This is a genomic window from Streptomyces sp. NBC_01717, assembly GCF_036248255.1.
Lineage (GTDB): Bacteria > Actinomycetota > Actinomycetes > Streptomycetales > Streptomycetaceae > Streptomyces.
In genome coordinates, this window is sequence record NZ_CP109178.1 from 4,983,898 (window position 1) to 5,041,568 (window position 57,671).

A 57,671-nucleotide genomic window follows, 5' to 3' on the forward strand; every position below is an offset into this window, starting at 1 on the left:
GTTCCACGGTGGCCGGTACGGGACGGGCCCGTTCCGGAAGCGGCGCGGAGGCGCACTCCGACCGGGAGGCCCCCGAATCGCCGGACCCGAGCGCCTCCGTGAGCGCCTCGACCGGTCCCGGCGGCGGGCAGGCGACCGTCGGGACCGGTCATCCGCTGCCGACGCGGGGAGGACACCTGCCGATGCCGTCGCCACCGGGGTCCGGCGGGCCGCAGCAGCCGCCGGTGCAGTCGTCGGGGCCGTCGGGGCCTTCCGAACCGTCCGGGCCGGCCACCCCCGAGCCGTCGGGCACGCCCGATCCGGAGCCTTCGGATCCGTCTCCGGGGCCGTCCGAGTCGCCGGCCGCGCAGCTCCGCAGTGACGCGATGAGCGTGCCGGACGCGCTGGAGGCGATGCGGACGCCCGAGGTGTCGCCGCAGGTGGGGCCGGTGTAGTGGGCGGTTCGGGACGCGCGGTTTGCGCAATGTGGGTGGGGGTGCGTATGGTAGTAGATCGTTTGATCCCATTGCCCGGCGCCGACACAGAAGAGCGCCGTGTGGCGCGTACTCTCCCTTGCCGTGGCTGGACCGCATTGAGGCGGTCGAAATTGCGAATCACGGAGTTATGGGCGCGTGCCGAGACTCCGGAAGGTTTCGCATTTCGCATGTCCAATTTCAGCTCTGACAACACCGTCATGCCCGAGAACGACGAGATTGTCACCGCAGCCGAGGCCGTAGTGGCCGAGGCCGCCGAGGTGTCCGAGTCGACCGAGACCGTCGACTCCACCGAGGCCACCACCGACAACGACACCACTTCCGCGGACGCCTCCGCCGATTCCGAGGACGCCGAGCCGACCGTCACCTTCGGGGACCTGGGCCTGCCCGAGGGCATCGTCCGCAAGCTCGCGCAGAACGGTGTGACCGCGCCCTTCCCGATCCAGGCCGCGACCATTCCGGACGCCCTGGCCGGCAAGGACATCCTGGGCCGTGGCCGTACCGGCTCCGGCAAGACGCTCTCCTTCGGTCTGCCGACCCTGGCCACGCTGGCCGGCGGCCACACCGAGAAGAAGAAGCCCCGCGCGGTCATCCTCACCCCGACCCGTGAGCTCGCGATGCAGGTCGCGGACGCGCTGCAGCCTTACGGCGACGTGCTCGGCCTGAAGATGAAGGTCGTCTGCGGTGGTACGTCGATGGGCAACCAGATCTACGCGCTGGAGCGTGGTGTCGACGTCCTCGTCGCCACCCCGGGCCGGCTGCGCGACATCATCAACCGGGGCGCCTGCTCCCTGGAGAACGTCCAGGTCGCCGTCCTCGACGAGGCCGACCAGATGTCCGACCTGGGCTTCCTGCCCGAGGTCACCGAGCTGCTCGACCAGGTTCCGGTCGGCGGGCAGCGCATGCTCTTCTCCGCCACGATGGAGAACGAGATCGGCACGCTGGTCAAGCGTTACCTGAACAACCCGGTGAGCCACGAGGTCGACAGCGCCCAGGGCAACGTCACGACCATGTCGCACCACGTCCTCGTCGTGAAGCCGAAGGACAAGGCGCCGGTCACCTCCGCCATCGCCGCGCGCAAGGGCCGCACCATCATCTTCGTCCGTACCCAGCTGGGAGCGGACCGCATCGCCGAGCAGCTCATCGAGTCGGGCGTGAAGGCGGACGCGCTGCACGGCGGCATGACGCAGGGTGCCCGTACCCGCGTTCTTGAGGACTTCAAGAAGGGCTACGTCAACGCGCTCGTCGCGACCGACGTCGCCGCCCGCGGTATCCACGTCGACGGCATCGACCTGGTCCTGAACGTGGACCCGGCCGGTGACCACAAGGACTACCTGCACCGCTCGGGCCGTACCGCCCGGGCCGGCAAGTCCGGTGTCGTCGTCTCGCTGGCGCTGCCGCACCAGCGCCGCCAGATCTTCCGCCTGATGGAGGACGCGGGCGTCGACGCCTCCCGCCACATCGTGCAGGGCGCGGGCGTCTTCGAGCCGGAGGTCGCCGAGATCACCGGTGCCCGTTCGCTGACCGAGGTCCAGGCCGACTCCGCGAACAACGCCGCCAAGCAGGCGGAGCGCGAGGTCGCCGACCTGACCAAGCAGCTGGAGCGCGTCCAGCGCCGCGCCGGTGAGCTCCGCGAGGAGGCCGACCGTCTGGTCGCCCGTGCTGCGCGCGAGCGGGGCGACGACCCCGAGGCAGCGGTGGCCGAGGCGGCCGCCGAGGCGGAGGCCGCGATCGAGGCCGCCGTCTCCGTACCGGAGCAGCCCGCAGCGCGCGACGACCGTCGCGACGACCGCGGCAACTTCGACCGCCGCGACAACCGCGGTGGCGACCGTCGTGACGACCGGGGCGGCGACCGCGGTGGTTACCGCGGCGGCGACCGTCGTGACGACCGCGGTGGTGACCGTGGTGGGTTCCAGCGTCGTGACGACCGCTCGTCCGGTGGCTTCCGCCGGGACAACGACCGTCCGTCGTTCAACCGCGACCGTCGTGACGACCGCGGTGGTGACCGTGGTGGGTTCCAGCGTCGTGACGACCGTCCGTCGGGCGGCTTCCGCCGTGACAACGACCGTCCGTCGTTCAACCGTGACAACGACCGTCCGTCGTTCAACCGCGACCGTCGTGACGACCGCGGTGGTGACCGTGGTGGGTTCCAGCGTCGTGACGACCGTCCGTCGGGCGGCTTCCGCCGGGACAACGACCGTCCGTCGTTCAACCGTGACAACGACCGTCCGTCGTTCAACCGCGACCGTCGTGACGACCGCCCGTCCGGTGGCTTCCGCTCCGGTGGCAGCGACCGTCCGTTCAACCGCGACCGTCGTGACGACCGTCCGGCCGGTGGCTTCCGCTCCGGTGGCAGCGACCGTCCGACCGGCCGCCGCGACGACCACCGTGGTGGCACGGGCACCGGCACCAACACCGGGTCCTTCGGCCGTCGCGACGACAAGCCGCGTTGGAAGCGCAACGGCTGAGTGCAGTGAAGACCTTCTGAAGGTCTGCTGAAAGCGGGCCCGTCCTTCACGGACGGGCCCGCTTTTCTTTTCGCTCCCGTCACAAGCGGAACGGCTGCTAATATCCGGCGACTTGCACAGGGCAGGGGCACGGCCGGGGGGCCTGGCGTGATTCCTTTGCGGCAGGCTGCCGTTGACTCCCTGTGCCATTCATGCCTTTTCAGGTATTTCGGGGAGGGACCCTCTTGGCACGCCTTGCTTTCGTACGCGGCCGTTCCGTCGTACGCGGTCGCGCGGCACTGGCCGCTCTCATCGTGATCGCGGCCGGACTCGGCACGATGTCGAGCGCCAGTGCCCTGGACACGCCGACTCCCGTACAGACGGGCGGGGTGTGGGGCATCGACTTCGCCGGCGGAACGCTGAACACGGTGGAAGTCGCGCCGAGCGGTGAGCAGTTCGTCTTCGCACGCCAGGTCGGCCAGGGCGGATCGACGGTGGGCGACCGCACTTCCATGGGATACGCCGGCACATACGCAAACGGTGCCCACATCAAGCGCGTGCCGTGCGACGCCGGTTCCTGCGTATCGCTGCGTGCCACCGGAAACGGTCATGTGGGCCGTTTCTTCGTCAACAACGGCGTGGAGCGCGCCCAGATCTGGCTGACGGCGAACGGTTACCACTCGGCCGATGAACCCGCGGTCACGGGTGGTCAGTTCGTGGACGTCACCGGACGCTATTTCGTCTACAACGCCGCGTCGACCGGAAAGCAGTACATCGACGACGTTTCCGAATACCGCTCGACGAATGTCCGAATGACCCGGCCCATCGGCGCTGCCTCGGTATGGGGCGCCCTGCTGTGGACGTCCGGTTCCACCGCCGGAGCCGTCACCGCGATCGATCTCGAAAAGAAGAAGACCGTCGAGACGCTCGCCACCGGCGCGCCCTGTGCGGTCAAGGAATTGCAGACCGTGGGCCGCTGGATCTACTGGAACTGCGGTACGAGCGGCCCCGCCGGTGTGTACGACCGTACGGCGAAGAAGAGCTTCACCGTGCCGTCCGGTGCCGCACTCGTCGGCGACGGCTATCTCGTACAGCACGACCGGTCCGCCGGGAAGTTGATGCTCACCGACTTCCACACCGGGAAAGCCGTGGCGCCCCGGGAGATCGCGGATCTGCCTGCGGGCAGCACCGGCGACCAGCGACGGCTGACCTGGGCCGTGGACAAGTTCGGAGGCGACATCGCGTACGTCGGCCCGGACCACGCAATCCGGTTCGTGCAGAGCGGTGTGCCCGCACAACCGCTGGCGAAGATCGAGTCCGATCTCGGCGACGGTTATCTCGACTACAAGAACACCTACGGCAGCCAGTACTGGGACAGCACCTGGCAGCTCAACAAGCCGGCGAGGTGGACCTTCACGGTCAAGGACGCGCTCGGTCGCACGGTCCGCACGCTTTCCGGGGATTCCGGCGCCGAGGTCAAGGTCGAGTGGGACGGCAGGACGGACGCGGGCGGCTACTCCTTCAACGGCCCCCACACCTGGACGCTGAGCGCGAAGGCCTCCGACGGCGACGGCACCTACACCACCAGTGGGAAGATCGCGGTCAGCGGCGGCCGGCAGGGCCACCACGACCAGGGCGGCTACGCCCTCGGTGAGCTGGTCACGCTCAACTCCTCCGGCGGTCTGACCCTTCATTACACCGAGGGCAAGGGCACCTTCGACTGGAAGCGGTCCGCCTCCGGCTGGCCCGCGGGCACGGTCGCCGTCCCGTTCGGGGACATGGGCAGCGACCGGTGTTCCGAAATGCTCGTACGGATGCCGAACGGGGAGCTTCGTCGGTACGCCGGCAGGTGCGGGGACTCGTACAAGCCGACCAGCAGCCACACGTCTCTGGGCACCGGCTGGAACGCGTACAACGTACTGACGGCGCCCGGGGATCTTACCGGGGACGGCCGGACCGACCTGCTTGCACGCAAGACGTCCACCGGTGACATCTACCTCTTCGCCAACGACGGACACAGCAAGCTGAAGGCCGGCGTGAAGATCCGTTCGGCGTGGGGCGGCTACACGAAGATCGTGGGTGCGGGAGACCTCAACGGTGACGGGTACGGCGATGTGCTGGCCCGCCACAAGGACGGGACGCTCTACCGCTACAACGGCACCGCCACCGGCGTGCTGAAGGACCGGGTGAAGGTCTTCTCCGCGTGGGGAGCCTCGTACAACGTCGTCGTCGGGGTGGGAGACATCTCCGGTGACGGCAAGGCCGACCTCGTCGAGCGGGACGGCTCCGGCAATCTCTACCGCAACAACGGCGACGGCAAGGGATCGTTCGGCGCGCGTACGAAGATCGCCACCGGGTGGCAGGGCTACAAGGGAATCTTCTGACCCGGATGCGGGTGAGGACAAGGGCGCGGCCTCCGGGGCGCGCCCTTGCGTCGTACGGCATGTTTTCCCAGTCGTAACCACGACGGCGGCATGCGTACGCCGGGGCGAGGGCATCGCTGGGGTCATGACAACAGACATCAGCGAGGACAAGCCGCCACCGGGCGTTTCCGACGAGGAGCGTCTGGCGCAGCTCGGGTACACGCAGACGCTCGCCCGGCGTATGTCCGCCTTCTCCAACTACGCCGTCTCGTTCACGATCATCTCGGTGCTCTCCGGCTGTCTGACGCTGTATCTGTTCGGCATGAACACCGGCGGTCCCGCCGTCATCACCTGGGGCTGGGTCGGTGTCGGCCTGATGACGCTGTTCGTCGGGCTGGCGATGGCGGAGATCTGTTCGGCGTACCCGACCTCCGCGGGCCTCTACTTCTGGGCGCACCGGCTGGCCCCGCCGCGCTCGGCGGCGGCCTGGGCCTGGTTCACGGGCTGGTTCAACGTCCTCGGTCAGGTCGCCGTCACCGCGGGAATCGACTTCGGGGCGGCTTCCTTCCTCGGGGCGTATCTGAATCTCCAGTTCGACTTCGAGGTGACGCCCGGCCGCACGATCGTGCTGTTCGCCGCGATCCTGCTGCTGCACGGACTCCTGAACACGTTCGGCGTCCGCATCGTCGCGATCCTGAACAGTGTGAGTGTGTGGTGGCACGTGCTGGGGGTCGCCGTCATCGTCGGCGCGCTGACCTTCGTACCGGACTCCCATCAGTCGGCGTCGTTCGTCTTCACCGAGTTCGTGAACAACACCGGCTGGGGCAGCGGCTTCTACGTCGTGATGATCGGGCTCCTGATGGCCCAGTACACCTTCACCGGCTACGACGCGTCCGCCCACATGACGGAGGAGACCCACGACGCGGCGACGGCGGGGCCGCGGGGCATCGTCCAGTCGATCTGGACCTCCTGGATCGCCGGCTTCGTCCTCCTCCTCGGCTTCACCTTCGCCATCCAGTCGTACGACGGAGCCCTGAACTCCCCGACCGGCGCCCCGCCGGCCCAGATCCTCCTGGACGCCCTCGGCGCCACCACCGGCAAGCTCCTGCTGCTGGTCGTCATCGGTGCGCAGCTGTTCTGCGGGATGGCGTCCGTGACCGCCAACAGCCGCATGATCTACGCGTTCTCCCGGGACGGCGCACTTCCGTTCTCCCGCGTCTGGCACACGGTCAGCCCCCGCACCCGCACCCCCGTCGCCGCGGTCTGGCTGGCCGCGACCGGCGCCCTGGCCCTCGGCCTCCCGTACCTGATCAACGTCACCGCGTACGCCGCAGTGACCTCGATCGCGGTGATCGGTCTCTACATCGCGTACGTCATCCCCACCCTGCTCCGCCTCCTGCGCGGCGACGACTTCACCCCGGGTCCCTGGCATCTCGGCCGCTGGTCCCGGCCCATCGGGATCGTCGCGGTGGTGTGGGTGGTCGTCATCACCGTCCTCTTCATGCTGCCGCAGCTGTACCCGGTCACCTGGGAGACGTTCAACTACGCCCCGATCGCGGTCCTGGTGGTTCTGGGGTTCGCGGCGACGTGGTGGTTCGCGTCGGCGCGGCACTGGTTCCTCGAACCGGATCACAAACGCACGAGCACGGACATGTCGGCGGACTGACGACCTCCTGTGACGGCTCGACGTGGCCCGGCGGCCGATACCCGATCGGCGGCCGGGCCGCGGCGGGCTATGCTCAGGGGTGATTCGCCGAGGGCCGTTAGCTCAATTGGCAGAGCAGCGGACTTTTAATCCGTTGGTTGTGGGTTCGAGTCCCACACGGCCTACGTGTCGCGGGGCGAGGTTTCGGCCTCTGACCTGCAAGGGAGCGCCCCGCCCGGTTCCGACCGGGCGGGGCGCTCCGTCGTCGGCAGGTGTCCGTGGTGTCAGGACCGGGTGTGCCGGGTCCGTCAGTCTGCCCTGGTGGTGGCGAAACGCCGCTCGAAGGCCACGAACGCGGCCTCCTGACGCCACTGGACCTGAGCCTTGGTGCTGGTGTTCAGGAGTCGCCGGCACTGCTGCCGGGGGTTGTCCGCGCCGGGGCCGGTGTGGCGGCAGGGGCCGGTGAGACGGTAGCCGTCGCGGGTCGGGTTGCCCCGCCAGAGGCCGGCACCCGGCAGGAAGGCGTACTCCAGGGAGGCTCGCGCGAGGTCCTTCAGCTCGCGGTAGCCGAGGTCGTACGTCCTGGCGGCGTACCGGTACTCATGGCTGATGTCGATCCGGGAGACACCGGGGTCATCGGTGGCCAGCACGACGGGCACGCCGTAGGAGCGGTAGGTGGTGAAGGGGTGGTCGGCGCCCCTGACCCCGAGGATCTGCGCGTTGCTGGTGAACGGCACCTCGACCGCGATCTCCCGGTCGGCCATGGCGCGGGCGAGCCGCTGCCAGTTGTCCTCGTGGACCAGGTCGACACCGTGGCCGATGCGTTCGGCGTGGCCGACGTTCACGGCCTCACCGATATGGAAGGCCAGGTCCTCGGGCTTGACCAGGCCGGGCCACAACTCGCCCGCGTGCAGGGTGATGTGCGTCTTGGGATACACACGGTGCAGATAGTCGAGCATCCGCATCTGGAGGCTGTAGTTCCGCAGGGAGCTGTCCCAGTCCTCCGGCTGCACCGGATTCACGGCGACGAACCGCTTGTCCCGTTCGGCGAGGCGCATGCCCAGGGCCATCTGGGTGAAGACCCGCTCGGGTGAACTGCCGCGCGACACCTGGGAGATCCATCGCACCGGCACCCGGCAGCCGGCCTCCGCGCGGGGCGTGCCGCACCGTGCCGCCGTGCGGAACTCCGCGTCGGACTCGTCCGTCTCCCGGCTCGCCTCGGCGACCAGTTCGTCCAGCTTGCCGCCGGCCAGCAGTTTGCCGTGCAGCTTCGCCAGGTCGTCGTCCCAGCCGACCTCGTCGGCCAGGATCCGTGCGCCGTCGGACGCCGGGGTCACCATCGACTCCAGATAGAACTGGTTCTGCCTCGCGACGGTGTCGGCCACGTCGGCGAGCAGCTTGCCCCGGTGGCGCCAGGTGACCTCGTCGAACTTCCCGAACGTGTCGAAGAAGTGGTCGTGCCCCGACCGGCCCGGCGGGAAGTCCTGCATGGACCAGGCCCGCAGCACCGCGCGGCGGAAAGCGGTGTCGGTCAGGGCGTCGGACGCCGGCCGTCGGCCCGCACCGCACGGCGGCGGCACCGCGGTCAGCGTCTGCTCGTCGATGCACAGACCGTCGTCCGCGGCGAGCGAGATCAGGTACTCGGTCGAGACGGCGCCCGACAGGTGGTTGTGCAGGTCCCCTCCCTTCGGCAGTGCCGTGAAGAAGGCACTCAGCGCGGCCGGATCGTTCCGGACCGCGGCGAGCCGCGCGGAGGCCAGGTACTCCCCGCGGGTGGGCGGCGGCAGGGGCGCGGCGGCACGGGGCTGAGCGGCGGCCACCGGCTGAGCGGCGACGGACAGCGTGCCCGGCAGCAGGGACAGGACGGCGAGCGCGCCGAGACCGATCGGGGCCAGGGGGCCACGCGCGCGGCGCACGGAGCGGCGGTTCACGGAGGTCACCTGCGCATGATCCCGAGTACCTCCGACGCTCGACGCGCGACCGGCGGTCGCCCGGCCCGGTCCACCCGGCCGAGTGATCACACCTGCGTCCTGCTGCCTCTTCTCCGCGGCGGCGAGCCGGTTGCCGTTGATGTGAGGTGCATCTCAGTAGGCTGATGCGCCCGGACGAAGGAGCACTGCGCATGAGTCTGCGCCTGAAGGCGATCACCCGCGAGGAGCACCTGGCCTTCGTCAGGGAGCGGCCCTCCGCGAGCCACATGCAGCTTCCCTCGTGGGGGGATGTGAAGCCGGACTGGCGGGCGCGGAGCCTGGGCTGGCTCGACGAGAGCGATCGGCTCGTCGGCGTGGGGCTGGTCCTGCTCAGGCCGCTGCCGAAGCTCAGGCGATACCTCGCCTATCTGCCCGAAGGACCGCTCATCGACTGGTCCGCTCCGGATCTGGCCCGGTGGCTGCAGCCGATGCTCGACCACCTGAAGGCGCAGGGCGTGTTCTCGGTGAAGATGGGCCCGCCCGTCGTCGCCCGCCGCTGGAGCGCGGAGGCCGTCAAGGCCGCGATCGCCGATCCGCGGGCCGGACGGCTGGGGGACGCCGAGGCCACCGCCCGCGAGCCACGGGCCTTCGACATCGCCGACCGGCTGCGCGCGATGGGCTGGCGGCAGACCGAGCCCGGCAGCGAGGACGGCTTCGCCGCCGGTCAGCCGAGGTACGTATTCCAGGTCCCGTTCGCGGGCAAGTCGCTGGAAGAGGTCCAGCGAGGCCTGAACCAGCAGTGGCGCCGCAACATCAAGAAGGCCGAGAAGGCCGGCGTCAAAGTCGTCCGGGGCGGCTACGAGGACCTGCCCGCCTTCCACCGGCTCTACGTCGAGACCGCCCGGCGGGACCGGTTCATCCCCCGCCCGCCGGCCTACTTCCAGCGGATGTGGACCGCCCTCACGGCCGAGGACCCGGACCGGATGCGGCTCTACCTCGCCCATCACGAGGGCGAGGTCCTTGCGGCGGCGACGATGCTGACCGTGGGCGAGCACGTCTGGTACTCGTACGGTGCCTCCGCCGACCGCAAGCGCGAGGTCCAGCCCAACAACGCCATTCAGTGGCAGATGATGTCCGACGCCCACGAACTCGGTGCGAGCGTCTACGACCTGCGTGGCATCACCGACACCCTGGACGAGGACAACCACCTGCTGGGTCTGCTCCGCTTCAAGGTCGGCACCGGTGGCGAGGCCGTGGAGTACCTCGGCGAATGGGACTTCCCTCTCAACAGGTTCCTGCACAAGGCACTCGACCTGTACATGTCCCGCCGCTGAGGCCGGGTCCGGGAAGTCCCACCACGCCCGTCGGGGTCAGTCCTCGCCCTCCAGGTCCCCCTCCGTCTCCAGGAACACCTGGCGCAGCGCCTCCAGGACCGTCGGGTCGGGCTTGGACCACATGCCGCGGGACTCGGCTTCCAGGAGGCGTTCCGCGATGCCGTGGAGGGCCCAGGGGTTGGCCTGCTGGAGGAACTCGCGGTTGGTCGGGTCCAGGACGTACGTCTCGGTGAGCTTGTCGTACATCCAGTCGGCGACCACGCCCGTTGTCGCGTCGTAGCCGAAGAGGTAGTCGACCGTCGCGGCCAGTTCGAAGGCGCCCTTGTAGCCGTGGCGGCGCATCGCCTCGATCCACTTGGGGTTGACCACGCGTGCGCGGAAGACCCGGGACGTCTCCTCGACCAGGGTGCGGGTGCGGACCGTCTCCGGGCGGGTGGAGTCGCCGATGTACGCCTCGGGGGCCGTACCGCGCAGGGCGCGGACGGTGGCCACCATGCCGCCGTGGTACTGGAAGTAGTCGTCCGAGTCCGCGATGTCGTGCTCGCGGGTGTCCGTGTTCTTGGCGGCCACGGCGATCCGCTTGTAGGCCGTCTCCATCTCGTCGCGGGCGGGCCGGCCGTCGAGTTCGCGGCCGTAGGCGTAGCCGCCCCAGACCGTGTAGACCTCGGCGAGGTCGGCGTCGGTGCGCCAGTCGCGGCTGTCGATGAGCTGGAGGAGGCCCGCTCCGTACGTACCGGGGCGGGAGCCGAAGATACGGGTGGTGGCGCGGCGTTCGTCGCCGTGTTCGGCGAGGTCGGCCTGGGCGTGGGCGCGGATGTGGTTGTGGTCGGCGGGTTCGTCGAGGGATGCGGCGAGGCGTACCGCGTCGTCGAGCAGCCCGATGGTGTGCGGGAACGCGTCGCGGAAGAAGCCGGAGATGCGCAGGGTCACGTCGATGCGCGGGCGGCCCAGGTCGGCGAGGTCGATCGGCTCCAGGCCGGTGACGCGGCGTGAGGCGTCGTCCCAGACCGGTCGGATGCCGAGCAGCGCCAGTGCCTCGGCGACGTCGTCGCCCGACGTACGCATCGCGCTGGTGCCCCACAGGGACAGGCCGACCGAGGTGGGCCATTCGCCGTTGTCGGTGCGGTAGCGCTCCAGGAGCGAGTCGGCCAGGGCCTGGCCGGTCTCCCAGGCGAGCCGGGACGGGACCGCCTTCGGGTCCACGGAGTAGAAGTTGCGACCGGTCGGCAGGACGTTGACCAGGCCGCGCAGCGGGGAGCCGGACGGGCCCGCGGGGACGAAGCCGCCGTTCAGGGCGTGGACGGTGTGGTCCAGTTCCGCCGTGGTGGCGGCGAGGCGGGGGACCACCTCGCGGGCGGCGAAGTCGAGGATGTCCCGGACCGGTTGAGGGTGGGCCGCCGCCACGGTCGCGACCGCCGACGGGTTCCAGTCCGCGTCCTCCATCGCCTGGACCAGGGCGCGAGCCTGCTCCTCGGCCTCGTCCGCCGTGGTGCGGGTGGCGGCGGACTCGTCGAGGCCCAGTGCCTCGCGCAGGCCCGGCAGCGACGCCGTACCGCCCCAGATCTGGCGGGCGCGCAGGATCGCGAGGACCAGGTTGACCCGGTCCGGGCCGGCCGGTGCGCCGCCCAGGACGTGCAGCCCGTCGCGGATCTGGGCGTCCTTGATCTCGCAGAGCCAGCCGTCCAGATGCATGATGAATTCGTCGAAGCCCTCGTCGTCCGGGCGGTCGTCGAGCCCCAGGTCGTGGTCGAGCTTCGCGGCCTGGATCAGGGTCCAGATCTGGGCGCGGATCGCGGGCAGCTTCGCCGGGTCCATCGCGGCGATCTGGGCGTGCTCGTCGAGGAGCTGCTCCAGGCGTGCGATGTCGCCGTAGCTGTCCGCGCGTGCCATCGGCGGTACGAGGTGGTCGATCAGGGTGGCGTGGACGCGGCGCTTGGCCTGCGTACCCTCGCCCGGGTCGTTCACCAGGAACGGGTAGACGAGCGGGAGATCGCCCAGTGCCGCGTCCGGGCCGCAGGCGGCGGACAGGCCCGCGTTCTTGCCGGGCAGCCACTCCAGGTTGCCGTGCTTGCCGAGGTGGATCATCGCGTCGGCGCCGAAGCCGCCGTCGCCCCGGTCGGCCGCGATCCAGCGGTATGCGGCCAAGTAGTGGTGCGAGGGCGGCAGATCGGGGTCGTGGTAGATCGCGATCGGGTTCTCGCCGAAGCCGCGCGGCGGCTGGATGAGGATCAGGAGGTTCCCGCGGCGCAGGGCGGCGAGCACGATGTCGCCCTCGGGGTTGCGGGAGCGGTCCACGAACATCTCGCCGGGGGGCGGGCCCCAGTGCTGCTCGACGGCGACGCGGAGTTCTTCCGGCAGTGTGGCGTACCAACGCCGGTAGTCGGCGGCCGGGATCCGGACCGGGTTGCGGGCCAACTGCTCCTCGGTCAGCCACTCCTGGTCGTGGCCGCCGGCCTCGATCAGGGCGTAGATCAGCTCGTCGCCGTCCCCGGAGACCAGGCCGGGGAGGTCGGCCTCGGGACCGAAGTCGTAACCCTCGGCGCGCAGCCGGCGCAGCAGGGCGACCGCGCTGGCCGGGGTGTCTAGGCCGACCGCGTTGCCGATACGCGAGTGCTTCGTCGGGTACGCGGAGAGGACGAGCGCCAGGCGCTTGTCCGCGGCCGGGATGTGGCGCAGCCGTGCGTGGCGTACGGCGATTCCGGCGACCCGGGCTGCGCGCTCGGTGTCCGCGACGTATGCGGGCAGGCCGTCCTCGTCGATCTCCTTGAACGAGAACGGGACGGTGATCAACCGGCCGTCGAACTCGGGGACCGCGATCTGGCTGGCCGCGTCGAGCGGGGAGACGCCCTCGTCGTTGTCCTCCCAGTCGCTGCGCGAGCCGGTCAGGCAGAGCGCCTGCAGGATCGGCACATCGAGGCCGGTGAGCGCGCCCGCGTCCCAGGACTCGTCGTCGCCGCCGGCGGACGCCTCGGCGGGCCGGGTGCCGCCCGCGGCGAGGACGGTGGTGACGATGGCGTCAGCGGCGCGCAGTTCGTCGATGAGCTCGGGTTCCGGGGTGCGCAGCGAGGCGACGTACAGGGGGAGGGCGCGGGCGCCCGCGTCCTCGACCGCCCGGCAGAGCGTGTCGATGAACGCGGTGTTCCCGCTCATGTGGTGGGCGCGGTAGTAGAGCACCGCGATGGTCGGACCGTCGGTGACGCGCGCGGTGCGCTCCAGAGGGCCCCAGGAGGGGGCGGGCGCCGGGGGTTCGAAGCCGTGGCCGGTCAGCAGGACCGTGTCGGAGAGGAACCGGGCCAGCTGGTCCAGGTTGGCCGGGCCGCCGTGCGCCAGGTAGGCGTGGGCCTCGGCGGCGATCCCGATCGGCACGGTGGAGGCGGCCATCAACTGGGCGTCGGGTGCCTGTTCACCGGTGAGGACGACAACCGGCCTGTCGGTGGCGAGGACTTGGTCGAGCCCCTCCTGCCAGGCACGGACACCGCCGAGGAGGCGTACGACGACGAGGTCGGTGCCGTCGAGGAGAGCCGGGAGGTCGTCGAGCGGCAGGCGCGAGGGATTGGCGTAGCGGTAGGTCACCGGACCGTCCGCGGCGCGGGCGCTGAGCAGGTCGGTGTCGGACGTCGACAGGAGCAGGATCATGCGGCGTCGGGCCTTCCTCGGGGTGTCCACGCCCCGGGCGGTGTCGGAATGGAGTTCTCCCCTGCTCGAAAGGGATCGAGACCTTGGGGAAGGGAGTTCCTGACTCGCCCGGCCGTTGCAGCCGGACTCACAGTGGCGGGACCGCGCCGGATTCGCACCGGGCTTCCTCCCACGTCGCCGTCTCCGGCGATGCCGGGCCGGGTGGCCCGCTGCTAGGCATAGTAAGGGTCATACATCGGATGGGATTCATACAGCTCAGGATGATGGTCGGTATGCTCGCCGCCATGTCCACTTCGCCCACTCCGCCGTCGGCCCAGGGGGAGCCCCCGACCCGGGACCGTGGCGATGCCTGCCCGGGGTCGCTGCGGCTGCACCGGGCGGACGACGGCGCGCTGGCGCGGGTACGGATCCCCGGTGGTGTGCTGAGCATCCGGCAGGCGGACGTGCTCCTGGAGGCCGCACGGGAGTTGGGCGACGGTGAGCTGCATCTCACTTCGCGGGGCAATGTCCAGCTGCGCGGGCTCGGCCAGGAGTGCGGCGGACGGCTCGCCGAACTCCTCGGCGGGGCAGGGCTGCTGCCGTCCCGGCGCCATGAGCGGATACGTAACGTGGTGGCCTCCCCGCTCTCCGGGCTGGACGGCCGGGGCCGGTCGGACGTCCGGCCGTGGCTGACCGAGCTGGACGGACTGTTGTGCGGAAGTGACAAAGCGGCCGGGTTGTCCGGCCGCTTTCTGTTCGCGCTCGACGACGGCCGCGGTGACGTGGACGCCCTGGGTGCGGATGTGACGTTGCTGGGGCGGAGCGACGGCAGTGCGCTGCTGCGGACCGGGACCGCGGGGGCGGTTCTGAGGGTCTCCGGGGCGGATGCGCCCCGTGCCGCGCTCATTGCCGCCGAGACGTTCGTGGACGTGGCGCGGGAGACGGGCGCCTGGCGGGTGAGCGAACTGCCGCTCCCTTCCGAGGAATTGCTGGCGACAGTGGGAACGGCGTTGCGTGCGGACGGCGTTGACGCGGCCCGTCACGTGGAGCACGTACCGCCGCCGACGGCGACACAGGAGCCCGAGTACGGACTCGTCGGCACCTCCGGCCCGGCCGCGCTCTGTGTGGGTGTGCCGTTCGGACGCGTCACCGGTGCGCAGTGGGAGAGCCTGACCCGCGCGGGCGGTGAGATGCGGCTGACCCCCTGGCGGAGCGTCGTCGTGACAGGTGTGGCGCGCGACCGGGCGGCGGCTCGGCTGGCCGAGTGGGGCGCGGCCGGACTGGTGGCCGGGCCCGACTCCGCGTGGACCGGCGTCGCGGCCTGCATCGGCCGGCCGGGCTGTGCGAAGTCCCTGGCCGATGTACGGCGGGACGCCGAGGCCACGGTGACGGCGGGGGAGCCGGGCATCGCGCGACTCCCGGTGTACTGGTCGGGCTGTGAACGCCGGTGCGGCCACCCCAAGGGCAGCTGGGTCGACGTCGTCGCCGTCCCCGGCGGGCACCAGGTGTCCCGGGTGCGCGGAGACGTGCGGGGCGCCCCGGCGACGGTCCACGGCAACCCGTCCGACCTGGCCGCCGCGGTGACGGCAGCCCGCAGTACCTGTAGCTGAACCACCGGCCCCAGCGCCCCACACTCTGTCAGCCCGACCACCCACCGACCGGAGAGAGCGAAACCACCGTGTTCCAGTACGAGAAGGACGGACCGGCGATCTACCGCCAGTCCTTCGCCACCATCCGCGCCGAGGCGGATCTCGCGGGCCTGCCCGCCGACGTCAGCCAGGTCGCGGTCCGCATGATCCACGCCTGCGGCATGGTCGACCTCGTACGCGACATCGACTTCACCCCGGGCGTGGTGGCCGGCGCCCGCCGGGCGCTGCGGTCCGGCGCGCCGATCCTGTGCGACGTGGCCATGGTCGCCAGCGGTGTCACCCGCAAGCGGCTGCCCGCCGACAACGAGGTCATCTGCACCCTGTCGGACCCCTCGGTCCCCGATCTCGCCGCGAAGCTGGGCACGACCCGCAGCGCCGCCGCGATGGAGCTGTGGCGGGACCGCATGGAAGGGGCGGTGGTGGCCGTGGGCAACGCGCCGACCGCGCTGTTCCGGCTGCTCGAGATGATCGAGGAGGGTGCTCCCCGCCCGGCCGCAGTCATCGGTGTGCCCGTCGGCTTCGTCGGAGCCGCTGAGTCCAAGGACGCCCTGGCCGACCATCCGTCCGGTCTGGAACACCTGGTCGTACGGGGCCGTCGCGGCGGCAGTGCCATAGCCGCGGCCGCGCTCAACGCGATCGCCAGCGAGGAAGAGTAAGAGTGAGCGAACAGAACACGGGCCGGCTGTACGGGGTGGGACTCGGGCCCGGCGATCCGGCACTGATGACCGTACGCGCGGTGCAGATCATCGCCGAGGCCGACGTCATCGCCTATCACAGCGCCCGCCACGGGCGGTCCATCGCACGCTCCATCGGGGGCTACCGGGGTGCGATGGAGGAGTTCTACGGCGAGGCCGCGGCCCGGCTGGCGGTGCACCTGGACGCCGGACGGACGGTGGCGGTGCTCGCCGAGGGCGACCCGATGTTCTACGGCTCCTACATGCACATGCACAAGCGGCTCGCCGACCGCTATCCCACCGAGGTGATCCCCGGCGTCACTTCGGTCAGCGCGGCCGCCGCCCGGCTCGGCACCCCGCTCGCCGAGGGCGAAGAAGTGCTGACGATCCTGCCCGGCACCCTGCCGGAGGAGGAGCTGACGGCCAGGCTGGCCGCCACCGACGCCGCCGTGGTGATGAAGCTGGGGCGTACGTTCCCCGCGGTGCGCCGCGCCTTCGAGGCGTCGGGGCGGCTGGACGAGGCGCACTACGTGGAGCGCGCCACGATGGCCGGGGAGCGTACCGGCGATCTGGCGGACACCGACCCGGACTCCGTGCCGTACTTCGCCGTCGCGGTGCTGCCCAGCCGGATCGACGCATCTCGCCCGGAAGCGAGTGCGGACGCGGCCGGCACCGGTGAGGTCGTGGTCGTGGGTACCGGTCCCGCCGGACCGCTGTGGCTGACCCCGGAGACCCGCGGGGCGCTGGCCGCCGCCGACGACCTCGTCGGCTACACCACGTATCTGGACCGCGTCCCTGTCCGCCCCGGGCAGGCCCGTCACGGCTCGGACAACAAGGTGGAGTCGGAGCGCGCCGAGTTCGCCCTCGACCTGGCCCGACGCGGCCGCCGCGTGGCCGTGGTGTCGGGCGGCGACCCGGGGATCTTCGCGATGGCGACCGCCGTGCTGGAGGTGGCCTCGCAGGACGCGTACGCGAAGGTGCCCGTGCGGGTGCTGCCCGGCGTGACCGCGGCCAACGCCGTCGCCGCCCGTGCGGGCGCGCCGCTCGGCCACGACTACGCCACGATCTCGCTCTCCGACCGGCTCAAGCCGTGGGAGGTGATCGCCACCCGGCTGCGCGCGGCCGCGGCGGCGGATCTGGTGCTGGCGCTGTACAACCCGGGTTCGCGGACCCGCACCGAGCAGGTCGGCAAGGCCCGTGACCTGCTGCTGGAGCTCCGTTCGCCGGAGACTCCTGTGGTGGTGGGCCGGGATGTCGGCGGGCCCTCGGAGAGCGTACGGATCGTCACCCTGGCCGAGCTGGAACCGGCCGAGGTCGACATGCGGACGATTCTGCTGGTCGGTTCCTCGCAGACGCGGTCGGTGCGGCGGGGGGACGGCCGGCAGATCGTGTGGACGCCGCGGCGGTACCCGGAGGTCTGAGGTCCGGCCTCAGAGCCTGTCGGGTGACCTCTGATGGGGCGGACGAAGGTCACCCGACAGGCTCTCAGCCGCGCAGGCCGGCCAGCCAGTCCACGGCGAGTTCCGGCGTACCGACCACGGGCACGCCCTCCGGGACCGGCGGCCTGCGGACCACCACCACCGGGATGCCGGCCTCCCGGGCGGCGGCCAGCTTCGGTGCGGTGGCGTCGCCCCCGCTGTCCTTCGTGACGAGGACATCGAGGCGGTGACGGCGGATCAGTTCGCGCTCGCCGTCGAGCGTGAAGGGCCCCCGGTCCAGCAGGATCTCCATCCGCGCCGGGCGCGGTCCGTCGGGGGCGTCCACGGACCGCATCAGGAACCACAGGGAGTCGAGGCCGGCGAAGGCGGCGAGCCCCATCCGGCCCGTGGTCAGGAAGACGCGACGGCCCAGCGCGGGCAGGGCGGCAGCCGCCTCGTCGAGGGATCCGACCGGATGCCAGCGGTCGCCGTCGACGGGCACCCAGCCGGGCCGGCGCAGCGCGAGCAGGGGAACATGGGCGGCGGCGGCGGCCGACGCCGCATGGAAACTGATCGTTCCGGCGAAAGGATGGGTGGCATCGATGAGCGCGTCGACCCGGTGCGTACGCAGCCACTCGGCGAGCCCGTCGGCTCCGCCGAACCCGCCGACCCGCACCTCGCCGGGCGGCAGCTTCGGACTGGCCACCCGGCCGGCGAGCGAACTGGTGACCCGGGCCCCGGCCGGGAGCGCCCCCGCCAGGCTCTCGGCGAGGCGGCGGGCCTCCGTCGTGCCACCGAGGACGAGTACGTGCATGGGATCGGTCCAGACATGAGTGAGGCGAAGGGCGGGCGCAGCGCCCAACTCAAACACACCGGCCTGCGGCCCGGCTGGACGACCGGTGCCTGTGCGACCGCGGCCACGACCGCGGCGTACACGGCCCTGCTGACCGGCGACTTCCCCGACCCGGTGTCCATCACCCTGCCGAAGGGCCAGACCCCCGCGTTCGCGCTGGCGGTCGAGGAACTCGACGGGGAGCGGGCGACGGTCGGCGTGGTCAAGGACGCGGGGGACGACCCGGACGTGACGCACGGCGCGCTGGTGCGGGCCACCGTGCGCCGCCTGCCGCCCGGTTCGGGTGTGGTGTTCCGGGCCGGTCCGGGGGTGGGCACGGTGACCCGCCCCGGTCTGCCGCTCGACGTCGGCGAGCCCGCGATCAACCCGATGCCGCGGCAGATGATGCGCGACCACATCGCGCGCGTTGCTGCGGACCACGGGGCCACAGGCGACGTCGAGATCACCGTGTCCGTCGATCACGGTGAGGAGATCGCCCGTTCCACGTGGAACCCGCGCCTGGGCATCCTGGGCGGTCTGTCGATCCTCGGCACGACCGGGGTCGTCGTCCCGTACTCCTGCTCGGCGTGGATCGACTCGATCCGCCGCGGCGTGGACGTGGCCCGCGCGGCGGGGCACACGCATGTGGCGGGGTGCACGGGGTCGACCTCGGAGAAGACCGTCGTCGCCGAGTACGGCCTGCCGGAGATCGCGCTGCTCGACATGGGGGACTTCGCGGGAGCGGTGCTCAAGTACGTACGCAGGCATCCGGTGGACCGGCTGACGGTCTGCGGCGGGTTCGCGAAGCTGTCGAAGCTCGCTGCCGGCCATCTCGATCTGCACTCGGCCCGCTCCCAGGTCGACAAGGGGTTCCTGGCCGAACTCGCCCGGCAGGGCGGCGCGGACGCGGCCCTGGCCGCCGAAGTGGCGGACGCCAACACGGGCCTGGCCGCCCTCCAGCTGTGCGCGGCGGCCGGGGTCCCGCTGGGTGACCTGGTCGCGGTGGCCGCGCGCGACCAGGCGCTGTCGGTGCTGCGCGGGGCGCCGGTGGCCGTGGACGTCATATGCATCGACCGGGCGGGCACGGTCGTCGGCCGCAGCGGAGTCCACTGACCGTTCGGTCTCCCCCACCCCGCCCCTTCCCTGGAGTCCGCGATCACGGGACGGGATCGGTGTTCAAGCCCGTCCGGCGAGTGAGGGCCGGGGCCCGGGGGCGGCGCCCCCGGGGAGTCAGCAGACGTGCCGGTCGCGCTCCGCCGAGTACAGGTGGCTGTCGCGGAACTGCTCGGCGCCCAGCGTGCGGCCGACCATGATGACGGCGGTACGGATCACTCCGGCGGCCTTCACCTGCTCGGCGATGTCGCTCAGCGAACCGCGCAGGATCAGCTCGTCCGGGCGGGACGCCATGGCCACCACGGCGGCCGGGCAGTCGGCCCCGTAGTGCGGCAGCAGCTCCTCGACCACCCGGTCCACGTACCGGGCGGCCAGGTGCAGCACGATCAGCGCACCGCTGCGCCCGAGCGTCGCCAGGTCCTCGCCGTCCGGCATGGCTGTGGCGCGGTGGGCGATCCGGGTGAGGATGACGGTCTGGCCGACGGTCGGCACGGTCAGCTCCCGCTTCAGCGCGGCGGCGGCCGCCGCGAACGCCGGGACGCCGGGCACCACTTCGTACGGCACACCTGCCGCGTCGAGACGCCGCATCTGCTCGGCGACCGCGCTGAAGACCGACGGGTCGCCGGAGTGCAGCCGGGCCACGTCGTGCCCGTCCTCGTGGGCGCGTACCAACTCGTCCGTGATCTCGTCGAGGTTGAGCTGCGCGGTGTCGACGAGCAGGGCGTCCGGGGGGCATTCGGCGAGCAGTTCGCGGGGGACCAGGCTGCCCGCGTACAGACAGACCTGGCAGGCGGCGAGCGTCCGGGCACCGCGCACCGTGATCAGGTCGGCGGCGCCGGGCCCGGCGCCGATGAAGTACACGGTCATCTGTTCTCTCCTGATGAGGACGGTGAGGACGGGATCGGGGAGGTGCCGGCGGGCTTGCACACGGACCACTGGGTGACCGGCATGGCCTGCCGCCAGCCGGTGAAGCCGCCGACCGGCACGGCGTGCGCCACCGTGAGCCGCACCAGCTCGCCGCCGTGGCGCCGGTACCGCTCGGCGAGCAGCGCCTCGGACTCCAGCGTGACGGTGTTGGCGACCAGCCGTCCGCCGGGCGGCAGCGCGTCCCAGCAGGCGTCGAGCAGTCCCGGCACGGTCAGCCCACCGCCGATGAACACGGCGTCCGGCACCGGCAGTCCGGCGAGCGCCTCCGGGGCCCGGCCGGTGACCACATGCAGCGTGGGGACGCCGAGCCGATCAGCGTTACGTGCGATGCGCCCGGCCCGTACGGGGTCGCGCTCGACAGTGACGGCGCGACAGGACGGGTGCGTACGCATCCACTCGACGGCGATCGATCCGGAACCGCCGCCGACGTCCCACAGCAGCTCGCCGGGTGCCGGGGCCAGTGCCCCGAGGGTGGCGGCGCGGACATGACGCTTGGTGAGCTGTCCGTCGTGCTCGTAAGCGTCGTCCGGCAGGCCGGGTACGGCGCCGAGCCGCAGTGCGTCCGGGGCCCGCCGGCACTCGACCGCAATGACGTTCAGCGGATCGCCCGACGGGTGCGCCCACCCGTCGGCCGTCCCCGTGACACAGTCCTCGGCCTCGCCGCCGAGCTGTTCCAGCACTCGCATCGGGCTGGGCCCGAAACCGCGTTCGCGCAGCAGCGCGGCCACTTCACCGGGGGTTCCGGCGCCCGCGCTCAGCACCAGCAGCCGCCGGCCCTCGTGCAGGGCGGCGGCCAGCCGGGCGGTGGGTCTGCCCACCAGCGTGACGACCTCGGTGTCCTCCAGCGGCCAGCCGAGCCGGGCACAGGCATAGGAGACGGACGACGGATGCGGCAGGACGCGGAGGTTTCCGGCACCCAACTCCTCGCAGAGCGCGCGCCCGATGCCGTAGAACATGGGGTCGCCACTGGCCAGCACGGCGACCCGAAGCCCCCGATGCGCGGCAAGGAGACCGGCCACGGCGGGCCGCAGCGGAGAGGGCCAGGGCACACGGCGCCCCGTACAGACCGGCGGCAGCAGATCCAGCTGCCGCGCACCGCCGATCACCGCCTGCGCGTCGAGCAGCGCCGCGCGCGAGTTCTCCGGCAGCCCCGCCCACCCGTCGGCGCCGATCCCCACCACGGTCGGCGCAGGTGGCGGGGGTATTGCGGGCTCTGTGGGGATCACGGCCGGTACCTCGGTGTTCGGGGGCTGACGCAGCCGAAACTCTACTGTTCGCGCTGACCGGCGAGATCGTTCCGGCCGGGTGAGCATCGCCATACGTACGGCGGAACACCCTCGGCCGGACAGTGCCTCTCCCCCGGCCCGCAGGACAGCGCAAGGCCCCTGCCCGGCGCGTGGGCCGGGCAGGGGCGTTCGGGACCCGAGGCCCGGATCAGAACGCGAAGACGGGTCCCGCGGCCGCCTCCATGACGCAGGCGTTCGGGTAGGTGCGCTGCCAGTCCACCGTGTCGCCGTCGTACGTCCCCTTCGCGGTGACCGTGACGGGGTCGTGGATCAGCGGGCACAGGTGCGGGTCGCCGGGCAGCCTGTCGAAGTCGCCACCGGCCTCGTCCAGCGCGGCGCACGCCTCCGCCGCCCTCGGGTAGTGGCCCTCGGGGGTGGCCGGACACTGGAGGGCGATGCCGCGGATCCAGGTGTTCTCGCTGCCGGAGACGGTCAGGAAGAGGACGGTTTCCCGGGAGTCGGCGTGTGCGGTCGGGGACATGAGCAGGGGTGCGGCCAGGGCGGCTGCTGTCAGCCAGACGGCGGCCAGGCGCCGGGCGACGGTAGAGATGATCACACCGGGGGTAACGAACCGCCGGTCACGAGGACACGAGCGGCGCTCCTTCCAGGTGGGGTGAACGGACGGTTCGGGCATGCCGTTCGATCCGTGGGGCCAGCTCGTATCCGCAGGGCTGCCGCACTCCGCCGGTGCAGGACGGAGACTGCACGCCCGTGGAGCAGATCCTCATGGGCGTGGGCATCATCCCCGCATCACCGGGTCGATGCGGACATGGAAGCGGCCCCGCTGGTCTCGCCACCGGAGCCGGCCCTTCCAGGGCGCCACACGTGAGAGTGTACGTCCTTACTTTTTAGGATACACCGCAAATCGGTTAAAAGCGGATTCTTTTCCCGTCTATTCCGTGCTGCCGTGCCACTGCCCCTCGACGCGGAACCACAGGTCCGCCGCGTAGACGGCATGGACGACCGGGGCTTCCCCCCTCGCCACCTGCAGGACCCTCAAGGCGCCGCTGGGGAGCACGTCGTACTCGTAGACCACCTCGGAGTCGCCGTCCGTGGTGTCCGTGTACGAGATGTCCGCCACCCCCCGCTCCGCGTATTCCTTGGGAGGACGATCCTCGACCAACTTGACGAAAACACCCATACATTGACGATAGGACCGCCGAAGCCGTCGCGCTCGCCGGACGGCGTCCACGACCGAGGAGCCGGAACCGGTCAGTGCTGCTCGGCCGGCGTGATGTTCTGGTTGGCGTGGAAGAAGTTGTCCGGGTCGTAGGCCTGCTTGATCTTCGCGAGCCTGTCGTAGTGACCGCGGTAGGTGGCCCTCACCCGGTCCGGCGTCTCGCCCGCGCCGATGAAGTTCACGTACGTGCCGCCCATCGAGTGCGGATGCAGCTCCTCCCAGTAGTCCACGCACCACTGCCTGAGCTTCTCGGCGCTGTCGGGGTCCGGGTCGATGCCCGCGATGACACCGGACCAGACCGCGTCCCGATAGGCCCAGGCCGTGTCGTCGGGGCCCAGCCGGTGGGCTGCTCCGTCCACCGGGTACAGATGCATGGTCGACAGATCGGTGGGGAGGTTCTCGGCGTACTTGGTGTGCACGTCGATGGCGCCGTCCGTGATCCGGTCGAAGAGATTGCCGCGCCAGTACCACTGCAGACCGGCCGGGAGCAGTTCGTCGAACATGCCCTGCAGCGCGGGGTACGGCATCGGTGCCGTGAAGTGGAAGGCCGGCGGGCCCGGTTCGTTCACGACCTTTAGGGTCTCTTCCAGGAGTTCGGGGTCGCCGGTCCAGCACCAGACGACGCCGCACATCTTCTGGCCGTGCAGCTCCTCCGGGAACGGCGGGCCGGGTGGCACGCTGAGCGCCGCGAAGAAGCCGTTCAGCGCCTCGGGCGCCTGCGGCAGGAAGTCCCGGTACCACTCGAGGACTTCGCGGGTCCGGTCGACCGGCCATACGGTGATCGCCACGCCCACGGTGTCCACCGGGTGCAGCCGGAAGCTGAACGAGGTGACGACGCCGAAGTTCCCGCCGCCGCCCCGCAGCGCCCAGAACAGATCGGCGTTCTCGCTCTCGTTCGCGGTGACGAAGCTGCCGTCGGCCAGTACGACGTCCGCCGCGAGCAGGTTGTCCACCGTCAGGCCGTAGCTGCGGGTGAGATAGCCGTGGCCGCCGCCTAGGGTGAGGCCGCCGATACCCGTGGTGGACTGGATCCCGGCCGGGGTGGCCAGCCCGAAGCCGTGGGCGGCGTGGTCGAGGTCGGCGAGCCTGCTGCCGCCGCCGACGCGGGCGGTACGGGTGCTCGGATCGATGTGCGCCCAGCGCATGGGCGACAGGTCGAGGGTGACGCCGTCGTCCACCAGGCACAGTCCGCCACCGCTGTGGCCGCCGCCCCGGACGGCGAGTTCGAGACCTTCGTCGCGGATGAAGCCGACGGCGGCCATGACGTCCGCCGCGTCCGCGCACCGCACCACGGCAGCCGGACGCCGGTCGATCATGGCGTTGTAGACCGTGCGCGCCTCGCGGTACTCCGGGTCCTGCGGGCCGATGACCGGGCCACGCAGCGCGGTTCGCATCGCTTCGAGAGTGGTGCCGTCCATGGTCGTCTCCTTGCCGGGCGCGCGGACCGCCGATTCCTCCACGCTCCCGCCGGGCGGGGGGCCGTGCAATCGCGCGGAGCCGCGCAAAGAGCGACATGCGGTGTCGGGGAGCGGTGGGCTCCGGACGCCGGCGGGCGCACCATGAAGCCATGGATGAAGGCCCAGGGGCCTTTGCCGGCGACCTCAGCCCACCGGGGCGCCTCGCCGGGCCCGGCGAGGGCATCAGCCCGGAGGAACTCGCTCTCGCGGCGCGCAACCATGGATTGCCGCTGGAGGCGCTGCGTCACGACCTCACCCCGCTCGGACTGCACTACGTACTGGTCCACTACGACATCCCGTACGTCCCCGACGCCTCCGTCGCGCGCTGGCAGCTCACCGTGCACGGCCGGGTCCGCAGACCGCTGGCGCTGGACGTGGCGGCCCTCCGGTCGTTTCCGGCCGTCACCCTCCGCGTCACGATGGAGTGCGCGGGCAACGGCCGGGCCCTGCTCGCACCGCGCCCGGTCAGCCAGCCGTGGCTGGTGGAGGCGGTCGGTACGGCGGAGTGGACCGGGGTGCCGCTCCGACTGCTGCTCGCCGAGGCCGGAATCGAGCCGGATGCCGTCGAGGTCGTCTTCAGCGGGGCCGACCATGGGGTCGAGCGGGGCGTGGAGCAGGACTACCGGCGGAGCCTGCCGCTGGACGTGGCCGCCGGAGACGATTCGGCAGCGCTGGTGGCGTACCGGATGAACGGCGGGCCGCTGCCGCCGCAGCACGGCCATCCGCTACGGCTGGTGGTGCCCGGCTGGTACGGCATGGCGCATGTGAAGTGGCTCCGCGAGATCCGGCTCACCGGCACCCCGTTCACCGGATTCCAGCAGGCGACGGCCTACCGCTACCGCCAGGAGCCCGGCGATCCGGGCCGGCCCGTCACCCGGATGGCCCCACGGGCGCTGATGATCCCGCCCGGGTGCCCGGACTTCATGTCCAGGATCCGTTTCGTACGCCCCGGCCGCGTTCTGCTGGAAGGAAGGGCCTGGTCGGGGTGGCCGCCGGTCACCCGGGTCGAGGTGACCACGGACGACTGCCGCTCCTGGTGCGACGCCGAACTCGCCCCGCCGGACAGGAGCGGGGCGCACCTCTGGGCCTGGCAACGGTGGCAGTCGTTCTGGACGGCCACGCCGGGGAACCATGTCCTCGCCGCCCGCGCCACCGATGCGGCGGGCCGGGTCCAGCCGCTCACCCAGCCGTGGAACCGCGGCGGCTTCGGTAACAACCGCATCCAGCGGATCCCGGTCCACTGCGGGCCGGGACGGCCGGGATGAGGGAGTACGCCGTGGCGGCCGGAGGGGCGGTACGGCTCAGATGAGGAGCTTCGTCTTCGCCTGCCGGAACTCCTCTTCCGTGATCGCGCCCCGGTCCTTGAGGTCCGCGAGTTTCGCCAGGTCCTCGACGCTGCCGCCGCTCTTCGGTGTGCCGCCACCCGTGTGACCGGTGCCTGCGGCCTCACGGACGTACGTCTTGAAGGCGGCTTCTCTCTCCTGGGCCTCCTTGAGGTCGCGCTTGCCCATGGATTTGCCACGCGCGATCACATAGATCAGGACGCCGAGGAACGGCAGCACCAGGGCCAGGATCAGCCAGCCCGCCTTGGCCCAGCCCCCCAGGTCGTCGCTGCGGAAGATGTCCGCGATGACCTTGAAGAGGAGGAACAGCCACATGATCCAGAGGAAGAACCAGAGCATGGTCCAGAACAGATTGAGCAGGGGGTAGTCGTCCATGTTCGGCTCCCTGGTCGTCGCTGTGGCGCAGCGTCGAATGACTGATGTCTGAATTCTGAATCAGTCATATCACCACATATAGCCGCCTGCTCGCCGTCGTTCGAGGCCGTTCCTCAGGGGGTGGTGCGGAGTACCTTGGAATCATGAGGGAGGCGTGGGCGAGGGCGTATGAGAGCCGCAGATGAGTCCGCCCTGAGCCCGGTCGGGGCGATCGGGCGCGTGACCGTGCCGATCCCGCAGGACGGCCCGGGCGAAGTGCTGGTGGCCGTACGGGGTGGGTCGGAGGCCTACACCGCATGGTCGACGACGTCGATCGACCGCGACGAACGTGTGGTTGTCGTCGACTCGGTCTCGGCGCGCAGCGTGATGGTCGAACGGCTGCCGGCCTGAACGCAGGAAGCGGAGCCGGGACCCGACCTCAGGGACCGACGCCGAGAACCCGACACCGCGATGAAAACGACCCAACGGCAGGAGTTCGCTCATGTTGTTCTGGCACGTTCCCGCCCCCAACGAGGCGATGCTCATCTCCGGATCGAAGCGGCAGACGCAGGACACCCAGTTCCGGATCGTCACCGGCCACGGCAGTTTCGTCGTACCCGTGAAGCAGAAGGCGCGCATGCTCTCCCTGGCGCTGCGCGAGGCGGAGATCACCGAGGACTGCGTCACCCAGCAGGGCATCCGTCTCAACGTCCGCGCGGTCGCCGTCTTCAAGGTCGGTGACGACGCCGTCTCCATCGCCAACGCCGCACGCCGCTTCCTGTCCGAGCAGGACCAGATGGAGGAGCTCGCCGGCCGGATCTTCGCCGGTCACCTGCGTTCCATCATCGGCGGGCTGACCGTCGAACAGATCATCCGGGAACGGAACCGGGTCTCCCAGGAGGTCATCGCGGGCAGCCACGGCGAGATGGAGAAACTCGGCATCGTCGTGGACGCCCTCCAGATCCAGGAGATCGACGACGCCACCGGCTACATCAACAACCTCGCGGCCCCGCACGCGGCCGCCGTCGCCAGCCAGGCCCGGATCGCCCAGGCCAGGGCCGACCAGGAAGCGGCCGAGCGCGAGCAGCAGGCCGCGGCGCTCAAGGCCGAGTACGAACGGGACACCGCGATCAAGCGGGCCGGCTTCCTCGCCGAGACCGAGCAGTACAACGCCCGCGCCGCCCAGGCCGGACCGCTGGCCCAGGCCAGGGCGTCGCAGGAGGTCATCGAGGAGCAGACGGCTCTGGCCGAGCGGCAGGCCGGGCTGGCCGCACAGCGGCTGGAGGCGGAGGTCAGGCGTCCGGCGGACGCCGAGGCGTACCGGCAGCGCACGCTCGCCGAGGCCGCCCGTGACCGGGCGAAGTTCCAGGCCGACGGCAACGCGTACACCGAACGGACCCTGGCTCAGGCGCAGGCCGACGCCAACACCGCCCGCGCCGCCTCGCTCCGGGACGGCAACCAGGAACTGATCGCTGCCAACCGCATCGTGGAGAACCTGCCGGCGCTGGCCGACGCGGCCGCCCGCGGGATGAAGGGGGCCAATCTCACCGTGCTCAACGGCACCAACGGGGTCAATGAGATGGCGGCGGGTGTGGTGGGCCAGGGGCTGGCCATTCTCCACTCGCTCCAACGCAGCGCGAGCGCGGGGAAACCGGCGGTCGGCGCGAAGCCGGCGCCGCGCATCACCGACTCGAACTGACCCGGTCGGGGCCGGGACGGGAAAGGTGCGGGAAGGGCGTCGGGGCCGTCCGATCGGGCAGCCATTTCATCGGTGGTCAGCAGTGCGTTCCTGATGGCGTACAGTTGTGTTTACCGACGCGGGGTGGAGCAGCTCGGTAGCTCGCTGGGCTCATAACCCAGAGGTCGCAGGTTCAAATCCTGTCCCCGCTACTGAAGAATCAGGCCCGGCATGCATTAAGCGTGCCGGGCCTGATTCGTGTTTTCCGTCCCCCCTTTGGCCGATGAGGAGTCGCCGCGCGACGCCGCTCCGGCAAACCTGGGAAGCGGGACGCATGTCCGCAGCCGTGCGCATACAGGTCAGGGTCAGCCGTGCGTGTGCCGTGCAGGGACAGCCGTGCGGGTACGGGGTATGAGACAGGGCACACCGCCCAGGACAGCACAGGGCGCGCCGGGCAGGAGACCACAGGTGGGGATGGCGAAGGAGCTGCGCGGGGGGCGGGCCCGGGGGCGTGCCAGGGGGCGTGCCGTGGTGCGCGGCTGGGCCTGGTGGTTCGTGCGTGCGCTGCCGTTTCTGATGATCGTCGGTGGGCTCGTGTTCGACTACCTCAGCCCACCGCCCTTCACCGCCGTCCCGATGTTCGTGGCCGCTCCGTTGATCGCCGCACCGTTCTTCTCGCTGACCAACACCGTCCTTACCGGCGTCGCCGCGATTTTCTCGATCCTCGCGCTGAGGTTGTCCAGCGGCACTCTGCTGCACATCGTGCCGTCCATCGAGCTCTCCACCGTGATCACGGTCTCGGGCCTCGCCGTCGTCATCAACCAGGTCGTACGCCGCGGCAACGAGCAGCTGGCTTCGGCGCGGGTCATCGCGGAGACCGCCATGCGGGCCGTGCTGCCGACGCCGTCCGAGCGGATCGGGGGACTCCATGTCGCCGCGCGGTACGAGGCTGCCCAGGCGGACGAATTCGTCGGTGGTGACCTGTTCGCCGTGGCGGAGAGCTCGTACGGAGTACGGCTCGTGGTCGGGGACGTGCGGGGCAAGGGGCTCGAAGCGGTCGGGACGGTGGCGGTGGTCATCGGCGCGTTCCGGGAGGCCGCCGAGCAGGAGGATTCGCTGGAGGGCGTGGCGCGGAGGCTGGAGCGGGCGCTGGCGCGGGAGGGGGCGAGGCAGGGCGGGATCGATCCGGTCGAGGGGTTCGTCACCGCCGTGCTCGCCGAGATTCCGCCTGGTGCGGCCGAGGTGCGGATCGTCAACCGCGGCCACCCCGAGCCGCTGCTGCTCCACCCCGACGGTTCGCTGGAGGTGTTGTTCCCGACGGTGCCCGCGCTGCCGCTCGGCATGGACCTGGGGGTGTGGACGGACCGGGCCGACGTATGGGAGCTGGCCACCGGGATGACGCTGCTCGCGTACACGGACGGACTCTCCGAGGCGCGCGACGCCCAAGGGGTCTTCTACGATCCGGCGGCCCGGCTGCGCGGGCGGATCTTTCCCGGGCCCGAGGAGCTGCTGTCCGCGCTGGCCGACGACGTACGGCTGCACACCGGCGGCAGATCCACCGACGACATGGCGCTGCTCGCGGTCGCACGTCCCGCGCAGGGGCAGCCGAAGCGGCGCAGAACTGTGAAGATCGTGGGCCGGGATGCGAGTGAGGAAGGGCTGAGTCGGTGAAGGGGCTTCGCAGGGCGATGCCACCGTGCGTAATCGAAAGGCCTCGCTCCGCATAACATTTGACGCAACGTCAGAAACCGGGTAGTGGCTGAGTGGCGATCAACTCGCCCGTTTCCGCCCGATTGTGTCCCGTAAAGTCCAGGCCAAGGGCGTTAACGATCAGTGGGAACGGCTTGGAATCGGACCCGTCCGTCTATTAACGTTCGATAACGCAGCGCGGTTGTCCCAGCCGTCGTCAGTGGCGGCACCGTGCGCGAGCGCCGAATTCCGTAAGGGAACCGGGGAACCACCTACATGGGGTGAATCGGACACCTGTGTCTCGTGAGAGGCAGAGGGATCCGTAGGAGACCTTCCTGCTCCGAACCCGTCAGCTAACCCGGTAGGCGAGAAGGAAGGAAAGGAGTGCGCCCCCGTGGCGTCCAACAAGCCTGCCCCCGAAGCCCCCTCCCGGTTCGGCTCCGACTTCACGACCGAGTACGGAACCGAGCAGAGAACCGATTTCGGCGCCGAGTTCACCACTGAATTCGCGACCGACGGTTTCGGTGAGACCGACCGGGCGTGGGAGGAATGGAACCCCACCGAGGAGTCCGTCCGCCCCGTGCGCGGCAGGCACCGCGTCGTCAAGCAGCGCAACGGGCTCGCCCGCAGCTCCACGGTGCTCGGAGTCGGCGTCATCGCGGCCGTGGGCGCGGGTGGCATGGCCACCGCGCAGAGCAAGCCGCCGGTCTCCATCTCCCTTCCCGACTCTCTCGCGGACAACCTCCCCGACGCCAAGTCCCTTCCCGGCGTGGGCGCCCTGTTCTCCGACGAGTCCGCCACCGACCAGGCGAAGTCCGCGGCTGCCACCGCCCCGCTCACCAGTGCCGGCATCACCACCGCCGAGGCCGAGCAGGGCACCACCGACGCCGGTGAGGCGCTGCGAGCCCGCATCCTCCAGCAGGCCGAGCAGCAGCAGAACGCCGCCGAAGCGGAGATCAAGGCCGCCGAGGAGAAGGCCGCCGCGGAGAAGGCCGCCGCCGAGGCCAAGGCGAAGCAGGACGTCGCAGAGGCCAAGGCCGCCGCCGAGAAGAAGAAGGCGGAGGAAGCGGCGAAGGCGAAGGCCGAGGCCGCACGGCTTGCCAAGCTCGCCGCCTCCTACGCCATCCCCACCTCCTCGTACACGATCACCTCGACCTTCGGTGAAGCCGGTTCGATGTGGTCCTCCGGTTACCACACCGGCCTCGACTTCGCGGCGCCGACCGGCACCCCGATCAAGGCCGTCCACAGCGCCACCGTCAAGTCGGCGGGCTGGTCCGGTTCGTACGGCTACCGCACGGTCCTGGAGCTCGAGGACGGTACGGAGCTGTGGTTCTGCCACCAGTCGTCGATCGACGTCAGCGTCGGCCAGAAGGTCACCACGGGTGACACCATCGGCCGTGTCGGAGCCACCGGCAACGTGACCGGACCCCACCTCCACCTGGAGGTCCACACCCCGGACGGCACCGGCATCGACCCGATGACCTGGCTGCGCGACAAGGGCCTCACCGTCTGAGCCCGCGCCGGTTCTCCGGCCCCGCGAACCCGGCAGTCCTGACGCTCCCCCCCGACGTCAGGGCTGCCGGTCTGCTGTCCCCGGTCCTTGCGACGCCGGTGCCGACGCCCGTGCGGATGCCCGTGCGGATCCCCTTTCATCCCCCGGTACGGAATAGCGGCCGCGGCGGAGTCCGTTGATCCATTCATGACTTCTCTTCGTAAGCTCGGCTCTTCCGACCTCCAGGTCTTCCCGCTCGCGCTCGGTGGCAACGTCTTCGGCTGGACCGCCGACGAGGCGCAGTCGTTCGCCGTACTCGACGCGTACGTCGCGGCGGGTGGCAACTTCCTGGACACCGCCGACGCGTACTCCGCGTGGATCCCCGGCAACGAGGGCGGCGAGTCGGAGACGGTCATCGGCAAGTGGCTCGCCGCACGCTCCAACCGCTCCGACATCGTCGTCGCCACCAAGGTCGGCGCCCACCCCGCGTACAAGGGGCTCTCCGCCGCCACCATCAAGGCCGCGGCCGAGGAGTCGCTGCGCCGGCTGGGCACCGACCACATCGACCTCTACTACACGCACTTCGACGACGAGACCGTCCCGGTCGAGGAGATCATCACCGCCCTCGACCAGCTGGTGAAGGACGGCAAGGTGCGCGAGATCGCCGCCTCCAACATCAGCCCGGAGCGGCTCCAGGCGTCTCTGGACTTCTCCGAGCGCGAGGGGCTCGCACGTTACGTCGCCCTGCAGCCGCACTACAACCTCGTCTCCCGCGACACGTACGAGGGCGAGCTCCAGGAGACGGCCGCCCGCGCCGGGCTCGCCGCCGTCCCGTACTTCGCCCTGGCCTCGGGCTTCCTCACCGGCAAGTACCGTCCGGGTGCGTCGGTGGAGAGCGCGCGGGCCGAGAAGGCCGGCCAGTACCTGGCGTCGGAGCGCGGTCAGAAGGTCCTGGCCGCACTCGACAAGGTCGCCAAGGAGCGCGGCGCCGAGGTCGCGACCGTCGCCCTGTCCTGGCTCGCCGCCCGTCCGACCGTCGCCGCGCCGATCGCCTCGGCCCGTACGGTCGAGCAGGTGCCCGCACTGGTGGCCGTGGCCGACCTTCAGCTGACCGAACAGGAACTGGCGGAGCTCACCGAGGCGTCGGCCTGAGCCCTCACCGGGAGCGCGGGGGCGGGACGCTGCCGTACGGCGGCCGGGCATACGGCTGCTGGGCGTGGGGTGGCAGCTACGGGTTCGGGCGGTAGCCGCCGTACTGCGGGTACGGGGCCGGCCCCGTAGGTATGTACCGGGGGCGCAGGCGGCCAGTCGCCTGCGCCGCGTAGGTCAGCGCGGGTCCGGCCACCTCCCTGCGCTGCCAGAGATGGTGCAGCAGCTCCAGCTCGCGCGCCACGAAGTCCGGGTCCGCGGCCCCGCGGCGGGCCCGGTGGCGCAGGAACGCCAGCGACGTCGCGAACGACTCGTACTCGGCGACCGCGCGGGCGGCCGCTCTGCCCCGCGCCTTGGCCTGCGCCTTGGCATGACGACGGACCTGAGCCACGACCCGGCTGCCGCCGTACGCCGGCGAGTGGACCGGTGGCGGGCCGGGCGCGGGGTAGCCGTAGCCGGGGCTTGTGTACGGCACTGCGTACGAGGTGCTGTATGCAGTCGCACTTCCGTGGACACTCGCGCTTCCGTTCGCACGCGCGTGCTGGTGGCGTGCCATGTCCCGGGCCATGCCGCGGGCCCGCATCGAGGAGAGCGCGAGCGGCTCGGCCGGGGTGAGCCAGCCGGCTGCCGCATAGGCGGGCAGCTCGGTGGCCAGTGTCCGCAACTCCCGTTGGCGCGACCAGATCACCAGCCAGGTGACCAGCCCGAAGACCGGGACCATGAACACCCCGTACACGACATAGAAGCCGTACGGACCGAACGATCCCGAGCCGTTCCACAGGGCGTGCATGCCCATCGCGAGGATCAGCCCGAGCAGGGGCAGCAGGATCCGGCGGATGCGGTGGCGACGTGCGCAGAGCGCCGCGAATCCGAAACCCAGGCCGGTCAGCACAGTGAATAGCGGATGCGCGAACGGCGTCATCACGACGCGTACGAAGAACGTCGCGGCCGTCACCGACGCGAAGCCCGATGTACCGATCTGCTGGTCCTCGCCGAAGGCATTGCCCAGATAGAGGATGTTCTCGGTGAAGGCGAAGCCCGTCGCGGTGAAGCCCGCGATGACGACGCCGTCGAGGATGCCGCTGAAGTGGCGCCTTCGGAAGAGGAAGATCAGAAGGACGGCCGCGGCCTTCGCGCTCTCCTCGACCACCGGCGCTATCACCGTGGCGCCGAGGGTGTCCGCGCCCGCCGGGTCGGCGGTGGCCGTCGCGATCCAGCGGGTCGCGAACGAATTCGCGATGATCGCGACCAGAGCGGCGGCGCACGCACCCCAGGCGAAGGCGAACAGCAGATTCCGCCAGGACCACGGCTCGACCCGGTCCAGCCAGCGGAACGCCGCCATCAGAAGCGGTACGGGCAGTACGGCGAGGCCCAGACCGACCAGGAACCCCTCCGTACCCGTCTGATCGCGGACCAGGGCGAGGATCACCAGCCCGCAGAGAGCCAGCACCGTGAAGACCGCACCGGCACGGAACGTCTTGCTCCGCCAGACCAGGCCGACCCGGCGCGGCCGGTAGCGCCACTGGCCCCGTTCCGGCACGGCCGCCAGGATCTCGCCGACCCGCTGCTCCTGGAGAAGCGGGACGGCCGGCTGCGACTGTTTCTGCTGCACAGACCCGTCGGACACCCGATGACCCTAACGAGGGGGACCGACAACTGACCATGGGGCGACGGGGGATGCGTACCGGCCCCGTAGGAAAATCAGCAGCTCAGCGGCTCAGCGGCGGGCGAACAGCAGGTCGTGCACGACATGGCCCTTGTCCAGGCCCTGTCCCTCGAACCGGGTCAGCGGCCGGAACGCGGGCCGTGGCGCGTAGCCGCCGTCCGCCTGGGTGTTCTCGAAGCGGGGGTGCGCGGTCAGCACCTCCAGCATCTGCTCGGCGTACGGCTCCCAGTCGGTCGCACAGTGCAGCACGGCCCCCGGCTTCAGCCGCTGCGCCACCAGATCGAGGAATTCCGGCTGGATCAGCCGCCGCTTGTGGTGGCGCTTCTTCGGCCACGGGTCGGGGAAGTACACCCGCAGTCCGTCGAGCGAGTCCGGCGGCAGCATCTCGCGCAGCAGGATGATCGCGTCGCCGTTGGCCACCCGGATGTTGGACAGACCGTTCCGGTCCGCGAGACCGAGCAGGTTGCCCTGGCCCGGGGTGTGCACATCGACGGCGAGTATGCCGGTGCCCTGGTCGTCGGCCGCCATCTGCGCGGTGGCCTCACCCATCCCGAAGCCGATCTCCAGCACGACCGGGAGCCCGTCGAACAGCTCCGGCAGGTCGAGGACCGACTGCCCGTCGATGTCCAGACCCCACTTCGGCCAGAGCCGCTGCAGAGCGTCCTCCTGGCCGGGTGTGACACGGCTGCGGCGCGGCTGGAAACTGCGGATCCGGCGCTCGTGGTGCGAACCGGCCGGATCGGCGGCGGGCCCGCCGGGGAAGCGCGGCTCCTGACGCAGCCTGCGCTGCCGCTCGAAGGCGGCGGCACGCAGATCGTGGGACTCGTCGGTCTCGGGGGCGGGATTCAAGGACTCAGACACAATGCCCCGATTCTACGGCGGGCGGCTTCCATCCCGTCCCGCGTGCCCGGAGCAGCGCCCTGCGTGCCACCTCCCGCCCGATGGGCAGCGAGGCCGTAGCGGCGGGCGACGGGGCGTTCAGTACGTGCACGGTGTGCGGGGCCTCACGGATCAGGAAGTCGTCCACCAGCGTGCCGTCGCGCAGCACCGCCTGGGCCCTGACGCCCGCCGCGGCGGGACGCAGATCGTCCTCGGTGACGTCGGGCAGCAGCCGCCGCACCGCGGCCGTGAACGCGCGCTTCGACAGCGAGCGGTGCACCTCTCCCGCCCCGTACCGCCAGTGCCTGCGTGCGATCCGCCAGGAGCCGGGCCAGGCCAGCGTGTCGAGGAGCTCGTTCGGGCGTACGACCGGCCAGCCGTACCCCTCGCGGGCCAGCGCCGGCACCGCGTTCGGCCCGACGTGGACGTTGCCGTCGTGGCCCCGGGTCAGATGCACCCCGAGGAACGGGAACGCCGGGTCGGGGACCGGGTAGACCAGCCCGCGCACCAGCTCCGGCCTGGCCAGCTCGTAGTACTCCCCGCGGAAGGGCACGATCCGCACGCCCGGGTCGTCGCCCGCGAGGAGCGCCACCCGGTCGCACTGCAGCCCCGCGCAGTTGACCAGGACCCGGGCCCGCACCACCCGTCCGTCCGCCGTCCGCACCGCCACACCCCACGGGCGGCGGTCGATCGCCGTGACCTCCGCCCCGAACCGGATCAGCCCGCCCGCGCCACGCACCTCGGCCGCGAACCGCTCGGTGACGGCCTTGAAGTCGCACACCCCGGTCGTCCCGACCCGGATCGCCGCGAGCCCGCGCACCTGCGGCTCGTACTCCGCGATCTGCGCAGGTCCCAGCTCCCGCACCGGCAGCCCGTGATTCCGGCCGCGCTGCACCAGCGCGTGCAGCCGGGGCAGCTCGGACCGCTCGGTCGCGACGATCAGCTTGCCGGTCACCGCGTGCGGAATGCCGTGCTCCGCACAGAAGTCGACCATCTCCGCGGCGCCGCGCACCGCATAGCGGGCCTTCAGCGAGCCAGGGCGGTAGTAGATACCGCTGTGGATCACGCCGCTGTTGCGCCCCGTCTGATGGCGCGCCGGGCCCCACTCCTTCTCCAGCACCGTCACCCGCGTGCCCGGAGCGGTCCGCGTGATCGCATACGCCGTCGACAGGCCGACGATCCCGCCGCCGATCACCAGCACATCGCAGTCGTACGCCGCGTGCGTCATCATCACGCCACCTCCCACCCCGATAGTGCACTGACCCACTGACAACGCACTCAAACCCACGGGGCCCAGCGTGGCGCCGAGATTTCGGCCGGAGGCCGCCTGCGCGTCGCCCGGAGGACTCCGCGCAGGCATCCGAGGAGGCGGCCGTCGCCCGGGGGAGGCCGCTACGCGGGCGCCACCAGCAGCGGTCGCGCCCGCTCACGCAGCTCGGCGACGCGCGGCTCGTCCCCGTACGGTTCGAGGCGGTGCAGCAGGTCCCGTACGTACTCGGTCGTCCGCGCCGACGAGATGCGGCCCGCCACCTCCACCGCCCGGGTGCCCGCCGCGCACGCCGCGTCGAGGTTGCCCGACTCCAGCTCGGCGACCGCCGAGACCACCAGTCGCAGCCCGTGCGAGCGGACGAACTCCTCGGTGGGCCGGGACAGTGCCTGTTCGGTGAAGCGCCGCACCTGCCGGGGCGCCTTCAGATCGCGGTAGCACTCCGCGGCGTCGGCGGCGAACCTGTCGTACGAGTAGAAGCCCAGCCACGACGGGTCCGCGTCGCCGTCCCGGGAACGCTCCAGCCAGCTCTCGGCGGCCTTGAGCGCCGCCCCCGCGGCCGGTGCGTCGCTCGCCTTCGCGTGGGCCCGCGCCTCGACAAGACGGAAGAAACTCATGGTGCGGGCGGTGGCGAGCCCGCGATTGCGTTCGACGGCGGCCTGCGCGAGGTCGACCCCCTCGTCGGCGAAGCCGCGATAGGTCGCCTGCAGCGACATCGAGGCGAGGACATAGCCGCCGAGCGGTACGTCGGCGGCGGCCCGGGCCAGCCGCAGCGCCTGGATGTAGTACCGCTGCGCGGCTTCCTGCTGGCCGGTGTCGAATGCCATCCACCCGGCGAGTCTGGTCAGCTCGGCGGCGGCGCCGAACAGCGCCCGGCCCACCTCGTCGCTGTACGAACCGAGGAGCAGTGGCGCCGCGTCCACCCGTAAGCACTCCGGGACCATGGAGGAGCGCCAGTCGCCGCCGCCGTACTTGGAGTCCCAGCGGCGCGCGTCCTGGGCCGCCTCGCGCAGCTTGGTCACGTCGCTGTGGCCGACCCGGAGCGGCGAGATGTCGTTCATGGAGTCGGGCCCCGGCTGTACGGGAAGGGCGGGAGCTCCCGGAGCACCCGGCGCGCCCTCCGGGCTCGGAACGCCCGGTGCTGCGCCTGCTGATGCGCCCCGTTGTGCGCCCGGCGCACTCTGTGCGCCGTGTGCAGTCGGCACACTCTGCGTGCCGAGGATCTCCACCTCCGCGGCCGACGAGTCGCGTGCCACCGACGCGTCGGCGGGGGATATCAGCCAGCGGGACGCGGGTGTCGCATACGCACTGACCGAGAACGAGCCCGCCAGCGACTGCCAGATCCCGCCGCCGCCCGCCCGCCGTCCGGCCAGATCCAGCCGATACAACTCGGTTGCCGAACGCACCGCCTCACCCACATCGCGCGGGAAGGCAAGACCGACCTCCGGCGCCGGATCGGCGTCCGCGAGCCCGATCTCGTGCAGCGGGACCGGGCGGCCGAGTTTCGCGCCGATCGCCGCGGCGATGAGATGGGGCGCGGCGCCCTGAGGCACCATGCCCTTGGAGACCCATCTCGCCACCGAGGTCTTGTCGTAGCGAAGTGTCAGACCGCGCTGCGCCCCGAGGTCGTTGACCCGCCGGGCGAGCCCGGCGTTGCTGATTCCCGCGAGGGCGAGAACGGTTCCGAGCTTCTCGTTCGGCCCGCGTTGCTCCCTGGACATGCGCCACCCCTCGACACACAGACGGCCGCCGCGTCACCCGTCGAGGCGCGCGGCATTCGTACCGTGTCCTCCCCAGGGACGGACCCCGGCACTCCGGCCGCACAGGCATGTGGCCGAGCCCCGAGGAATATGCCTCCTGCCGAGAACCTCAGTGAACCCAGCGTAGTTCGCCGCATCCCTACCGTTAAGGGGCAGACGTCCGTATGGCGGGATTGTTGCCCGTGCGGACGGTCGCGGACGGACGGTGGAAGGAGTGCGACGGGACGGAGGGGAGGTGGGAGGGCGCGAGGGGCGGGAGGGGAGCGCGAGGCGGACGGCCGGCGGACACGAGGCGGACGGGGAGCGAGCCCGCCGTGACGATCCGGTCGCCCTGCGGACCTGCCGGAATGCCGCTCCGGACCCTGCGGGGCGAGCTCCCCTCGTGCTCCTGCCGTGTGGCCGTGCGCCCGGCCGTGCGCTGTTGTCCGGCCGTCGAGAGAGCGCTTCCATGGGTGCTGCGTGGGTCGGCCCACTGCACTGGACACAGTGGGCTGGGGGACACTGCCGCCTCATTCCCCGCAGGCGGCGGACCGGTCCGGGAGGCGTACCCCGCCTTCCGGACCGTGCGCGGAACCGGTGCGGCAGCCAGTACGGAGTCGGCGCGGATTCGGCCCGACAGCCTTGCCCCAAACCGCAATATAACGGCGCATCATGTGCGACGTTCTTCGTGCCCAGCAGTCGATCTACCCTCCGAGAATGGCCGAATGACGTCGGTCGGTCAGGGTTGAGCCGAGCGATTCGCGGACACTCGAAGGGCCGTTGACGGGCGGACCGTACCGGCCGGATTTCAGCCGGTACGGTCCGGGTGCGGCGGGGAACGCAACACCCGGAACGTTTGCCTCCGTTGTCCTGCGGCCCGCCACGCCGTCCGCGCCGACGGGGTCGGGCACCCGCCACCTGCCCTCCGGCCTTTGCCAGGGGCGCATGCGCTTCCGACGTGCGCCCTCCGTAGCCACTCCTGCGCGCCGTTGTCGTGGCAGCATGTTCGCAACGGCGCTGCATGCTCCCGCAGTTCTCCCGACATGTTCCGGGCGCGCCGTTTTGTCCACAGCCTGTGGAGGCGGCGATGCGTTGGTTGGTGGGGTGGAGCAGTATCGCCGCGAGTTTCGGCACGGTCGGGGCCGTCGACGCGGGTGACGAGGGGCGCACGGTGCACCCCGTGGGCTCCCAGCTCCTGTGGGGCGACCCGGATCCGCTCTGGGCCGTCGGCGACTGGCGGCCCGACGAGATCCGGATCAGCACCCTGGAGACCGCCGAGGGCACACCCACCGCCCGCCTCGCCGTCCTCGGCTGCTGCGGCGCCACCGACGAACAGCTCCGGCTCGGCCTCCTCGCCGCCCGCGGCGGGGCGCTGCGCCATCTCACCGCCTGGGCAGGCAGTTACACGGCCGTCGTCCAGATAGGCCGACGGGTCACCGTCGTCGGGGACCTCGCCGGAGCCCGCCCGGTCTTCTACACACCGTGGGCCGGCGGCACGGCGTACGCGACCGCCGCACTCCCGCTCGCCGACCTGATCGAGGCGCAGCTGGACATCGGCCACCTGGCCGCGCTGCTCGCCTGCCCCGAGACACCGGAGGCGCTGCGTGACGGCACTCCGTACGTGGGTGTGAAGCGCATCCCGCCGGGGCACGCGCTCATCCTCCGCGAGGGCTCGCGCGAGATCACCGGGTACGAACCGGTGGCCTCCCTCGCCGTTGCGGCGCCCCAACTCGACCCGGTGAGCGCCGTGGACGGGGTGCGCGATGCGCTGGTCGAAGCGGTACGCGCCAGACTCACGGCCCCGCGCCACGCCCCCGAGTCCCTGCCGCCCGACCCGGGCCCGGTCCCCGGCATGGGCCCCGCCGAACGCCGCGCCGCCCGCGGCGCACCCGTCCCCGGCATCGGCGCCGACCTCTCCGGAGGCAGCGCCTCCGCCACCCTCGCCCTGCTCGCCGCGGGGCTGCCGGGGCTGCCCGGCACGCTCCTCGGCCACGGCACGGGAGCGGGCGAGCGGCTGCTCGCCGTCACCTTCAACGACCTCACCACCCGCGACCACGAGGACGAACTCGAACGCGCCGCGGTCATCGCCGCCAACCCGCGCCTGCACCACATCGTCGTCGCCGCCGGCGAGGAGGCCCTGCCCTACGCCGACCTGGGCAGTGGCCCGCTCACCGACGAACCGGCCGCATCCCTCGTCGTCGCCGAACGCCACCGCCGCCGGCTGGCCGCGGGCAGCGCCGACCACTTCGTCGGTGACGGTGCCCGGCAGGTCCTCGACGCCCACCCGGCCCGACTCGCCGACCTCCTGATGGATCGGCGCCGACGCCACCTCCTGCGCCCGGTCGCCGCCCTGGCCAGAGCCGAACGGCCGTCGGCGCACTCGTTGTTCGTCCCGCTGACCGTCTACCGCGCCGCCCGCCGCCTGGCCCGTACGTCGTACCGCACCGGCCTCGAGGCGGCGGCCGCCCGGCTCCCGGACGCCAATCGCCACACCCCCGGCCTCGACACCCCCGCCGACGCCTCGCTCGCCGCGCTCACCTGGTCGCGGCCCGGCCCGGCCGCACGCTGGCTGACGGGGGAGGCACTCGCCGAAGTATCGGTGCGTCTGCAGGAGGCGGCCATCCGCCCCACCTCCGTGCAGCGCCCCGGTGAGGCGCGCGCCCGGGCCGCGCTCGCCCGGCACGCCGCCGACCACCGGGTCCTGGAGCAGGCCGCCGAGATCCGCAGCCAGCGGCTGCACGCCCCGTTCCTCGACAACCAGGTGGTGCGTGCCGCCCGCGCCCTGCCCGAATCTCTGCGGGTCCAGCCCGGCGCCCGCGCCGCGATCCTGCGCCGGGTCCTCGCCGGTGCGGGCATCCATGAACTGCCGGCGGGCTGGGGCACCCCCTCCCAGGCCACCTCGACCGCGGTCAGCCGCACCGGCCTGCGTACCGCGCTCCCCGACCTGATCGCGCTCTTCGACGCCCCGCTCCTCGCCGACGCGGGCCTGATCGAGGCCCGGGTCGTGCGGAAGGCACTGCGCGCGGCCTCCGAGGGCGAACCGCTGCCCCTGGACGGACTTGCCGACCTGGCAGCCACGGAACTCTGGCTCCGCCGCCTCGTCTCGCGCCGCGGAACCTGCTGGACAGGCTCGGCGGCGCCCCGACAGCGCGCGGTGGCGGGCGGAGTGGCCCCGGCGCGACGCACCCTGCAAGGCTGACGGCCGGCCGCCGGCGTCGTCGGCTACCGCCCGGCTCCGAACCGGCCTCGCCTCAGCCGCAGCTGATTCCCGACTGTGCCCAGTCGGCCAGCGCCACTCCGCCGAACGGCGTGCGCGGTTCGACGACGAGCCGGATCCGCTGCTGTCCCGCGATACCGAGACTCACCGGCACGGGCGGATGGTTGCGGTTCATCACCGGGGACCGCCACAGCCGTGCCCCGGCACCGTTGAACACGGAGAAGCGCACCGAGCCGAGCCCCGGTGTCAGATCGTCGACGCCGACCATCGCCTCGTAACGGCTGCACGGCCGGTTCAGCTCGATGGTGACCGAGGACTTGCTCCGTACGGTCACTCCGTGCGCGTACCGCGTACCGCCGGTGGACATACCGGAGCGCCGCCAGACCCAGTTGCTCTCACCCGTCGCCACCTCAGGCTTGGTGTGGTCGCCGAGGACGGGGTAGCGCAACTTGCTGACCTGGTAGACGGTCGGCGGCGCGGGCGGCGGCGGGGCAGGAGTGGCCGTCGCGGGCGGCTTGGGCTTCGGCGGTGCGGGGACCGGCGGCTTGGGCGTGGGCTTCGGCGTAGGTGTGGGGGTGGGCCTGGAAGCAGCCGTCGGGGGCTTCGGGGACGGAGTCGGCGCAGTGGCCGGCGGCGCGGGAGCGCTCGGCGGCTCGGGCGTGGGTGTCGGCTTCGACGGTGGGGGCGACGGCACCGCGGGCGCCACCACCGGGGGTTTGGCCACGGGCCCGGCCTCCGGCTTCGGCGCCTTGTCACCGGCCAGCGCCCACACCAGAGCGGCCGCGGCCGCGACGGCCACCGCTGCCGCGATCCCGGCCTTGACCGGCGCCCCCAGGCCTTCCGCGGCGGCCGCGCCACCGGCCGCGCCACCGGCCGCGCCACCGGCCGAGCTGCCGGACGAACTCCCGCCCGTCGCCGCCGCGGCACCCGCACCCGCTGCACCCACGGCGCCACCCGCCACGATCCCGGCGGTCTTGAGCGCGTACCCGGCGGCGAACCACCCGATGACCGCGACCGGAAGCAGTGCCGGAATCCCGGCGTTGACATGTGCCAGTTCGCCCACGGCGACCCGGCACTTCGCGCACTCGTCCAGATGCTTGCGCAGCCCGCGCTCGGCCCGGATCCGCAGCCCGCCCCGGGCATACGCGCCGAGCCGGTCCGCATAGCGGGCACAGTCGCCGCCGGAAGTGAGCGACCGGCTCACATGCGCCTGCAGATACGCCTGCTTCAGCCCTTCGCGGGCCCGGCTGGCCAGCACCGCCGTGGCGTTGGCGGTGAGCCCGAACAGCGGCGCGATCTCGCTCGGCGACTCTTCCGCGACGGTGGTGTGCCACAGCACCGCCTGCCAGCGCTCCGGCAGACTGCGGAACGCCTTCATGGCCATCGACTGCTCGGCCTCGTGCATCGCCAGGACGTCGGCGCCGAGATCGAGCGTGTCCGTGTCCGACACCTCGGAGAAGCCGGCCGCCTGCGCTGCGAACACCGCGAAGTCGTCGACCAGTTGCTCCCGTTTCGCCGTCTTTGTCCAGGCGGCTGCGATATGCCGGACGGCCGTCATCAGATACGCACGTACGGCTTCCTCGGGCCCCTTGCCGCCCCGAACCGCCTGCAGGGTGCGGGCGAAGACCTCGGCGGTCAGGTCGTCGGCGGTGTGGGCGTCCCGGCAGCAGCTCCGCGCGTAACGACGAACACTGCCCGAGTGGCGCCGGAACAACTCCTCGTACGCGAGATCGTCGCCGTCCCGCATCTGCAGGATCAACTGGGCGTCGGAGCGGGCGAGTGCGGCGGTGCCGGAACCACTGCCACCTGCGCGCTGCATCGGTACGGCGGCTTCGGCTCCGATCCCGCCGTCCGGCTCCACCGGCCCGCTGCCGACGGGCGCGGGCGGCCAGGGGCCGGGCAGTACCTTGCCGGCTGCGGCGTCGCCGCCGGACCGCTCGGGGCCGGCCTGACTCGGCACCTGCCGGGCGGGCACCCCGTCGGCTTCCGTGCCACCGCCCACGGTCGAGACGCCGTCGAGCGACTCTTCCTGCTGCTCGTCACCGCTCATCGCGGAAGCCCCCGTATGCGCCTTCGGACCCGAACACCGGGCAAGAGTGCCACATGGCGCAATGGCGACGGTCGTTCAGTTCCCGCAACCACTCATCCGGGGTGTTTTCCCGAAAGCGAGCACTAACAGCCACTCGAACAGGGAAGGAACAATGCGCCCGAGAGGCGGGTGAGTTGTCGAGCGCGACCCCGTACACAGGGGCCGCACCGACTCCCCACGCCATCCTCACCCGCCCGAAGCGGCACCCTCACGGAGCCGAAGACCCCACGCGCACGGCAGCCGGCCCGGTGGATGCGCGGATCGTGCCGAAGCACGCCCCCGGCCCGCCAGGGCACACGGGGAGCCGACGGCCCCACTCGAGCGGTCCGAACAGTCCGCTCACGCCGGGCGTGAGCGCAGCCCCTCCAGCAGGATGTCCAGCAGCCGGGCCGAAGCGGCGGCCTGCTGAGCCGCGTCCGGCAGCGAGGGTGCCGCCGTGGCGATGACGAGCAGCACGTCCGCCACCGTCACATCGCGGCGCAGTTCACCCGCTGTCCGTGCCCGGTCCACCAGCCGGCCCACGACCTCCAGCAGCTCGGCCGCACCCGTGTCGTCGTCCGTGAGCCCGTCGTCGGCGGAGCTCCCACCGACGACCCGGAGGTCGGCCTGCGTCACTCCCTGCCGCTGGTGAGGTACCCGAACCCCATCCCGGACTTCACCGGAGCCGGAGCCGGAGCCGGAGCCCTGACCCGCGCCCGCGTCCCGTACGGCTGCCGGCTCCCCGACGACTGTCGAGTCGTCCACATCGACGCCGACCCGCAGCACCTGTGGCGGCAGCAGACGACCCGCCCCCGAGGCCACGGACGTGCGCAGGAAGCGCGAGAGCGCCGACCACGGCTCGTCCTCCTGCCCCAGTGCGGTCCGCGCCTGGTCGGTCAGCCGGGAGGTCTCCTCCTCGGCTATCCGGCGCACCAGCACGTCCTTGCTCGGGAACCGCCGGTACACCGTGCCGACCCCGACCCGGGCGCGGCGCGCCACGTCCTCCATCGGGGCCCCGTACCCCAGCTCGCCGAACACCTCGCGCGCGGCCCGCAGCACATGCTCGAGATTGCGCTGCGCGTCCACGCGCAGCGGCGCCGAGCGGGCGCCGCCGCCGGACCCGACCGTGGTTCCCACCGCGGTTCCCGCTCCGGCGGAACCTATCGAGCCGACTGTCCCCACTGTGCCGATTCGTCCGTTTCCGTCGGACGAGACAGCAGCAGTCTGCCAATGCGAATCCTGAATGTGCATAACTTTTCCCCCGGTTATGACGTCTCCCCCCGGAGACTCCCGCCGTGTCAGCCGGGGAGTGGATCGTCATCCCAACCCGACACCCCGACGACATACGAACATAGTTGAGCCCGGGTCAATTCAGAAGGGGGTAGTTCCGCACGGAGCGCCCCCCGATCGGAGCTAGGACCGGTTGGTTCCCGTTTCCGCCCCACCCCGCCACCCCCGCTGCAACGTCTGACCTGCGCGCCTTCCGTACACCCGGAGGGATCAACGACACCGGCCCCCGGAAAACCTCCGGTCACACAATTTGCCGGGGCTGTGGACAAATATCGGAGCACGTTGCGTCATGGGGAGGTGATGGCTTCAGATTCCCGGGGGACACCCCCCGGCCCGCCGCCGGGTGAGCGCATTCTCGTCATCGGCGGCGGCTACGTCGGGATGTACACAGCGCTGCGTCTCCAGCGGAAGCTGAAGCAGAGACTCAAGTCCGGCGAGACCGAGATCGTCGTCGTCACGCCCGAGCCCTACATGACGTATCAGCCGTTCCTGCCCGAAGCCGCAGCCGGCTCGATCTCGCCGCGCCATGTCGTCGTGCCACTTCGCCGCGTCCTTGCGCACTGCACCATCGTCATCGGTGAGGCACGGCAGATCGACCACGCCAAGCGCACCGCGACCGTCACCACCCTTGCCAGCGGTGAGGACGGCACGGGCGCCGTAGAGATCCCGTACGACGAGATCGTCATCGCGCCCGGCTCCGTCTCGCGCACCCTCCCGGTCCCCGGCCTCGCCGACCACGGCATCGGCTTCAAGACCATCGAGGAGGCCATCGGCCTGCGCAACCATGTGATCGAGCAGATGGACATCGCCTCCGCCACCCGCGACCCGGCCATTCGCGACGCCGCCCTGACCTTTGTCTTCGTCGGCGGCGGCTACGCGGGCGTCGAGGCGCTCGCCGAGCTCGAGGACATGGCCCGCTACACCGCCCGCTACTACCACAACATCAAGGCCGAGGACCTGAAATGGATCCTCGTCGAGGCCTCCGACCGGATCCTTCCCGAAGTCGGTGCCGCGATGGGCACGTACGCCATCCGGGAGCTGCGCGGCCGCAACATCGACGTACGCCTCGACACCCGGCTGGACTCCTGCGATGACCGGGTCGCCGTTCTCAGCGACGGCTCCCGCTTCCCGACCCGCACGCTCGTGTGGACGGCGGGCGTCAAGCCCGCCCCGATCCTTGCCGCCACCGACCTGCCGATCGACGAACGCGGCAGGCTCAGGTGCACGGCGCAGCTCACCGTCGAAGGCGCCGAACACGCCTGGGCCGCCGGGGACGCCGCGGCCGTTCCCGATCTGACAGCGGAAGAACCGGGCAAGGAGACCGCTCCCAACGCACAGCACGCGGTGCGTCAGGCCAAGGTCCTCGCCGAGAACATCCTTGCGGCGATCAGCGGCCAACCGCTCAAGGAGTACCGGCACAGCTACGCGGGCTCCGTCGCCTCGCTCGGCCTCCACAAGGGCGTCGCCCATGTCTACGGGCGCAAGCTCAAGGGCTATCCGGCCTGGCTGATGCACCGTACGTACCACCTCAGCCGGGTGCCGACGTTCAACCGGAAGGCCCGCGTCCTTGCCGAATGGACCCTCGCCGGACTCTTCAAACGCGAGATCGTCTCCCTCGGCTCACTGGAACACCCGCGCGCCGAATTCGAACTCGCCGCGGGGGGAAGACGTACCGACGGCGACGGCCCGCCGAAGAAGGATGGCTGACTGTCAGTACGGTCGGTCACACTGGACGTGTGACCATAGGTGGGCCCACACCTGCACAGAGTGACCCGGCCGGCGGTGACCAACAGTGACCAGTACGACGAGGCCCGGCTGCGCCTCCCCGGGGGTCCGGCCCCCGGTGCCCCCGACCCCGGCGAGAGAGAACCGGTAGAAGAACCGGAAGAGGAAGCAGCCCGCCCGAGCGGACCAGACCGACACACGAGGCCAGAAATTCCGTGAACTTCACGCGTTGGAGCGCCCGCCTACCAGGAACGCGCCGCGCCGCCGCGCGGGACGACCGTAGTTCCGTGCCCGCGGCCCGCGCCGAGTACGCCAGGCCCGAGCCCGGGTCCGGCCCAGCGGACGGCGACACGGCCTCCCCCGGGGCATCCGCAGAGATCTCTCAGGACAGCACCGGCCAGACCTCCGGCCGGCCCGCCGAACTCTCCGGCCCCGCCCTGCTGGAGGATCTCTCCGCCCGCGAGATCCTCGGCCGGCTGCCCGCCCTCGTCGCCCTCGTGCACGGCCCCGACCACCGCATCGCCTACGTCAACGACGCCTACGCAGCCGCCTTCGGCCCCAGACCCACGGGCGCCACCGCCGCCGAGGCGATGCCCGAGCTCGACGAGCTGAGCCTGCTGCCCCTCATGGACCAGGTTCTGCGCAGCGGCACCCCCCGCACGGTCAAGTCCCGCAAGGTCCGCAGCGGCAACTCGTACACCGTGACCTGCACCCCCGTCGCCACGCCCACCGGTCCCCCCGTGGACGGCAGGAGCAAGAAGAAGAACGGCAGGAACAAGGGGAGCGAAGGCGGCGGTGTCCTTCTGTACGCCGCCGATGTCACCGACCACGCCGAAGCGGCCGAGCGCCTGCGCACCAGCGAACGCCGTCACCGCGAAACGGCCGTCACCCTCCAGCGCTCCCTGCTCCCACAGGAACTGGAGCAGCCGGACGACCTGCGGATCGCCGCCACGTACCAGCCGGGCGGCACGGACGCGGCGGTCGGCGGCGACTGGTACGACGTCATCACTCTCGGCGCGGGCCGCACCGCCCTCGTCATCGGAGACGTGATGGGCCGCGGGGTGCGCGCCGCGGCGGTGATGGGCCAGCTCCGCACGGCCGTGCGCGCCTACGCCCGTCTCGACCTCCCGCCGCACGAAGTGCTCCAGCTGCTCGACGGTCTCGCCGCGGAGATCGACGCCAGCCAGATCGCCACCTGCGCCTACGCGGTCCACGATCCGAACGAGGGCCGGCTCGTCTACGCCTCCGCCGGCCACCTCCCGATCCTCGTGCGCGATCAGGACGGCACGGTCCACCGTGCAGAGGACCCGACCGGACCGCCGCTGGGCACCGGTGGCTGGATCCACACCTCCGGCACGATCGCGCTGCCGCCCGGCTCCACCGCCGTCCTCTACACGGACGGTCTCGTCGAACGTCGCAGTGAGGACATCGACGAGGGGGTCGCCGCCCTGGAGCGCGCCCTCTCCGGTGCCAAGGGATCCCCGCAGGTGGTCTGCGACCGTCTGATCCGCTCCCTCGGAGTCACGGCCGAACACGACGACGACGTCGCCGTGCTGGTGGTCCAGCATCCCGCCCGCACGGGGACGAACGCGGAGCTGTTCCACAACGCCTCGCTCGATCTGCTCGGCGGCATCGAAGCGGCCCCGCGCGCCCGCGCCTTCGCGACCGGCGTCCTCACGTCGTGGCGCTTCCCGGTCGAGCTGTGCGATCTGGGCGTCCTCGCCGCCAGCGAACTGGTGGCGAACTCCCTCCAGCACGGCATCCCGCCGATGCGCCTGGGACTGCGCCGCACCGACCGCCGCCTGATCATCGAGGTGACCGACGGCGACGACCATCTGCCGCGCCGGCGCCGCGCCGAACCGGCGGACGAGTCGGGCCGCGGCATCTCCATCGTCGCGACGATCGCCTCGTCCTGGGGCAGCCGCCGCACACCGGGCGGCGGCAAAGCGGTCTGGTGCGAGTTCGCGCTGCCTCAGTGAGCGTCAGCGGGTGACGTCACCGAGCGTCAGCGGGCTCCGGCATCCGCTCGGCCACCATCCCGGCCTCCGGCCGTGACACGGCCACCACCCGCGACGGCAGCGCCGCGAGCGAAGGCTGGTCCTGTACGGGGGTGAGCCGGTGGCCCAGCCGCAGGGCGAGCACGGTGATGCCCAGGGAGAACAGCACGAACGTCACGATGTACGGTCCGTGCAGCGAAGCCCCCATCGGCCCGCCCACAGCCGGACCGACCGCCAGCGCAAGCTGCTTGACCAGGGCGAACGCCGAGTTGTACTGACCGACCATCGACTCCGGGGCAAGGTCGGCGACCAGCGGCGCCACCGTGGGCGACAGCATCGACTCACCGAGTCCGAACAGTGCGTACGTCGAGATCATCGCGGCCGTCGCCATGGTCTGGCTGCCGTGCCCGAGCCCCGCGTACCCCGCCACGATCCAGGCGAACGCCCAGATCAGGCCGACCGAGGCGATGACCCGGCTGCGCTTGCGTCGCTCGACCAGCCGCAGCACGACGAACTGCGCCACGACGATGACCGCGGTGTTGGCAGCAAGGGCGATACCCAGCGTCGAAGGCTCGATCCCGGCAGCCTCGGTGCCGTACGCCGCGAGACCGGACTCGAACTGCCCGTAGCAGGCGAAGAACAGCACGAAGCCCAGCACACACAGCTGAACCATGGCCCGGTGCGACAGCAGCGCCCGGAGCCCGCCCTTCGCGGTGGACCCGTCGGTGGGCCGGGCGTCCGCGATGACAGGAGTACGAGGCATCCGCACCGTCACGGCGACGACGCCGAGCACGATGAACATCGCCGCCTCGATCAGGAACAGCAGCGTGAAGGTCTCCGGCCGGTTCGTGTCGACGATCTGCCCGCCGACCAGCCCACCGATGCCGAGCCCCAGGTTCTGCAGAAAGAACTGCATGGCGAAGGCGCGTGTACGGGTGGCCGTGCTGGAGCACCAGACGAGCATCGTGGCGAGCGCGGGCGACATGACGGCCGTGCCCGCGCCGAGCACGGCCGCCGACAGCACGGTGGTCGTCACATTCGACGAAAGCCCGAGGGCCGCCGCCCCCACGGACGCCACCACGGCGGAGACGATCAGCACCGGCATCGGACCGCGCCGGTCGATGGCCCGTCCGGTGAACGGCAGGACAGCCAGCGCGGCCATGGCGAAGACCGCCAGCACGACTCCTGCCGTACCGGCGCCCAGGTCCCGCACCTGCGCCACATAGACGTACAGATACGGAACGGTGAACCCCACACCGAACGCGCTCAGCGCGCTCCCCAGCTGGATCCGCCGCAGCGCTGCGCCCATTTCCCTGGTCACACTCACCTACCTCAAGCTCACGAAGGACTGACGTCCAAAGACTTTAACAGTAAAGTTAGAGCTTCAACAATACAGACCGAAGGACTTCGACGCCAATGAAGGCGTGCCATACTGCCCGCCATGCCTGACACCACCGAGCCCTCCGGCCTCCAGGAGCCGAGCCTCGACGAGCAGATCGCGGCCTACCAGCGCGAGTTCCGGGACCTGGACCCCCAGGTCGAGCAGGTCGTCTCGGCCCTTGGCCGACTGAACCGCCGGATGAACGTCGGCTACGGACGCCAGCTGGCCGACCTCGGCATCAGCAACGCCGAGTGGGAGGTCCTCAAGACCCTCGTCGTGGCGGGCTCTCCCTACCGGCTGGGTCCGGGCGAGCTGGCCAAGCGCCTCGGCCTCACCCCGGCCGCGATGACCCACCGCATCGACCGCATGGCCGGCGAGGGCCTGGTCACCCGGGACAGGGACGAGAACAATCGGGTGCGCGTCATCGTCGAACTGACAGACGAAGGCCGTACGAAGTGGCTGGAAGCGATGCGCATGGCGTCCGCCTTCGAGGAAGACCTGCTCCAGGACCTCTCGGGCGACGAACGCGGAGCCCTCGGCGAGATGTTGATCCGCCTCCTGCGCCGGGTGGAACAAGCCCAGCCGGACGCCGGCGGCCGCCTCACCGACCTGGACTGACCCTCGGCGGGCGAGGGGGAAAACGGCTTGACCTGGCGGGGTTGACACGCCCTCCACCGATCCGTAAGGTTCTTCGAGTTGTCACGGAGCCGGAACGGTTCTGCGGCAGCCGATCCCGCCGCGAATGCGGCAACCAAAACTCTGCACGATCTCCCACTCGGGAAGATTTCGGCATGCCGGAATTCATTTCGAAGGCTCGATTATGAGCCGCCGGGAAAATCCGCTAGAGTTTGGACGTCGGAACGGCCCAACAGCCGGGAAGGCAAACCCCGCTGACTGGGAATCAGGCCCGAAAGGATCTGATAGAGTCGGACTCGCCGGAAAGGGAAACGCGAAAGCGAAGAACTGGAAAGCACAGCCCGCTTCGACCGGGAATCGGACACGAAAGAGTCTGATAGAGTCGGAAACGCAAGACCGAAGGGAAGAGCCCGGAGGAAAGCCCGAGAGGGTGAGTACAAAGGAAGCGTCCGTTCCTTGAGAACTCAACAGCGTGCCAAAAGTCAACGCCAGATATGTTGATACCCCGGCCTGTTTCGGCAGGTTGGTGGTTCCTTTGAAAGTCCTGCCGGGCCTTTGTGGTTCCGGTAGGCAATTACACAGCGAGGACGCTGTGGACGGTCGGTCTTATTCCGGCTGATCGTCCCGCTCTCGTGATGTGTCTCCCGATTACGGGAAAACATTCACGGAGAGTTTGATCCTGGCTCAGGACGAACGCTGGCGGCGTGCTTAACACATGCAAGTCGAACGATGAAGCCCTTCGGGGTGGATTAGTGGCGAACGGGTGAGTAACACGTGGGCAATCTGCCCTTCACTCTGGGACAAGCCCTGGAAACGGGGTCTAATACCGGATAACACTCTGTCCCGCATGGGACGGGGTTAAAAGCTCCGGCGGTGAAGGATGAGCCCGCGGCCTATCAGCTTGTTGGTGGGGTGATGGCCTACCAAGGCGACGACGGGTAGCCGGCCTGAGAGGGCGACCGGCCACACTGGGACTGAGACACGGCCCAGACTCCTACGGGAGGCAGCAGTGGGGAATATTGCACAATGGGCGAAAGCCTGATGCAGCGACGCCGCGTGAGGGATGACGGCCTTCGGGTTGTAAACCTCTTTCAGCAGGGAAGAAGCGAGAGTGACGGTACCTGCAGAAGAAGCGCCGGCTAACTACGTGCCAGCAGCCGCGGTAATACGTAGGGCGCAAGCGTTGTCCGGAATTATTGGGCGTAAAGAGCTCGTAGGCGGCTTGTTGCGTCGGTTGTGAAAGCCCGGGGCTTAACCCCGGGTCTGCAGTCGATACGGGCAGGCTAGAGTGTGGTAGGGGAGATCGGAATTCCTGGTGTAGCGGTGAAATGCGCAGATATCAGGAGGAACACCGGTGGCGAAGGCGGATCTCTGGGCCATTACTGACGCTGAGGAGCGAAAGCGTGGGGAGCGAACAGGATTAGATACCCTGGTAGTCCACGCCGTAAACGTTGGGAACTAGGTGTTGGCGACATTCCACGTCGTCGGTGCCGCAGCTAACGCATTAAGTTCCCCGCCTGGGGAGTACGGCCGCAAGGCTAAAACTCAAAGGAATTGACGGGGGCCCGCACAAGCAGCGGAGCATGTGGCTTAATTCGACGCAACGCGAAGAACCTTACCAAGGCTTGACATATACCGGAAAGCATCAGAGATGGTGCCCCCCTTGTGGTCGGTATACAGGTGGTGCATGGCTGTCGTCAGCTCGTGTCGTGAGATGTTGGGTTAAGTCCCGCAACGAGCGCAACCCTTGTTCTGTGTTGCCAGCATGCCCTTCGGGGTGATGGGGACTCACAGGAGACTGCCGGGGTCAACTCGGAGGAAGGTGGGGACGACGTCAAGTCATCATGCCCCTTATGTCTTGGGCTGCACACGTGCTACAATGGCCGGTACAATGAGCTGCGATGCCGCGAGGCGGAGCGAATCTCAAAAAGCCGGTCTCAGTTCGGATTGGGGTCTGCAACTCGACCCCATGAAGTCGGAGTTGCTAGTAATCGCAGATCAGCATTGCTGCGGTGAATACGTTCCCGGGCCTTGTACACACCGCCCGTCACGTCACGAAAGTCGGTAACACCCGAAGCCGGTGGCCCAACCCCTTGTGGGAGGGAGCTGTCGAAGGTGGGACTGGCGATTGGGACGAAGTCGTAACAAGGTAGCCGTACCGGAAGGTGCGGCTGGATCACCTCCTTTCTAAGGAGCATCTAGATTCCGCAAGGAATCCAGAGCCACTACGTCGGCAAATGTTCGACGGTGGTTAGCTCATGGGTGGAACGTTGACTATTCGGCACGACAGGTTGTTTTTCACTAGTACTGCTTCGGCGTGGAACGTGGGGGATGGTCGGTCGTGTCGGGCACGTTGTTGGGTGTCTGAGGGTATGGCCGCAAGGTTGCCTTCAGTTGCCGGCCCCAGTGAACTCGCCCTTAGGGGTGGGGTGATGGGTGGCTGGTCGTTGTTTGAGAACTGCACAGTGGACGCGAGCATCTGTGGCCAAGTTTTTAAGGGCGCACGGTGGATGCCTTGGCACCAGGAACCGATGAAGGACGTGGGAGGCCACGATAGGCCCCGGGGAGCTGTCAACCGAGCTTTGATCCGGGGGTGTCCGAATGGGGAAACCCGGCAGTCGTCATGGGCTGTCACCCGCTACTGAACACATAGGCAGTGTGGAGGGAACGAGGGGAAGTGAAACATCTCAGTACCCTCAGGAAGAGAAAACAACCGTGATTCCGGGAGTAGTGGCGAGCGAAACTGGATGAGGCCAAACCGTATGCGTGTGATACCCGGCAGGGGTTGCGCATGCGGGGTTGTGGGATCTCTTTTTCACAGTCTGCCGGCTGTGAGGCGAGTCAGAAACCGTTGATGTAGGCGAAGGACATGCGAAAGGTCCGGCGTAGAGGGTAAGACCCCCGTAGCTGAAACATTAACGGCTCGTTTAAGAGACACCCAAGTAGCACGGGGCCCGAGAAATCCCGTGTGAATCTGGCGGGACCACCCGCTAAGCCTAAATATTCCCTGGTGACCGATAGCGGATAGTACCGTGAGGGAATGGTGAAAAGTACCGCGGGAGCGGAGTGAAATAGTACCTGAAACCGTGTGCCTACAAGCCGTGGGAGCGTCGCATGCAAGCTTGCTTGTATGTCGTGACTGCGTGCCTTTTGAAGAATGAGCCTGCGAGTTTGCGGTGTGTTGCGAGGTTAACCCGTGTGGGGAAGCCGTAGCGAAAGCGAGTCCGAATAGGGCGTTTTAGTAGCACGCTCAAGACCCGAAGCGGAGTGATCTAGCCATGGGCAGGTTGAAGCGGAGGTAAGACTTCGTGGAGGACCGAACCCACCAGGGTTGAAAACCTGGGGGATGACCTGTGGTTAGGGGTGAAAGGCCAATCAAACTCCGTGATAGCTGGTTCTCCCCGAAATGCATTTAGGTGCAGCGTCGTGTGTTTCTTGCCGGAGGTAGAGCACTGGATAGGCGATGGGCCCTACCGGGTTACTGACCTTAGCCAAACTCCGAATGCCGGTAAGTGAGAGCACGGCAGTGAGACTGTGGGGGATAAGCTCCATGGTCGAGAGGGAAACAGCCCAGAGCATCGACTAAGGCCCCTAAGCGTACGCTAAGTGGGAAAGGATGTGGAGTCGCAGAGACAACCAGGAGGTTGGCTTAGAAGCAGCCACCCTTGAAAGAGTGCGTAATAGCTCACTGGTCAAGTGATTCCGCGCCGACAATGTAGCGGGGCTCAAGCGTACCGCCGAAGTCGTGTCATTCCAGCATTAAGGGCCAACGCCTGCTGGGATGGGTAGGGGAGCGTCGTGTGCCGGGTGAAGCAGCCGCGGAAGCGAGTTGTGGACGGTTCACGAGTGAGAATGCAGGCATGAGTAGCGATACACACGTGAGAAACGTGTGCGCCGATTGACTAAGGGTTCCTGGGTCAAGCTGATCTGCCCAGGGTAAGTCGGGACCTAAGGCGAGGCCGACAGGCGTAGTCGATGGACAACCGGTTGATATTCCGGTACCCGCTTTGAAACGCCCAATACTGAATCAGGCGATGCTAAGTCCGTGAAGCCGGCCCGATCTCTTCGGAGTTGAGGGTAGTGGTGGAGCCGACGAACCAGACTTGTACTAGGTAAGCGATGGGGTGACGCAGGAAGGTAGTCCAGCCCGGGCGGTGGTAGTCCCGGGGTAAGGGTGTAGGGCGTGTGATAGGCAAATCCGTCACACATGAGCCTGAGACCTGATGCCGAGCCGATTGTGGTGAAGTGGATGATCCTATGCTGTCGAGAAAAGCCTCTAGCGAGTTTCATGGCGGCCCGTACCCTAAACCGACTCAGGTGGTCAGGTAGAGAATACCGAGGCGTTCGGGTGAACTATGGTTAAGGAACTCGGCAAAATGCCCCCGTAACTTCGGGAGAAGGGGGCCATCACTGGTGATTGGATTTACTCCATGAGCTGGGGGTGGCCGCAGAGACCAGCGAGAAGCGACTGTTTACTAAAAACACAGGTCCGTGCGAAGCCGTAAGGCGATGTATACGGACTGACGCCTGCCCGGTGCTGGAACGTTAAGGGGACCGGTTAGCTGACTTTCGGGTCGGCGAAGCTGAGAACTTAAGCGCCAGTAAACGGCGGTGGTAACTATAACCATCCTAAGGTAGCGAAATTCCTTGTCGGGTAAGTTCCGACCTGCACGAATGGCGTAACGACTTCTCGACTGTCTCAACCATAGGCCCGGTGAAATTGCACTACGAGTAAAGATGCTCGTTTCGCGCAGCAGGACGGAAAGACCCCGGGACCTTTACTACAGTTTGATATTGGTGTTCGGTTCGGCTTGTGTAGGATAGGTGGGAGACTTTGAAGCAGCCACGCCAGTGGTTGTGGAGTCGCCGTTGAAATACCACTCTGGTCGTGCTGGATGTCTAACCTGGGTCCGTGATCCGGATCAGGGACAGTGTCTGATGGGTAGTTTAACTGGGGCGGTTGCCTCCTAAAGAGTAACGGAGGCGCCCAAAGGTTCCCTCAGCCTGGTTGGCAATCAGGTGTTGAGTGTAAGTGCACAAGGGAGCTTGACTGTGAGACCGACGGGTCGAGCAGGGACGAAAGTCGGGACTAGTGATCCGGCAGTGGCTTGTGGAAGCGCTGTCGCTCAACGGATAAAAGGTACCCCGGGGATAACAGGCTGATCTTCCCCAAGAGTCCATATCGACGGGATGGTTTGGCACCTCGATGTCGGCTCGTCGCATCCTGGGGCTGGAGTCGGTCCCAAGGGTTGGGCTGTTCGCCCATTAAAGCGGTACGCGAGCTGGGTTTAGAACGTCGTGAGACAGTTCGGTCCCTATCCGCTGCGCGCGTAGGAATATTGAGAAGGGCTGTCCCTAGTACGAGAGGACCGGGACGGACGAACCTCTGGTGTGCCAGTTGTCCTGCCAAGGGCATGGCTGGTTGGCTACGTTCGGAAAGGATAACCGCTGAAAGCATCTAAGCGGGAAGCCTGCTTCGAGATGAGTGTTCCCACCCCCTTTGAGGGGTTAAGGCTCCCAGTAGACGACTGGGTTGATAGGCCAGATGTGGAAGCCCGGCAACGGGTGGAGCTGACTGGTACTAATAGGCCGAGGGCTTGTCCTCAGTTGCTCGCGTCCACTGTGTTAGTTCTGAAATAACGAACGGCCGTGTTGTTGCCCGGTGTTGGTTAATTTCATAGTGTTTCGGTGGTCATTGCGTTAGGGAAACGCCCGGTTACATTCCGAACCCGGAAGCTAAGCCTTTCAGCGCCGATGGTACTGCAGGGGGGACCCTGTGGGAGAGTAGGACGCCGCCGAACAATTATTCCGGGAAAGCCCCGTGCCCTTGTGGCACGGGGCTTTTCTGCGTTTACGGGCCGACCGTTTCCTCCGGCGGAGACCATACGTAAGGGGTCGTGGTGGTCACTGCCTGGAAGCCGAGTCGGCGCAGGATCGGTGCGCTGTCGCTGGACGCGTCCACTTGCAGATAATTGACCCCGCGAGCTGCTGCGATCTGGGCGCGGGCGGCGAATCGGTCACGCTGACGGGCGATCAGCGCGTCGAGTGCGGCGCCGCGTACCTGCACGTCGCGCGGGGCGCTGATGAAGCCGCGGAACTGGCCGACGGTCCGGATCAGGGGGCCGTCCTGTTCGTAGCCGACGCCCGCCGGAGGGTTGGGCGACACGCCCCGCATCTGCTCGTCATAGGCCGAGAGTAGGCCGGCTGTCTCGTCGGTCGTCTTGTCATCCATGTCTGTCACGGGACTGGACGGTACGAGCTGAGGTGCGAGGTTGGGCAGGAATTCGATTGCCGGGGGACGCGGGGCGAGACAGGATCGGTGTATGGACTATGTGATTCGGCCCGTACGCGCCGAGGAATGGGCGCTCGCCAAGGAGCTCCGGCTCGCCGCTCTGCAGGATCCCGTGGCACCGGTGGCTTTTCTGGAGACGTACGAGCAGGCCGTCGCCCAGCCCGACGAGTTCTGGCAGGACCGCACGGCCCGTGGGTCGGAGGGCGGTGGTGCCGAGGTGCGTCAGTTCATCGCCGAGGCGCCTGACGGGAGCTGGGCGGGGTCGATCACCGTGCTTGTCGAGCGGCCGGACGATGATCTGCGGTTCGGTGAACCGGCCAAGGTCCACCAGGCTCATGTGGTCGGTGTGTTCCTGAGGGCGGAGGCGCGGGGCAGCGGACTGGCCGAGCAGTTGTTCCGGGCCGGGGTCGAATGGGCGTGGTCACTGGGCGATCCGCGGATCGAGCGGGTGCGGCTGTACGTGCACGAGAGCAATCCGCGGGCCGCTGCCTTCTACCGGCGGTTCGGTTTCGCACCGAGCGGGGAGACCCTCGCCGTACCGGGCGATCCGACGGCGCGGGAGCTGGAGTACGAGATCGTCCGCCCCGCCTGACGTCTTCAGTGCCGGTCGGCACGCTGTGGCCCCGGACCGGAGCAGTCCCGTTCAGGGGCTGCTGCCTGAAGTGCCGTTCCTGGCCGCCGCTCCAGCCACCGAGTCATGGCTGGAGCGGGGACGTCCAGCGGGCTCGGGCCTGTTCCTGCGAGCGGAGCAGGACCAGCGTCGGTAGGGCCTGGTCCTGGTTCGTCGAGAGCAGCTCCGGAAGCTGGGGAAGAGGCGCCACAGCCGCGACGTCGTCGAGGACGAGCGTCATTGGTGGGTCGAGCCGACCGTCGGTTGACCGTGCGGCCATGCGGCGGCCGTGCTCGACCACGTGTGAGGCGAGGGCGGTGAGCAGGGGCATCGCACCGGGGCCGGAGCGAGGATCCTCGATGGGTTCACCTACCACATAAAGAGTGCCCCCTTCGCCCGCAAAAGATTCCAGCGCGAGCGAATCGGATCGGTTCGGTGTGCAGGCCTCGCGGATGTGGATCGAGGAGAGTGCGGCGAACGCCCGTACCGTCAGCTCCTGTGCCATCTCCCTGCGTTCGGGATGACCGGTGAGCGCGGACTCCAGCAGGCCGGCGAGTCCGGAGGCGGCCTTGGTGTGGGTGCGGAGGAGCCGTACCGGTTCATGGGCGTTGCCACCGAGGGCCCAGCGGTGCACCTGGCGGAACGGCCGACCGTCTATGGCGGCGGCGTGCAGCCAGCACTGGAGGAGGGTCTCCGCGGTCTCGGCCGTCATCGCGTCGATGCGGGCCTGCGGCCGGACCGGGGCGAGGAGGGCGATGGCGCGGGCGGCGGCCGTGTCCGGTGCTTCGCACCCGGCGGTGGGGGACCAGTGGAGGCGGGCCGGGGTGTCGCAGAGGTGACCCGGGTCGTAGATGAGGACCGGGCCGAGCTTGGCGC

38 protein-coding genes, 2 tRNA genes, 3 rRNA genes and 2 riboswitches (2 of these 45 only partly in view) are annotated in these 57,671 nt (G+C 69.8%); of the genes, 25 read left to right on the forward strand and 18 right to left on the reverse strand.

All coding sequences use genetic code 11. The features are described from left to right. From OHB49_RS22600 to OHB49_RS22620, 5 genes are all read left to right on the forward strand, one after another. Positions 1-434, forward strand: the 3' portion of a protein-coding gene (locus OHB49_RS22600) for a hypothetical protein (RefSeq protein ID WP_329162519.1). It extends 160 nt beyond the left edge of the window; the window shows 434 of its 594 coding nt (coding positions 161-594); the start codon falls outside the window, past its left edge; its stop codon occupies positions 432-434. A gap of 239 nt (positions 435-673) precedes the next feature. Then, on the forward strand, positions 674-2,941 hold the full coding sequence (locus OHB49_RS22605; protein WP_443079667.1) for a DEAD/DEAH box helicase: 2,268 nt from the start codon (positions 674-676) through the stop codon (positions 2,939-2,941). Positions 2,942-3,132: 191 nt separating this feature from the next. Then, the gene (locus tag OHB49_RS22610; RefSeq protein WP_443079552.1) at positions 3,133-5,304 is read left to right on the forward strand and encodes an FG-GAP-like repeat-containing protein; all 2,172 of its coding nucleotides are present in this window, start codon (positions 3,133-3,135) and stop codon (positions 5,302-5,304) included. Positions 5,305-5,428: 124 nt separating this feature from the next. After that, entirely contained in the window at positions 5,429-6,949 is a 1,521-nt protein-coding gene (locus OHB49_RS22615; protein ID WP_420706730.1) for an amino acid permease, read from the forward strand. Between the two features lie 91 nt (positions 6,950-7,040). Further along, positions 7,041-7,113, forward strand: a tRNA-Lys gene (locus tag OHB49_RS22620). A gap of 123 nt (positions 7,114-7,236) precedes the next feature. Here OHB49_RS22620 and OHB49_RS22625 read toward each other — a convergent pair. Continuing rightward, positions 7,237-8,868 (reverse strand): adenosine deaminase family protein, encoded by a 1,632-nt coding sequence (locus tag OHB49_RS22625; protein WP_329162524.1) that lies wholly within the window; start codon positions 8,866-8,868, stop codon positions 7,237-7,239. Between the two features lie 182 nt (positions 8,869-9,050). Here OHB49_RS22625 and OHB49_RS22630 point away from each other — a divergent pair, with 182 nt between their 5' ends. Continuing rightward, on the forward strand, positions 9,051-10,172 hold the full coding sequence (locus OHB49_RS22630; RefSeq protein ID WP_329162526.1) for a lipid II:glycine glycyltransferase FemX: 1,122 nt from the start codon (positions 9,051-9,053) through the stop codon (positions 10,170-10,172). A 36-nt stretch (positions 10,173-10,208) separates the two neighbouring features. On the opposite strand, the gene cobN is transcribed toward OHB49_RS22630, so the two are convergent. Then, complete coding sequence (cobN, locus tag OHB49_RS22635) at positions 10,209-13,808, reverse strand: cobaltochelatase subunit CobN (protein ID WP_329166582.1); 3,600 nt, start codon at positions 13,806-13,808, stop codon at positions 10,209-10,211. A 93-nt stretch (positions 13,809-13,901) separates the two neighbouring features. Beyond that, positions 13,902-13,998: riboswitch (cobalamin riboswitch) on the reverse strand. Between the two features lie 82 nt (positions 13,999-14,080). On the opposite strand from cobN, the gene OHB49_RS22640 reads away from it, so the two are divergent. The 3 genes from OHB49_RS22640 (at position 14,081) to cobJ (ending at position 17,531) form a co-directional block, all read left to right on the forward strand. After that, positions 14,081-15,397 carry a cobalamin biosynthesis protein CobG gene (locus OHB49_RS22640; RefSeq protein WP_329166584.1) on the forward strand — a complete coding sequence of 439 codons (1,317 nt, stop codon included), beginning with the start codon at positions 14,081-14,083 and terminating at the stop codon, positions 15,395-15,397. 68 nt (positions 15,398-15,465) lie between these two features. Further along, positions 15,466-16,092: a precorrin-8X methylmutase gene (locus tag OHB49_RS22645; RefSeq protein ID WP_030979935.1), complete on the forward strand. Its 627-nt coding sequence runs from the start codon at positions 15,466-15,468 to the stop codon at positions 16,090-16,092. Positions 16,093-16,094: 2 nt separating this feature from the next. Continuing rightward, a complete protein-coding gene (cobJ, locus tag OHB49_RS22650; RefSeq protein ID WP_329162529.1) occupies positions 16,095-17,531 on the forward strand; it encodes a precorrin-3B C(17)-methyltransferase in 1,437 nt (478 codons plus the stop codon). 64 nt (positions 17,532-17,595) lie between these two features. Here the strand turns inward: cobJ and OHB49_RS22655 are convergent, their stop codons facing one another. Beyond that, entirely contained in the window at positions 17,596-18,342 is a 747-nt protein-coding gene (locus OHB49_RS22655) for a cobalt-precorrin-6A reductase (RefSeq protein ID WP_329162531.1), read from the reverse strand. A gap of 15 nt (positions 18,343-18,357) precedes the next feature. Between OHB49_RS22655 and OHB49_RS22660 the strand changes: the two genes are divergently transcribed. After that, positions 18,358-19,473, forward strand: coding sequence for a cobalt-precorrin-5B (C(1))-methyltransferase (locus OHB49_RS22660; RefSeq protein ID WP_030979932.1), 1,116 nt, complete (start codon positions 18,358-18,360; stop codon positions 19,471-19,473). Between the two features lie 117 nt (positions 19,474-19,590). Here OHB49_RS22660 and cobM read toward each other — a convergent pair whose 3' ends face one another. From cobM to OHB49_RS22685, 5 genes are all read right to left on the reverse strand, one after another. Beyond that, the gene (cobM, locus tag OHB49_RS22665) at positions 19,591-20,340 is read right to left on the reverse strand and encodes a precorrin-4 C(11)-methyltransferase (RefSeq protein WP_030979931.1); all 750 of its coding nucleotides are present in this window, start codon (positions 20,338-20,340) and stop codon (positions 19,591-19,593) included. Further along, the gene (cbiE, locus tag OHB49_RS22670; protein WP_329162534.1) at positions 20,337-21,626 is read right to left on the reverse strand and encodes a precorrin-6y C5,15-methyltransferase (decarboxylating) subunit CbiE; all 1,290 of its coding nucleotides are present in this window, start codon (positions 21,624-21,626) and stop codon (positions 20,337-20,339) included. The genes cobM and cbiE overlap by 4 nt, the downstream gene beginning before the upstream one ends. Positions 21,627-21,834: 208 nt before the next feature. Then, positions 21,835-22,242 (reverse strand): SSI family serine proteinase inhibitor, encoded by a 408-nt coding sequence (locus OHB49_RS22675; RefSeq protein ID WP_234433063.1) that lies wholly within the window; start codon positions 22,240-22,242, stop codon positions 21,835-21,837. 336 nt (positions 22,243-22,578) lie between these two features. Continuing rightward, positions 22,579-22,827 carry a hypothetical protein gene (locus tag OHB49_RS22680; RefSeq protein ID WP_030979928.1) on the reverse strand — a complete coding sequence of 83 codons (249 nt, stop codon included), beginning with the start codon at positions 22,825-22,827 and terminating at the stop codon, positions 22,579-22,581. 71 nt (positions 22,828-22,898) lie between these two features. Beyond that, positions 22,899-24,284, reverse strand: a complete 1,386-nt coding sequence (locus OHB49_RS22685; protein ID WP_030979927.1) for an FAD-binding oxidoreductase — start codon at positions 24,282-24,284, stop codon at positions 22,899-22,901. A 149-nt stretch (positions 24,285-24,433) separates the two neighbouring features. Here OHB49_RS22685 and OHB49_RS22690 point away from each other — a divergent pair, with 149 nt between their 5' ends. Beyond that, positions 24,434-25,588, forward strand: a complete 1,155-nt coding sequence (locus OHB49_RS22690) for a sulfite oxidase (RefSeq protein WP_329162539.1) — start codon at positions 24,434-24,436, stop codon at positions 25,586-25,588. A 36-nt stretch (positions 25,589-25,624) separates the two neighbouring features. Here OHB49_RS22690 and OHB49_RS22695 read toward each other — a convergent pair whose 3' ends face one another. Beyond that, on the reverse strand, positions 25,625-26,041 hold the full coding sequence (locus tag OHB49_RS22695; protein WP_030979926.1) for an SHOCT domain-containing protein: 417 nt from the start codon (positions 26,039-26,041) through the stop codon (positions 25,625-25,627). A 168-nt stretch (positions 26,042-26,209) separates the two neighbouring features. On the opposite strand from OHB49_RS22695, the gene OHB49_RS22700 reads away from it, so the two are divergent. From OHB49_RS22700 to OHB49_RS22725, 6 genes are all read left to right on the forward strand, one after another. Then, positions 26,210-26,431: a hypothetical protein gene (locus tag OHB49_RS22700; RefSeq protein WP_030979925.1), complete on the forward strand. Its 222-nt coding sequence runs from the start codon at positions 26,210-26,212 to the stop codon at positions 26,429-26,431. A 91-nt stretch (positions 26,432-26,522) separates the two neighbouring features. Continuing rightward, positions 26,523-27,719, forward strand: coding sequence for an SPFH domain-containing protein (locus tag OHB49_RS22705; protein WP_030979924.1), 1,197 nt, complete (start codon positions 26,523-26,525; stop codon positions 27,717-27,719). 117 nt (positions 27,720-27,836) lie between these two features. Beyond that, a tRNA-Met gene (locus OHB49_RS22710) sits at positions 27,837-27,910 on the forward strand. A gap of 262 nt (positions 27,911-28,172) precedes the next feature. Then, positions 28,173-29,369, forward strand: a complete 1,197-nt coding sequence (locus OHB49_RS22715) for a PP2C family protein-serine/threonine phosphatase (protein WP_329166586.1) — start codon at positions 28,173-28,175, stop codon at positions 29,367-29,369. A gap of 248 nt (positions 29,370-29,617) precedes the next feature. Continuing rightward, a riboswitch (cyclic di-AMP (ydaO/yuaA leader) is annotated at positions 29,618-29,770 on the forward strand. Positions 29,771-29,781: 11 nt separating this feature from the next. Then, positions 29,782-30,900 (forward strand): M23 family metallopeptidase, encoded by a 1,119-nt coding sequence (locus OHB49_RS22720; protein WP_030979922.1) that lies wholly within the window; start codon positions 29,782-29,784, stop codon positions 30,898-30,900. Positions 30,901-31,086: 186 nt separating this feature from the next. Then, on the forward strand, positions 31,087-32,031 hold the full coding sequence (locus tag OHB49_RS22725) for an aldo/keto reductase (protein WP_329162547.1): 945 nt from the start codon (positions 31,087-31,089) through the stop codon (positions 32,029-32,031). Between the two features lie 76 nt (positions 32,032-32,107). Here the strand turns inward: OHB49_RS22725 and OHB49_RS22730 are convergent, their stop codons facing one another. The 4 genes from OHB49_RS22730 to OHB49_RS22745 form a co-directional block, all read right to left on the reverse strand. Beyond that, entirely contained in the window at positions 32,108-33,655 is a 1,548-nt protein-coding gene (locus OHB49_RS22730; RefSeq protein WP_329162550.1) for a PrsW family intramembrane metalloprotease, read from the reverse strand. A gap of 90 nt (positions 33,656-33,745) precedes the next feature. After that, entirely contained in the window at positions 33,746-34,555 is an 810-nt protein-coding gene (trmB, locus tag OHB49_RS22735) for a tRNA (guanosine(46)-N7)-methyltransferase TrmB (RefSeq protein ID WP_329162551.1), read from the reverse strand. Further along, positions 34,548-35,804, reverse strand: coding sequence for an L-2-hydroxyglutarate oxidase (gene lhgO / locus OHB49_RS22740; RefSeq protein WP_030979918.1), 1,257 nt, complete (start codon positions 35,802-35,804; stop codon positions 34,548-34,550). The genes trmB and lhgO overlap by 8 nt, the downstream gene beginning before the upstream one ends. A 161-nt stretch (positions 35,805-35,965) precedes the next feature. After that, positions 35,966-37,561: a sporulation protein gene (locus tag OHB49_RS22745; RefSeq protein ID WP_329162554.1), complete on the reverse strand. Its 1,596-nt coding sequence runs from the start codon at positions 37,559-37,561 to the stop codon at positions 35,966-35,968. Between the two features lie 1,105 nt (positions 37,562-38,666). On the opposite strand from OHB49_RS22745, the gene OHB49_RS22750 reads away from it, so the two are divergent. Next, positions 38,667-40,778: an asparagine synthase-related protein gene (locus OHB49_RS22750; RefSeq protein WP_030979916.1), complete on the forward strand. Its 2,112-nt coding sequence runs from the start codon at positions 38,667-38,669 to the stop codon at positions 40,776-40,778. 52 nt (positions 40,779-40,830) lie between these two features. Here OHB49_RS22750 and OHB49_RS22755 read toward each other — a convergent pair whose 3' ends face one another. Together OHB49_RS22755 and OHB49_RS22760 are read right to left on the reverse strand one after the other, a co-directional pair. Then, a complete protein-coding gene (locus OHB49_RS22755; RefSeq protein ID WP_329162557.1) occupies positions 40,831-42,846 on the reverse strand; it encodes a sigma-70 family RNA polymerase sigma factor in 2,016 nt (671 codons plus the stop codon). A gap of 378 nt (positions 42,847-43,224) precedes the next feature. Next, positions 43,225-44,115, reverse strand: coding sequence for a TetR/AcrR family transcriptional regulator (locus tag OHB49_RS22760; protein ID WP_329162559.1), 891 nt, complete (start codon positions 44,113-44,115; stop codon positions 43,225-43,227). Between the two features lie 339 nt (positions 44,116-44,454). Between OHB49_RS22760 and OHB49_RS22765 the strand changes: the two genes are divergently transcribed. Next, positions 44,455-45,861, forward strand: coding sequence for an NAD(P)/FAD-dependent oxidoreductase (locus tag OHB49_RS22765; RefSeq protein WP_329162560.1), 1,407 nt, complete (start codon positions 44,455-44,457; stop codon positions 45,859-45,861). A 233-nt stretch (positions 45,862-46,094) separates the two neighbouring features. Then, complete coding sequence (locus OHB49_RS22770; protein WP_329162562.1) at positions 46,095-47,858, forward strand: ATP-binding SpoIIE family protein phosphatase; 1,764 nt, start codon at positions 46,095-46,097, stop codon at positions 47,856-47,858. A gap of 16 nt (positions 47,859-47,874) precedes the next feature. Here OHB49_RS22770 and OHB49_RS22775 read toward each other — a convergent pair whose 3' ends face one another. Then, positions 47,875-49,185, reverse strand: a complete 1,311-nt coding sequence (locus OHB49_RS22775; protein WP_329166588.1) for an MFS transporter — start codon at positions 49,183-49,185, stop codon at positions 47,875-47,877. Positions 49,186-49,317: 132 nt separating this feature from the next. Between OHB49_RS22775 and OHB49_RS22780 the strand changes: the two genes are divergently transcribed. The 4 genes from OHB49_RS22780 (at position 49,318) to rrf (ending at position 55,694) form a co-directional block, all read left to right on the forward strand. After that, a complete protein-coding gene (locus tag OHB49_RS22780; RefSeq protein WP_329162564.1) occupies positions 49,318-49,875 on the forward strand; it encodes a MarR family winged helix-turn-helix transcriptional regulator in 558 nt (185 codons plus the stop codon). A 679-nt stretch (positions 49,876-50,554) separates the two neighbouring features. After that, positions 50,555-52,080: ribosomal RNA gene (locus OHB49_RS22785) — 16S ribosomal RNA — on the forward strand. A gap of 296 nt (positions 52,081-52,376) precedes the next feature. Next, positions 52,377-55,498 (forward strand): 23S ribosomal RNA (locus OHB49_RS22790). Between the two features lie 79 nt (positions 55,499-55,577). Next, a 5S ribosomal RNA gene (gene rrf / locus OHB49_RS22795) occupies positions 55,578-55,694 on the forward strand. Together the 16S, 23S and 5S rRNA genes form the textbook arrangement of a ribosomal RNA operon. Positions 55,695-55,744: 50 nt before the next feature. Here rrf and OHB49_RS22800 read toward each other — a convergent pair. Further along, on the reverse strand, positions 55,745-56,125 hold the full coding sequence (locus OHB49_RS22800; RefSeq protein WP_329166589.1) for a hypothetical protein: 381 nt from the start codon (positions 56,123-56,125) through the stop codon (positions 55,745-55,747). 91 nt (positions 56,126-56,216) lie between these two features. Here OHB49_RS22800 and OHB49_RS22805 point away from each other — a divergent pair, with 91 nt between their 5' ends. Further along, positions 56,217-56,777, forward strand: coding sequence for a GNAT family N-acetyltransferase (locus tag OHB49_RS22805; protein ID WP_329162566.1), 561 nt, complete (start codon positions 56,217-56,219; stop codon positions 56,775-56,777). A 103-nt stretch (positions 56,778-56,880) separates the two neighbouring features. Here the strand turns inward: OHB49_RS22805 and OHB49_RS22810 are convergent, their stop codons facing one another. Beyond that, positions 56,881-57,671, reverse strand: the 3' portion of a protein-coding gene (locus OHB49_RS22810; RefSeq protein ID WP_329162568.1) for a type VI secretion protein. 751 nt of this gene lie beyond the right edge of the window; 791 of the gene's 1,542 nt are visible here — the last part of the coding sequence; the start codon falls outside the window, past its right edge; the stop codon is at positions 56,881-56,883.

Coding starts and splice junctions, on each gene's coding strand:
- OHB49_RS22605 (WP_443079667.1), top strand. CDS start 674: ATGCCCGAGAACGACGAGATTGTCACCGCAGCCGAGGCCGTAGTGGCC.
- OHB49_RS22610 (WP_443079552.1), top strand. CDS start 3,133: ATGCCTTTTCAGGTATTTCGGGGAGGGACCCTCTTGGCACGCCTTGCT.
- OHB49_RS22615 (WP_420706730.1), top strand. CDS start 5,429: ATGACAACAGACATCAGCGAGGACAAGCCGCCACCGGGCGTTTCCGAC.
- OHB49_RS22630 (WP_329162526.1), top strand. CDS start 9,051: ATGAGTCTGCGCCTGAAGGCGATCACCCGCGAGGAGCACCTGGCCTTC.
- cobN (WP_329166582.1), bottom strand. CDS start 13,808: ATGATCCTGCTCCTGTCGACGTCCGACACCGACCTGCTCAGCGCCCGC.
- OHB49_RS22640 (WP_329166584.1), top strand. CDS start 14,081: ATGCTCGCCGCCATGTCCACTTCGCCCACTCCGCCGTCGGCCCAGGGG.
- OHB49_RS22655 (WP_329162531.1), bottom strand. CDS start 18,342: ATGCACGTACTCGTCCTCGGTGGCACGACGGAGGCCCGCCGCCTCGCC.
- OHB49_RS22660 (WP_030979932.1), top strand. CDS start 18,358: ATGAGTGAGGCGAAGGGCGGGCGCAGCGCCCAACTCAAACACACCGGC.
- cobM (WP_030979931.1), bottom strand. CDS start 20,340: ATGACCGTGTACTTCATCGGCGCCGGGCCCGGCGCCGCCGACCTGATC.
- OHB49_RS22680 (WP_030979928.1), bottom strand. CDS start 22,827: ATGGGTGTTTTCGTCAAGTTGGTCGAGGATCGTCCTCCCAAGGAATAC.
- OHB49_RS22685 (WP_030979927.1), bottom strand. CDS start 24,284: ATGGACGGCACCACTCTCGAAGCGATGCGAACCGCGCTGCGTGGCCCG.
- OHB49_RS22690 (WP_329162539.1), top strand. CDS start 24,434: ATGGATGAAGGCCCAGGGGCCTTTGCCGGCGACCTCAGCCCACCGGGG.
- OHB49_RS22695 (WP_030979926.1), bottom strand. CDS start 26,041: ATGGACGACTACCCCCTGCTCAATCTGTTCTGGACCATGCTCTGGTTC.
- OHB49_RS22700 (WP_030979925.1), top strand. CDS start 26,210: ATGAGAGCCGCAGATGAGTCCGCCCTGAGCCCGGTCGGGGCGATCGGG.
- OHB49_RS22705 (WP_030979924.1), top strand. CDS start 26,523: ATGTTGTTCTGGCACGTTCCCGCCCCCAACGAGGCGATGCTCATCTCC.
- OHB49_RS22715 (WP_329166586.1), top strand. CDS start 28,173: ATGGCGAAGGAGCTGCGCGGGGGGCGGGCCCGGGGGCGTGCCAGGGGG.
- OHB49_RS22725 (WP_329162547.1), top strand. CDS start 31,087: ATGACTTCTCTTCGTAAGCTCGGCTCTTCCGACCTCCAGGTCTTCCCG.
- lhgO (WP_030979918.1), bottom strand. CDS start 35,804: ATGATGACGCACGCGGCGTACGACTGCGATGTGCTGGTGATCGGCGGC.
- OHB49_RS22745 (WP_329162554.1), bottom strand. CDS start 37,561: ATGTCCAGGGAGCAACGCGGGCCGAACGAGAAGCTCGGAACCGTTCTC.
- OHB49_RS22750 (WP_030979916.1), top strand. CDS start 38,667: ATGCGTTGGTTGGTGGGGTGGAGCAGTATCGCCGCGAGTTTCGGCACG.
- OHB49_RS22755 (WP_329162557.1), bottom strand. CDS start 42,846: ATGAGCGGTGACGAGCAGCAGGAAGAGTCGCTCGACGGCGTCTCGACC.
- OHB49_RS22760 (WP_329162559.1), bottom strand. CDS start 44,115: ATGCACATTCAGGATTCGCATTGGCAGACTGCTGCTGTCTCGTCCGAC.
- OHB49_RS22765 (WP_329162560.1), top strand. CDS start 44,455: ATGGCTTCAGATTCCCGGGGGACACCCCCCGGCCCGCCGCCGGGTGAG.
- OHB49_RS22775 (WP_329166588.1), bottom strand. CDS start 49,185: ATGGGCGCAGCGCTGCGGCGGATCCAGCTGGGGAGCGCGCTGAGCGCG.
- OHB49_RS22780 (WP_329162564.1), top strand. CDS start 49,318: ATGCCTGACACCACCGAGCCCTCCGGCCTCCAGGAGCCGAGCCTCGAC.
- OHB49_RS22800 (WP_329166589.1), bottom strand. CDS start 56,125: ATGGATGACAAGACGACCGACGAGACAGCCGGCCTACTCTCGGCCTAT.
- OHB49_RS22805 (WP_329162566.1), top strand. CDS start 56,217: ATGGACTATGTGATTCGGCCCGTACGCGCCGAGGAATGGGCGCTCGCC.